At 73.2% G+C, this 55322-nt stretch carries 58 protein-coding genes (2 of these 58 cut by a window edge); 12 read left to right on the top strand and 46 right to left on the bottom strand.

All coding sequences use genetic code 11. The features are described from left to right. On the bottom strand, positions 1 to 741 hold the beginning of the coding sequence (locus ABZ805_RS00575) for a M1 family metallopeptidase (protein WP_358432442.1). It extends 759 nt beyond the left edge of the window; only the first 741 of its 1500 coding nucleotides appear in the window; the start codon lies at positions 739 to 741; its stop codon lies beyond the left edge, outside the window. 517 nt (positions 742 to 1258) lie between these two features. Continuing rightward, a complete protein-coding gene (gene menD, locus ABZ805_RS00570) occupies positions 1259 to 2935 on the bottom strand; it encodes a 2-succinyl-5-enolpyruvyl-6-hydroxy-3-cyclohexene-1-carboxylic-acid synthase (protein ID WP_358432440.1) in 1677 nt (558 codons plus the stop codon). A 171-nt stretch (positions 2936 to 3106) separates the two neighbouring features. Between menD and ABZ805_RS00565 the strand changes: the two genes are divergently transcribed. The 3 genes from ABZ805_RS00565 (at position 3107) to ABZ805_RS00555 (ending at position 6338) form a co-directional block, all read left to right on the top strand. Beyond that, positions 3107 to 4030: a 1,4-dihydroxy-2-naphthoyl-CoA synthase gene (locus ABZ805_RS00565; RefSeq protein WP_358432438.1), complete on the top strand. Its 924-nt coding sequence runs from the start codon at positions 3107 to 3109 to the stop codon at positions 4028 to 4030. Between the two features lie 207 nt (positions 4031 to 4237). Beyond that, a complete protein-coding gene (gene menE / locus ABZ805_RS00560) occupies positions 4238 to 5437 on the top strand; it encodes an o-succinylbenzoate--CoA ligase (protein ID WP_358432436.1) in 1200 nt (399 codons plus the stop codon). Between the two features lie 28 nt (positions 5438 to 5465). Next, positions 5466 to 6338, top strand: a complete 873-nt coding sequence (locus ABZ805_RS00555) for a 1,4-dihydroxy-2-naphthoate polyprenyltransferase (RefSeq protein ID WP_358432434.1) — start codon at positions 5466 to 5468, stop codon at positions 6336 to 6338. Between the two features lie 236 nt (positions 6339 to 6574). Here ABZ805_RS00555 and ABZ805_RS00550 read toward each other — a convergent pair whose 3' ends face one another. The 3 genes from ABZ805_RS00550 to ABZ805_RS00540 form a co-directional block, all read right to left on the bottom strand. Next, complete coding sequence (locus tag ABZ805_RS00550) at positions 6575 to 7135, bottom strand: DUF3558 domain-containing protein (protein WP_358432433.1); 561 nt, start codon at positions 7133 to 7135, stop codon at positions 6575 to 6577. Positions 7136 to 7206: 71 nt separating this feature from the next. Then, positions 7207 to 8325, bottom strand: coding sequence for a PLP-dependent cysteine synthase family protein (locus ABZ805_RS00545; protein ID WP_358432432.1), 1119 nt, complete (start codon positions 8323 to 8325; stop codon positions 7207 to 7209). Then, on the bottom strand, positions 8312 to 8620 hold the full coding sequence (locus tag ABZ805_RS00540; RefSeq protein WP_358432431.1) for a DUF4229 domain-containing protein: 309 nt from the start codon (positions 8618 to 8620) through the stop codon (positions 8312 to 8314). Before ABZ805_RS00540 ends, ABZ805_RS00545 begins: the two co-directional genes overlap by 14 nt. Positions 8621 to 8793: 173 nt before the next feature. Here ABZ805_RS00540 and ABZ805_RS00535 point away from each other — a divergent pair, with 173 nt between their 5' ends. Continuing rightward, positions 8794 to 9015, top strand: a complete 222-nt coding sequence (locus ABZ805_RS00535; RefSeq protein WP_184476042.1) for a BldC family transcriptional regulator — start codon at positions 8794 to 8796, stop codon at positions 9013 to 9015. 216 nt (positions 9016 to 9231) lie between these two features. Continuing rightward, the gene (locus ABZ805_RS00530) at positions 9232 to 9432 is read left to right on the top strand and encodes a hypothetical protein (RefSeq protein ID WP_358432430.1); all 201 of its coding nucleotides are present in this window, start codon (positions 9232 to 9234) and stop codon (positions 9430 to 9432) included. Between the two features lie 109 nt (positions 9433 to 9541). Here the strand turns inward: ABZ805_RS00530 and ABZ805_RS00525 are convergent, their stop codons facing one another. The 6 genes from ABZ805_RS00525 to ABZ805_RS00500 form a co-directional block, all read right to left on the bottom strand. Continuing rightward, the gene (locus ABZ805_RS00525) at positions 9542 to 11038 is read right to left on the bottom strand and encodes a MinD/ParA family protein (protein WP_358432428.1); all 1497 of its coding nucleotides are present in this window, start codon (positions 11036 to 11038) and stop codon (positions 9542 to 9544) included. A gap of 112 nt (positions 11039 to 11150) precedes the next feature. Next, complete coding sequence (gene ccsB / locus ABZ805_RS00520; protein WP_358432426.1) at positions 11151 to 12158, bottom strand: c-type cytochrome biogenesis protein CcsB; 1008 nt, start codon at positions 12156 to 12158, stop codon at positions 11151 to 11153. Next, on the bottom strand, positions 12158 to 13771 hold the full coding sequence (locus tag ABZ805_RS00515) for a cytochrome c biogenesis protein ResB (protein ID WP_358432424.1): 1614 nt from the start codon (positions 13769 to 13771) through the stop codon (positions 12158 to 12160). The genes ccsB and ABZ805_RS00515 overlap by 1 nt, the downstream gene beginning before the upstream one ends. Next, positions 13771 to 14553 carry a cytochrome c biogenesis CcdA family protein gene (locus ABZ805_RS00510; RefSeq protein WP_358432422.1) on the bottom strand — a complete coding sequence of 261 codons (783 nt, stop codon included), beginning with the start codon at positions 14551 to 14553 and terminating at the stop codon, positions 13771 to 13773. The genes ABZ805_RS00515 and ABZ805_RS00510 overlap by 1 nt, the downstream gene beginning before the upstream one ends. A gap of 210 nt (positions 14554 to 14763) precedes the next feature. Then, on the bottom strand, positions 14764 to 14937 hold the full coding sequence (locus tag ABZ805_RS00505) for a DUF397 domain-containing protein (RefSeq protein WP_358432420.1): 174 nt from the start codon (positions 14935 to 14937) through the stop codon (positions 14764 to 14766). Then, positions 14912 to 15772 carry a helix-turn-helix transcriptional regulator gene (locus ABZ805_RS00500; protein WP_358432418.1) on the bottom strand — a complete coding sequence of 287 codons (861 nt, stop codon included), beginning with the start codon at positions 15770 to 15772 and terminating at the stop codon, positions 14912 to 14914. Before ABZ805_RS00500 ends, ABZ805_RS00505 begins: the two co-directional genes overlap by 26 nt. Positions 15773 to 15896: 124 nt before the next feature. Between ABZ805_RS00500 and ABZ805_RS00495 the strand changes: the two genes are divergently transcribed. Further along, on the top strand, positions 15897 to 16118 hold the full coding sequence (locus ABZ805_RS00495; RefSeq protein ID WP_358432416.1) for a hypothetical protein: 222 nt from the start codon (positions 15897 to 15899) through the stop codon (positions 16116 to 16118). Positions 16119 to 16302: 184 nt separating this feature from the next. On the opposite strand, the gene ABZ805_RS00490 is transcribed toward ABZ805_RS00495, so the two are convergent. From ABZ805_RS00490 to ABZ805_RS00415, 16 genes are all read right to left on the bottom strand, one after another. Then, a complete protein-coding gene (locus tag ABZ805_RS00490; protein WP_358432414.1) occupies positions 16303 to 16896 on the bottom strand; it encodes a TlpA disulfide reductase family protein in 594 nt (197 codons plus the stop codon). Next, a complete protein-coding gene (locus ABZ805_RS00485; protein WP_358432412.1) occupies positions 16893 to 17522 on the bottom strand; it encodes a histidine phosphatase family protein in 630 nt (209 codons plus the stop codon). The genes ABZ805_RS00490 and ABZ805_RS00485 overlap by 4 nt, the downstream gene beginning before the upstream one ends. Beyond that, the gene (hemL, locus tag ABZ805_RS00480; protein WP_358432410.1) at positions 17519 to 18856 is read right to left on the bottom strand and encodes a glutamate-1-semialdehyde 2,1-aminomutase; all 1338 of its coding nucleotides are present in this window, start codon (positions 18854 to 18856) and stop codon (positions 17519 to 17521) included. The genes ABZ805_RS00485 and hemL overlap by 4 nt, the downstream gene beginning before the upstream one ends. 190 nt (positions 18857 to 19046) lie before the next feature. Beyond that, positions 19047 to 19400 (bottom strand): hypothetical protein, encoded by a 354-nt coding sequence (locus tag ABZ805_RS00475; RefSeq protein WP_358432408.1) that lies wholly within the window; start codon positions 19398 to 19400, stop codon positions 19047 to 19049. Positions 19401 to 19451: 51 nt separating this feature from the next. Next, a complete protein-coding gene (locus tag ABZ805_RS00470; RefSeq protein ID WP_358432406.1) occupies positions 19452 to 19901 on the bottom strand; it encodes a DUF3093 family protein in 450 nt (149 codons plus the stop codon). Beyond that, the gene (locus ABZ805_RS00465; protein ID WP_358432404.1) at positions 19894 to 20316 is read right to left on the bottom strand and encodes a hypothetical protein; all 423 of its coding nucleotides are present in this window, start codon (positions 20314 to 20316) and stop codon (positions 19894 to 19896) included. Before ABZ805_RS00465 ends, ABZ805_RS00470 begins: the two co-directional genes overlap by 8 nt. Then, positions 20313 to 20882, bottom strand: a complete 570-nt coding sequence (locus tag ABZ805_RS00460) for a hypothetical protein (RefSeq protein WP_358432402.1) — start codon at positions 20880 to 20882, stop codon at positions 20313 to 20315. Before ABZ805_RS00460 ends, ABZ805_RS00465 begins: the two co-directional genes overlap by 4 nt. 65 nt (positions 20883 to 20947) lie before the next feature. After that, positions 20948 to 21628 carry a hypothetical protein gene (locus ABZ805_RS00455; RefSeq protein ID WP_358432400.1) on the bottom strand — a complete coding sequence of 227 codons (681 nt, stop codon included), beginning with the start codon at positions 21626 to 21628 and terminating at the stop codon, positions 20948 to 20950. Between the two features lie 72 nt (positions 21629 to 21700). Further along, a complete protein-coding gene (locus ABZ805_RS00450) occupies positions 21701 to 22300 on the bottom strand; it encodes a hypothetical protein (RefSeq protein WP_358432398.1) in 600 nt (199 codons plus the stop codon). Next, positions 22297 to 23286, bottom strand: a complete 990-nt coding sequence (gene hemB, locus ABZ805_RS00445; RefSeq protein ID WP_358432396.1) for a porphobilinogen synthase — start codon at positions 23284 to 23286, stop codon at positions 22297 to 22299. The genes ABZ805_RS00450 and hemB overlap by 4 nt, the downstream gene beginning before the upstream one ends. A gap of 169 nt (positions 23287 to 23455) precedes the next feature. Then, entirely contained in the window at positions 23456 to 24982 is a 1527-nt protein-coding gene (locus tag ABZ805_RS00440) for a bifunctional uroporphyrinogen-III C-methyltransferase/uroporphyrinogen-III synthase (RefSeq protein ID WP_358432394.1), read from the bottom strand. Between the two features lie 14 nt (positions 24983 to 24996). After that, the gene (gene hemC / locus ABZ805_RS00435) at positions 24997 to 25935 is read right to left on the bottom strand and encodes a hydroxymethylbilane synthase (RefSeq protein ID WP_358432392.1); all 939 of its coding nucleotides are present in this window, start codon (positions 25933 to 25935) and stop codon (positions 24997 to 24999) included. Then, the gene (locus ABZ805_RS00430) at positions 25932 to 27341 is read right to left on the bottom strand and encodes a glutamyl-tRNA reductase (RefSeq protein ID WP_358432390.1); all 1410 of its coding nucleotides are present in this window, start codon (positions 27339 to 27341) and stop codon (positions 25932 to 25934) included. Before ABZ805_RS00430 ends, hemC begins: the two co-directional genes overlap by 4 nt. Then, positions 27338 to 28117, bottom strand: coding sequence for a redox-sensing transcriptional repressor Rex (locus tag ABZ805_RS00425; RefSeq protein WP_358432715.1), 780 nt, complete (start codon positions 28115 to 28117; stop codon positions 27338 to 27340). Before ABZ805_RS00425 ends, ABZ805_RS00430 begins: the two co-directional genes overlap by 4 nt. Before the next feature lie 459 nt (positions 28118 to 28576). Continuing rightward, positions 28577 to 28834, bottom strand: coding sequence for a glutaredoxin family protein (locus tag ABZ805_RS00420; protein WP_358432388.1), 258 nt, complete (start codon positions 28832 to 28834; stop codon positions 28577 to 28579). 46 nt (positions 28835 to 28880) lie between these two features. Beyond that, positions 28881 to 30410 (bottom strand): AMP-binding protein, encoded by a 1530-nt coding sequence (locus ABZ805_RS00415; protein ID WP_358432386.1) that lies wholly within the window; start codon positions 30408 to 30410, stop codon positions 28881 to 28883. A 258-nt stretch (positions 30411 to 30668) separates the two neighbouring features. Here ABZ805_RS00415 and ABZ805_RS00410 point away from each other — a divergent pair, with 258 nt between their 5' ends. Then, positions 30669 to 31382, top strand: coding sequence for a sigma-70 family RNA polymerase sigma factor (locus ABZ805_RS00410; RefSeq protein ID WP_358432384.1), 714 nt, complete (start codon positions 30669 to 30671; stop codon positions 31380 to 31382). A gap of 332 nt (positions 31383 to 31714) precedes the next feature. Continuing rightward, the gene (locus ABZ805_RS00405) at positions 31715 to 32596 is read left to right on the top strand and encodes an HAD-IB family hydrolase (RefSeq protein ID WP_358432713.1); all 882 of its coding nucleotides are present in this window, start codon (positions 31715 to 31717) and stop codon (positions 32594 to 32596) included. 19 nt (positions 32597 to 32615) lie between these two features. Here ABZ805_RS00405 and ABZ805_RS00400 read toward each other — a convergent pair whose 3' ends face one another. From ABZ805_RS00400 to proC, 5 genes are all read right to left on the bottom strand, one after another. Then, entirely contained in the window at positions 32616 to 33590 is a 975-nt protein-coding gene (locus ABZ805_RS00400; protein ID WP_358432382.1) for a lysophospholipid acyltransferase family protein, read from the bottom strand. A 55-nt stretch (positions 33591 to 33645) separates the two neighbouring features. After that, positions 33646 to 34680, bottom strand: a complete 1035-nt coding sequence (locus tag ABZ805_RS00395; RefSeq protein ID WP_358432380.1) for an NAD-dependent epimerase/dehydratase family protein — start codon at positions 34678 to 34680, stop codon at positions 33646 to 33648. A 327-nt stretch (positions 34681 to 35007) separates the two neighbouring features. Then, on the bottom strand, positions 35008 to 35109 hold the full coding sequence (locus ABZ805_RS00390) for an AURKAIP1/COX24 domain-containing protein (protein ID WP_003402602.1): 102 nt from the start codon (positions 35107 to 35109) through the stop codon (positions 35008 to 35010). Positions 35110 to 35311: 202 nt separating this feature from the next. Beyond that, complete coding sequence (locus ABZ805_RS00385; protein ID WP_224962037.1) at positions 35312 to 35536, bottom strand: helix-turn-helix domain-containing protein; 225 nt, start codon at positions 35534 to 35536, stop codon at positions 35312 to 35314. Positions 35537 to 35699: 163 nt separating this feature from the next. Further along, positions 35700 to 36509 (bottom strand): pyrroline-5-carboxylate reductase, encoded by an 810-nt coding sequence (proC, locus tag ABZ805_RS00380; protein WP_358432378.1) that lies wholly within the window; start codon positions 36507 to 36509, stop codon positions 35700 to 35702. Between the two features lie 128 nt (positions 36510 to 36637). Between proC and ABZ805_RS00375 the strand changes: the two genes are divergently transcribed. Next, complete coding sequence (locus ABZ805_RS00375) at positions 36638 to 38260, top strand: long-chain fatty acid--CoA ligase (RefSeq protein WP_358432376.1); 1623 nt, start codon at positions 36638 to 36640, stop codon at positions 38258 to 38260. Between the two features lie 46 nt (positions 38261 to 38306). Here the strand turns inward: ABZ805_RS00375 and ABZ805_RS00370 are convergent, their stop codons facing one another. From ABZ805_RS00370 to ABZ805_RS00310, 13 genes are all read right to left on the bottom strand, one after another. Beyond that, the gene (locus tag ABZ805_RS00370; RefSeq protein WP_358432375.1) at positions 38307 to 38582 is read right to left on the bottom strand and encodes a hypothetical protein; all 276 of its coding nucleotides are present in this window, start codon (positions 38580 to 38582) and stop codon (positions 38307 to 38309) included. Positions 38583 to 38683: 101 nt separating this feature from the next. Beyond that, positions 38684 to 39472, bottom strand: coding sequence for a thioesterase family protein (locus ABZ805_RS00365; RefSeq protein WP_358432373.1), 789 nt, complete (start codon positions 39470 to 39472; stop codon positions 38684 to 38686). A 111-nt stretch (positions 39473 to 39583) separates the two neighbouring features. Further along, the gene (locus ABZ805_RS00360; RefSeq protein WP_358432711.1) at positions 39584 to 40450 is read right to left on the bottom strand and encodes a sugar phosphate isomerase/epimerase family protein; all 867 of its coding nucleotides are present in this window, start codon (positions 40448 to 40450) and stop codon (positions 39584 to 39586) included. A gap of 70 nt (positions 40451 to 40520) precedes the next feature. Continuing rightward, positions 40521 to 41786: a hypothetical protein gene (locus tag ABZ805_RS00355; RefSeq protein WP_358432371.1), complete on the bottom strand. Its 1266-nt coding sequence runs from the start codon at positions 41784 to 41786 to the stop codon at positions 40521 to 40523. Continuing rightward, positions 41783 to 42841 carry a Ppx/GppA phosphatase family protein gene (locus tag ABZ805_RS00350; RefSeq protein ID WP_358432369.1) on the bottom strand — a complete coding sequence of 353 codons (1059 nt, stop codon included), beginning with the start codon at positions 42839 to 42841 and terminating at the stop codon, positions 41783 to 41785. Before ABZ805_RS00350 ends, ABZ805_RS00355 begins: the two co-directional genes overlap by 4 nt. A 232-nt stretch (positions 42842 to 43073) precedes the next feature. Then, complete coding sequence (locus tag ABZ805_RS00345; RefSeq protein WP_358432367.1) at positions 43074 to 43754, bottom strand: response regulator transcription factor; 681 nt, start codon at positions 43752 to 43754, stop codon at positions 43074 to 43076. Beyond that, positions 43751 to 45046 carry an ATP-binding protein gene (locus ABZ805_RS00340; RefSeq protein WP_358432365.1) on the bottom strand — a complete coding sequence of 432 codons (1296 nt, stop codon included), beginning with the start codon at positions 45044 to 45046 and terminating at the stop codon, positions 43751 to 43753. Before ABZ805_RS00340 ends, ABZ805_RS00345 begins: the two co-directional genes overlap by 4 nt. Before the next feature lie 280 nt (positions 45047 to 45326). After that, positions 45327 to 46073, bottom strand: a complete 747-nt coding sequence (locus tag ABZ805_RS00335) for a phosphoglyceromutase (RefSeq protein ID WP_358432363.1) — start codon at positions 46071 to 46073, stop codon at positions 45327 to 45329. A gap of 830 nt (positions 46074 to 46903) precedes the next feature. Then, complete coding sequence (locus ABZ805_RS00330) at positions 46904 to 47434, bottom strand: YbjN domain-containing protein (protein ID WP_358432361.1); 531 nt, start codon at positions 47432 to 47434, stop codon at positions 46904 to 46906. Beyond that, positions 47431 to 48720: a D-inositol-3-phosphate glycosyltransferase gene (gene mshA / locus ABZ805_RS00325; RefSeq protein ID WP_358432359.1), complete on the bottom strand. Its 1290-nt coding sequence runs from the start codon at positions 48718 to 48720 to the stop codon at positions 47431 to 47433. The genes ABZ805_RS00330 and mshA overlap by 4 nt, the downstream gene beginning before the upstream one ends. A gap of 292 nt (positions 48721 to 49012) precedes the next feature. Further along, a complete protein-coding gene (locus ABZ805_RS00320) occupies positions 49013 to 50176 on the bottom strand; it encodes an Ig-like domain-containing protein (RefSeq protein ID WP_358432357.1) in 1164 nt (387 codons plus the stop codon). A 297-nt stretch (positions 50177 to 50473) separates the two neighbouring features. Then, a complete protein-coding gene (locus tag ABZ805_RS00315) occupies positions 50474 to 51487 on the bottom strand; it encodes a hypothetical protein (protein WP_358432355.1) in 1014 nt (337 codons plus the stop codon). Between the two features lie 146 nt (positions 51488 to 51633). Next, positions 51634 to 52737, bottom strand: coding sequence for a UDP-N-acetylmuramate dehydrogenase (locus tag ABZ805_RS00310; RefSeq protein WP_358432709.1), 1104 nt, complete (start codon positions 52735 to 52737; stop codon positions 51634 to 51636). A gap of 37 nt (positions 52738 to 52774) precedes the next feature. On the opposite strand from ABZ805_RS00310, the gene ABZ805_RS00305 reads away from it, so the two are divergent. The 3 genes from ABZ805_RS00305 to purU are packed head-to-tail and all read left to right on the top strand — an operon-like array spanning position 52775 to position 55094. Next, entirely contained in the window at positions 52775 to 53293 is a 519-nt protein-coding gene (locus ABZ805_RS00305; RefSeq protein WP_358432353.1) for a DUF2505 domain-containing protein, read from the top strand. Between the two features lie 19 nt (positions 53294 to 53312). Then, positions 53313 to 54182, top strand: coding sequence for a class I SAM-dependent methyltransferase (locus ABZ805_RS00300; RefSeq protein ID WP_358432351.1), 870 nt, complete (start codon positions 53313 to 53315; stop codon positions 54180 to 54182). 45 nt (positions 54183 to 54227) lie between these two features. Then, on the top strand, positions 54228 to 55094 hold the full coding sequence (gene purU, locus ABZ805_RS00295; protein ID WP_358432349.1) for a formyltetrahydrofolate deformylase: 867 nt from the start codon (positions 54228 to 54230) through the stop codon (positions 55092 to 55094). Positions 55095 to 55100: 6 nt separating this feature from the next. Here the strand turns inward: purU and ABZ805_RS00290 are convergent, their stop codons facing one another. Then, positions 55101 to 55322: the 3' portion of a YbaK/EbsC family protein gene (locus ABZ805_RS00290; RefSeq protein WP_358432347.1), read on the bottom strand. The gene runs 345 nt beyond the window's last position; only the last 222 of its 567 coding nucleotides appear in the window; its start codon lies beyond the right edge, outside the window; the stop codon is at positions 55101 to 55103.

Below are 55322 nucleotides of genomic sequence, written 5' to 3'. Positions count from 1 at the left end.
GTCGGCGTACGCGGTGACGAAGGGCTGGCCGAAGGCACCGGGCTTCGTGTTGATCTCGTATTGCCCGATGGCGAGGAACGCCAGGTAGGTGGCCGTCGGCTTGGTGGTGCGCCACTTCCAGGTGGTGCGGCCGGCCAGGGTGGCGGTGTCGGTGTTCACGCCGTTGGACAGCACCTCGGTGCCTTCCGGCACGTCGACGGCGATGTCGAAGGTGGCCTTGTCCCGCGGGTGGTCGTTGCCGGGGAACCACCACGCGGAGATCTCCGGTTCGCCGACCGCGAGCGCGCCGTCCGCGGTGCGGATCCACGGTTGCAGGCCGTCGACCTCGACGCTGGAGGGCACGCCCTCGTACTCGACGACGAAGGTGGACTGGCGCCCGGCGGGCAGTTCCGCGGGCGGGGTGACCGTGAGCTCGCTGCCCCGCTGCTGGAACTCGGACGGCGCGCCGTCGACCCGGATCGACTTCACCGGCAGCGCGAAGTCCAGGTTGAACGCGGTGAGGTCCTGGGTCGGGTTCGCCACGATCGTCGTGGTCCCGGTGAGGTGGTCGTCCTTCGGTTCGTAGCGCAGCCGCACGTCGTAGTGCGACACGTCGTAGCCGCCGTTGCCGTACTCGGGGAAGTACGGGTCGCCCGCGCCCGGCGCTCCAGGTCCGGCCGCTCCGGCGAAGGCGGGGGTCGCCACGAAGGCCGCGGCGCAGCAGGCGGCCACCGTCGCTCGCAGACCGGTTCTCTTGAACACCGCGCACCTCCGGCATGATCAGTGGTTTTCCAGCAGCGTACGAACGTGATCAGGGTGGCGCGAGCACCCGAACGCGGGGGTTTTCACCAGTTCTGGGTGAACGGTGCCCGTCCGGCCGCGAGCTCCGGCGCGCCCGGGCGAACCGCGCACCGCGGCCGGAGCACCGCTCGGCCGGTTCCGGTGCAGCTCACCGGTGGTGCCGCCGCGCGGCGGGGCGACCCGACCCGGGGCTCGCCGACGGCGGTCGGGCCGCGCGGGGCGACTCGGGGCGGTCGCCGGGGCACGCGCCCGCGCGTCTCGCATCGTGGGAGGAAGTGGTTCGGCGGGGCTAGGCCACCGCTCCGGGCCACCGCTCCGGGCCACCGCTCCGGGTCACCGCTCCGGGTCACCGCTCCGGGCCACCGCTCCGGGTCACCGCTCCGGGTCACCGCTCCGGGTCACCGCTCCGGGTCACCGCTCCGGCCGACGCGCGGGGCGCTCGACCGCAGCGGGCGATCAGCCGCTCAGCGCGGGCGAATCAGCCGCTCAGCGCCGAGTGCACCGCGGCTTGCAGTCGCGAGTGCAGGCTCCTGGTCCGCGTGCGGTCCGCCTGGACCTCGACCACCCGCAGTCCTGGTGGACCGTGCAGCGCCGCCGGGAAGTCCGAGCGCTGCCGCACCCGCACGTGCTCCACCCCGTGCGCCGCGCACAGCTGGGCGAGGTCGGTGCCGTGCGGGGTGCCGAAGACCCGCTCGAACGAGTCGCGGTGCTCCGGACCGCCCTGTTCCAGCAGCGAGAAGATGCCACCGCCGTCGTCGTTGAGCACCACGATGGTGAGGTCCGGGCGCTGCTCCTGCGGCCCCAGCAGCAGGCCGTTCCCGTCGTGCAGGAACGTGAGGTCGCCCAGCAGCGCGTAGGTCGGTCCGTCGTGCGCCAGCGCAGCGCCGATGGCGGTGGAGACCGTGCCGTCGATCCCGGCCACCCCGCGGTTGCGGTGCACCGCCACGTCGGGGCGGTGCCGCGCGGCCAGCGCCACGTCCCGGCTCGGGTTCGACGACCCGAGCACCAGCAGCGACCGCTCCGGCAGTTCGTCGACCAGGTCGCGGGCGAGCACCGGCCCGTTCGGCCAGCGCTCCAGGTCCAGCGCCGCGTGCAGCGCGGCGGCGACCTTGTGGTCCGCCTGCTGCCAGGCGGTGAGCCAGTGCGGGTCGGCCTCGCGGACGGGGGCGGCACCGAAGGTGTGCGCGATCTCGCGCACCGCGTGCCCCGGCGACGGCCAGTCCACGTCCCCGCCGTGCGCCAGCAGCACCTCCACCCCGGCATCGGTGAGCAGCGACTGCACCTGGCGGAACACGGTCGGCCTGCCGACGCACAGCACCTGCTCGGGGCGGTGCTCGCGGACGAACTCGGGCTGGTTCAGCAGCCACATCCCGGTGCTGATCGCGGCGCCACCGGCGAGCCCGACACCGCCGGTCTCGGAGACCACCGGCCAGCCGTACCGCTCGCCCCAGGCCCCGGCGGCGTCGGCGCCGCCGTCCGCGGCGAGCACCAGGCCGCGGCGGGCGGCGGGCGCGTGCAGGCTGCTGGGCGCGGCGCCGTCCCCGCAGATCTCGATCCACGGCGCCCCGTCGGCGCGCCCGTCCAGCGGTTCGCACCACGCGGGGTCGCCGGTGGGCACCAGCGGTTCGCGGAACGGCAGGTTCAGGTGCACCGGTCCGGAGCGGGCCGAGCCGAGCGCGGCGTGCCGGGCGCGGCACACCTGGCTGCGCCAGTACGCCTGCTGCCCCGGCCGGTCCTCGGCCACGCCGAGCTCGTCGAACATCCGCACCTGCGGGCCGAACATCCGGTGCTGGTCGATGGTCTGATTGGCCCCGGCGGCGCGCAGTTCGGGCGGGCGGTCCGCGGTGAGCACGATCAGCGGGATGCCCGCCTGCGCCGCTTCGCTGACCGCCGGGTGCAGGTTCGCCGCTGCGGTGCCCGAGGTCCCGGCCACCACCACCGGCAGGCCGCTGCGCGCCGCGATCCCCAAGGCGAGGAACCCGGCGCTGCGCTCGTCGATGCGGACGTGCAGCCGGATCCGCTGCTCCACCGCGGCGCGGTGCAGCGCGAACGAGAGCGGCGCGTTGCGCGATCCCGGGGAGAGCACCACGTGCCGGACCTGGTTGCGGATCAGCTCATCGACGATGACCTCGGCCTGTGCCGTGGACGGATTCAACCCATCACCCCGGACTCCCTCGCACGCTGCCTGCCGACCGCTTCCAGTGTCGCCGGAACCGCCGAGCCGCTTCGACCCGGTGGTACCCCGGTCGCGCGGAGTGCAGCCGCTCACACCGGTCGGCGCCCTCCTGGTGTTCATCACGCCGAGGCGGCACCTATTGTCCCAGGCGTGCTGAACTCGCCTGTCTCCGAGCTGTTCGACCCGGCCGCGTGGGAACCCGTCAGCGGGTTCGACTTCACCGACATCACGTACCACCGGTGCGTGGAGGACGGTCCCGGACGCGGCACCGTGCGCGTCGCCTTCGACCGCCCCGAGGTCCGCAACGCCTTCCGCCCGCACACCGTCGACGAGCTGTACCGCGCACTCGACCACGCCCGGATGAGCAGCGACGTCGGCTGCGTGCTGCTGACCGGGAACGGGCCGTCGCCCAAGGACGGCGGCTGGGCGTTCTGCTCCGGCGGGGACCAGCGCATCCGCGGCCGCTCCGGCTACCAGTACGCCGCCGGGGAGACCGCCGAGAGCGTGGACCCCGCGCGGGCCGGTCGGCTGCACATCCTCGAGGTGCAGCGGCTGATCCGGTTCATGCCGAAGCTGGTGATCGCGGTCGTGCCCGGCTGGGCCGCCGGCGGCGGGCACAGCCTGCACGTGGTGTGCGACCTCACCCTCGCCAGCGCCGAGCACGCCCGCTTCAAGCAGACCGACGCCGACGTCGGCAGCTTCGACGGCGGCTTCGGCAGCGCCTACCTCGCCCGGCAGGTCGGGCAGAAGTTCGCCCGCGAGATCTTCGCCCTCGGCCGCGCCTACGACGCCGAGCAGGCGAACCGGATGGGGATGGTCAACGAGGTCGTGCCGCACGCGGAACTGGAGGCGACCGCCCTGCAGTGGGCACGGGAGATCAACGGCAAGTCGCCCACCGCGCAGCGCATGTTGAAGTACGCGTTCAACGCGATCGACGACGGCCTGGTCGGACAGCAGCTGTTCGCCGGCGAGACCACCCGGCTGGCCTACATGACCGACGAGGCCGTCGAGGGCAGGGACTCGTTCCTGGAGCGCCGGGAACCGGACTGGACGCCGTTCCCCTGGTACTACTGACCGGCCACCGGTCGCCGCGGTCCGCCCGCCGATCGGGTCGTCGCAGGGGTTCATCGTCCACACCGCCTTCGCTCGCAGGTCGCTACCTCCACACCATCGACGCGGCCGATCGAACACTTGAGCGATTCAACTCGATCCGGTGAGCGATCGCACTCCGCCGCCCACCGCCGGGCCGCCCCGGCGGGCGGTGGGCGCAAGATGGCCGTCATGCCGACCGCCCGCGAACTCCGGCCGCTGCCCGTCCCGCCCGGGGAGCGGGCGCCGACCGCGCTGCCCGCGCTGCGCCGCGCGCTGGACGGCGACGGCCCCGCGCTGCTCCCGGTCGACCCGGCGGCCGCGGGCTCGGACGGCGCGGCGCTGGCGGCGCTCGGCGCGGGCACCCCGCTGGAACCCGGCGAGGACGACCCCGCCGATCCGACGGCCCTGGTCATCGCCACCTCCGGCTCCACCGGCACCCCGAAGGGCGTACTGCTGACCGCCGCCGCGCTGCGCGCCTCGGCGACGGCCACGCACCGGCACCTGGGCGGGCCGGGCCGCTGGCTGCTGGCGATGCCCGCGCACCACGTCGCGGGCATCCAGGTGCTGGTCCGATCGCTGGTCGCGGGCACCGACCCGGTGGCGGTGGACACCGCGGGCGGCTTCCGCGCGGAGCGGTTCGCCGCGGCCGCCGAACACTGCCTAGCGGACTCCGGCAGGCACTACACCGCGCTGGTGCCCACCCAGCTGCGCCGACTGCTGGACGACGGCGGCGCCGGGCTGGACGCGCTGCGCGAGTTCGACGCCGTGCTGCTCGGCGGTGCCGCGACCCCGCCCGCGCTGCGCGAGCAGGCCCTGGCCGCCGGGGTCCGGGTCGTCACCACCTACGGGATGAGCGAGACCGCGGGCGGCTGCGTGTACGACGGCGCGCCGCTGGACGGCGTGCGGGTGCACGTGGACGCCGCGGCGGACGGCTCCGGCCCGGTCGCGCTGGCCGGGCCCACGCTGGCCCGCGGCTACCGGCGGGGCTCCGGCGCGAGCCCGTTCCGGGACGGCTGGTTCCACACCGGCGACCTCGGCCGGCTGGCGGACGGACGGCTGGAGGTGCTCGGCCGGGCCGACGACGTGATCATCACCGGCGGGGTGAACGTCGCCCCGCTGCTGGTGGAGCGCGTCCTCACCGAGCACCCCGCGGTCCGGGAGGCCTGCGTGCTCGGCATCGACGACCCCGAGTGGGGCCAGGCCGTGGCCGCCGCCGTCGTCCCCGCCGACCCGGCCGCGCCGCCACCGGTCGCGGACCTGCGCGCCGCGGTGCGCGAGCGCGCGGGCGCGGCCGCCGCCCCCAAGCACGTCGCCTTCCTCGCCGAGCTGCCGCTGCGCGGCCCCGGCAAGCCCGACCGGCGGGCGTTGCGCGCGACTCTCGGCCGGTGACGACGCGTGATGCGCGAAGATGATTCACATGGCAACGGTGAAGCAGTGGATTGAGGGCGCGCGCCTGCGCACGTGGCCCAACGCGATCGCACCGGTCCTGGTCGGCACCGGGGCCGCGACCGGGGTGGACCTGTGGAGCGTGCCGATCGCGGTGCTGGCGCTCGCCGTGTCGTTGCTGCTGATCACCGGGGTGAACTTCGCCAACGACTACTCCGACGGCATCCGCGGCACCGACGACGACCGGGTCGGCCCGTTCCGGCTGGTCGGCTCGGGCGCGGCGAACGCGGCGGCGGTGCGGAACGCGGCGTTCGGCTGCTTCGGGCTGGCCGCGCTCGCCGGGATCGGCGTCGTGGTGCTCAGCGGCCAGTGGTGGATGCTGGCCGTCGGCGCGCTGTGCATCGCGGGCGCCTGGTTCTACACCGGCGGCAAGCGGCCCTACGGCTACGCCGGGCTGGGCGAGGTCGCCGTGTTCGTGTTCTTCGGCCTGGTCGCCGTGCTCGGCACCATGTACGTGCAGGCGGGCACGATCAGCGGGTTCGGCATCGGCGGGGCGGTCGGCATCGGCGCGTTCTCCAGCGCGGTGCTGGTGGCGAACAACCTGCGCGACATCCCCACCGACCGGGTCACCGGCAAGCGGACGCTGGCGGTGCTGCTGGGCGATCGGGACACCCGGACGCTGTACGTGGCGCTGGTGCTGATCCCGTTCCTGATCACCGTGCTGATCGGGTTGCGCAACACCTGGGCGCTGCTGGGATTCCTGGCGCTGCCGCTGCTGATCGGCTCGGTGCTCGCGGTGACGCGCGGCGGCACCGGCCGCAAGCTGATCCCCGCGCTCCGGGACACCGGTCTGGCGATGCTGGTCTGGGGTGCCGCGACCGCGCTGGCGCTCGCCTTCGGCTGACCGTTCTCGCTGCTTCTGCCGCGTGGTGGTCGGGTGGCGGAACCTCAGCGGTTTCCTCGCTGCGGGATCGTTTTCACCGGTGGCTCCACCACAGGAGAAAACGCTGTCCTCGCGAGGAAACCGCTGAGAACCCGCCGCGGTGCGAGTTGCTCTGGTGGTCGCTGCTCAGCGGCTCCGCCGCTGACAGGAAACCGACCAGCCGGGCAGGTTCAGAGACAGGCGCCCAGCGGACCCGCTCAGCGGACGCCGGCCAGGACGTACTGAGCGACGCCCTGGGCGGTCTCGCACTCGTCGCTGTCGGCTTCGGCGGCCCGGGCGGTGACCTGCAGCGTCGCCCCGGGCACGCCGGCGAACACGGTGCAGTCGTTGGCGCGCAGCGTCTCGGTGCCGGGCAGTTCGCCGAGCCGCACCTCGTCCTGGCCGAGCCCGGCGTAGCCCTCCGGCTGGGTGCCGATCAAGATCGACCGCACTCCGGTGTCGGCGGCGAACTGGCAGCCGCGCACCGGCGGTTCCAGGCCGATCTCGCGCGGGACCCCGCGGCGGACCGGGTAGGCGAGCTGGCCGAGCTCGTCGACGCCGACCAGCCCGCACAGCCGCTCGGCGGAGGCGTCGGCGAGCCGGACCCGCAGCTCCGGCGGCACCTCGCGGGTGATCGACGGGGTGACGGATTCCGGTTCGGACTCGTCGCTGCCGCTGGTCTGCGGTGCGCTGCTCGGCAGCGGCAGCGAGCCGCCGGAGGTGCACGCGGCGAGCACCACGACGAGCGCCGCGGGCACCAGCGCGATGGCTGTGCTCATCGACCTGCGCATGCCCCTCCTCGGAACCTCGTGGCGTGATCGCAGACTACGTGCGGCCCGCGCGCACCCGCTCAGGCGGTCCAGGCCCCGGTGCGGTGGAACTCGTCGAGCGCGCCCAGCGGGCCCGCGAGGTCGAAACCGTGACCCGCGACCCACGCGTCGTCATAGTAGGTGTGCGCGTAGCGCTCCCCGCCGTCGCAGAGCAGCGTGACGATGCTGCCGGTCCGCCCGTCCCGCACCATCTCGGCGACGAGCCCGCACACGCCCCACAGGTTGGTGCCGGTGGAGCCGCCGACGCGCCGCCCGAGCACTCCTTCGGCCCACCGGATGGTGGCGATGGACGCCGCGTCCGGGACCTTGATCATCCGGTCGATGGCCTCGCCGACGAAGGACGGTTCGACCCGGGGCCGCCCGATGCCCTCGATGAGCGAGCCGCGCTCCCCGGTGCGGTCCCGGTCCTCGTGGCACCAGGCGTCGTAGAACACCGAGTGCTCCGGGTCGACGACCGCGAGCCGGGTGTCGTGCCTGCGGTAGCGGATGTAGCGGCCGAGGGTGGCGCTGGTGCCGCCGGTGCCCGCGCCGGTGACGATCCACTCCGGGATCGGGTGCCGTTCGAGCTCCAGCTGCTGGAAGATCGACTCGGCGATGTTGTTGTTGCCCCGCCAGTCGGTGGCGCGTTCCGCGTGGGTGAACTGGTCCATGAAGTGCCCGCCGAGTTCGGCGGCGAGCCTGCGGGACTCGTCGTAGATCGCGCCCGGCTGGTCCACGTAGTGGCAGGTGCCGCCGTGGCGTTCGATCAGCGCCACCTTCTCCGGGCTGGTCGACCGGGGCATCACGGCGATGAACGGGAGCCCCAGCAGCTGCGCGAAGTGCGCTTCGGAGACGGCGGTGGAGCCGGAGGACGCCTCGATCACCGGCGTGTTCTCCGTCACCCACCCGTTGCAGATGGCGTACAGGAACAGGGATCGGGCCAACCGGTGCTTGAGCGAACCGGTCGGATGGGTTGACTCGTCCTTGAGGTAGAGGTCGATTCCCCATTCCGCCGGGAGCGGGAAGCGCAGCAGGTGCGTGTCGGCGCTGCGGTTCGCGTCTGCCTCGATGATCCGGACGGCTTCGCTGGTCCAGGCCCTGGTGCGCGCGCAAGAGCGGTCCCGGACCGCGTCGTCGCGCCGGGCGTCAGTGCTCGTCATCGGTGTTCTCGCGGTCCCCGCGGAGCTGGGCGCGCAGCTGCTCGCGGCGCTGGGCGCGGTGCACCATGCCGGTGGCGACGCGACGGCGCAGCCCGCTGAAGACCAGCATGGACAGCGGCATCACCACCACGACGGACACCGCGGCGGCCACCAGCAGCGGGACGCCGCAGAGCGCGATCACCGCGGTGACCGCGACCAGCATGGCCAGCCTGACCACGGTGTACAGCGCGATGTCCCGCGCCAGGTTGGTCGGCGGGGACGTCTCCGCGACCGCTTCCGTCTGCTGTTCCTGCACGTCAACCAGGGTAGAACACGAGGGGTGCGGCGATACCGCCCCGTCTCGCCCGAAGCGCCGCTTTCGTCCCTTACCTTCCCTTTACCTGGAGTCGAATGTTCGAGTACCTGACCATCCGAGTGCCAGGATGCGACCGGAATGCCCGAAAACCGTCCGCATTGTGGAGGTCCCCTGTGACCGCGACGACTCCCCAGTCTCGCCAGAACGGTCAGGAACAGCTGCTCACCCCCGGTGAGGTCGCCTCGTTGTTCCGGGTCGACCCGAAGACGGTGACCAGATGGGCGACGGCAGGCCGGATCGGTTCGATTCGCACTCCCGGCGGGCACCGCCGGTTCCGCGAGTCCGAAGTGCGCACGCTGTTGGCCGAACTCACCAACGACGTCCGCTCCGCCTGAGTCGCCCCGACGATCGGCTCGCGCTCGGCCCGCCTCCGCGTGCGCTCGCACGCCCGAGGTGGGCCGGGCCCGGCCCGTCGCCGGCCCCCCGGCGCGCCCTGCGCCGGCCCCCGGTCACCGGGAACTCCGGACACCGTCCGGATGTTCCCTGATCGGCGCACCCCACCTCTCGCCGTTCTCCGGCTAACCTCGGGGCAGAGGAGTGGAGGTGCCCTGATGATCTACGCCCTGGCAGCGATCGGTGCGCTCACCGTGACCGTGCTGATGTGGCGCGCGTTCGGCCCGGTGCGGGATGCCGCGGGCGACGGCCCGGCCACCGCGCCGCGCAGAGCGCCGCTGGCCCCGGACGACGACCCGGATTTCCTGCGCCGCCTCGCCGAGCAGCAGCGCGACAAGAAGAACGACGAACAGGGCTGAGCTCCGCCTCCCCTGACCGGCGAACGCCGAACGGCCCGCCCACCGGAGAACCGGTGCGGCGGGCCGTTCGCACGGTGCGCCTGCGCCCGGCCGAGGCCGGGATGGGCGGTCAGGCCTGGCGCTGCCTGCCGAACGCCTGCGGGAAGTCGTCGGCGACGATCGCGGCCAGTTCCAGCAGGGCCAGCCGGGTCGGTGCGGCGAGCTGGTCCAGCTCGACCTCGGCGCCCTCTTCGAGGTGCGGGTCGAACGGGATCCGGGACACCGCGCGGCAGCGCGAACCGAAGTGCGCGCTGAGCTTGTCCACGTCGACCTTGCCGGAACCCGGCCGCACCGAGTTGATCACGGCGACGGAGCGGCCCACCAGCTGCCCGTAGCCGTGCGCGTCCAGCCAGTCCAACGTGGCCGAAGCGCTGCGCGCCCCGTCGATCGAGCTGGAGGAGACGATCACCAGCGAGTCGGCGACGTCCAGCACGCCCTTCATCGCCGAGTGCATCAGTCCGGTGCCGCAATCGGTGAGCACGATGTTGTAGAAGTGCTCCAGCAGCGTCACGGTCCGCTGGTAGTCGTCCTCGCTGAACGCCTCGGAGACGGCGGGATCCTGCTCGCTGGCCAGGATCTCCAACCGGCTGGGCCCCTGCGAGGTGTAGGAGCGCACGTCGCTGTACTTGCGGATGCGCTGCGCGTCGCGCAGCAGGTGCCGCACGGTGGCGGTGGTCTCCAGCGGGATCTTCTGGCTGAGCGTGCCGCGGTCCGGGTTGGCGTCGACGGCGATCACCCGGTCCCCGCGCAGCGAGGAGAACGTGGAGCCGAGGGTGGCGGTGGTCGTGGTCTTGCCGACGCCGCCCTTGAGGCTCAGCATCGCGATCTTGTAGCAGCCCTGCAGCGGCTGGTTGATCCGCCCGATCAGCTCGCGGCGGCGCAGGTCCGCGGCGCTCTCCCCGAGGTTGATGGAGCGGCCGCTGGCCACGTACAGCGCCTTGCGCCAGCCGGATTGCGGGGCGCGCTTGGTCTGCCGCAGCAGCTGCGAGGAAGCGAGGTCCTTGCCGAACGGGACGCCGGGCTGCTGCTTCGCGCCGGGCTGCTGCTGGCCCTGCTGGGGCTGCCCGCCCTGCGGGGGCTGCTGCGGGTAGCCCTGCTGCGGCGGGAACGGCCCGGCGACGGGCGCGTACGGGTTCTGCTGCTGGCCCACCTGGTACGGCCCCGACTGCCCGCCGGAGACCTGGTACGGGCCGGAATGACCGCCCGGGACCTGGTAGGGACCGGAGTGCCCGCCCGGCACCTGGTACGGGCCGGAGTGGCCGCCGGGCACCTGGTACGGGCCGGACTGGCTCGCCTGCTGCTGCGGCCCCGACGGGGTGGCCTCGGTGTACGGCGTCCCGCCGAAGGACTGTCCACTGGGGACGTTCGGCGGCTGCTGCTGGGGCTGCTGCGCGCCCTGCACCGGGGTGTTCGGCCTGGTCCCGGGTTCCGCGTACGGCTGCGGGCCGTCACCGTAGTCCGGGGTCGCGTGATCCGCCTTGCCGCTGGCCTGCTGCGCCGAGTCCGCACCGGGCGAGGCCGAGCCCGCATCGCGTTGCGTTTCGGGCTCTTCGTACCGTCCGGTCACCGTTCCCGTACCTCCCACACATCGGTTCGACCTTTACCGGGATGAGCGAGGGCCACCCGGTTCCGCAGTGGAACGGGTGGCCCGGGGTCGCACTCCGGATCGGATCATGAACTCACAGTCCAGCGTACGAGTGCAGTCCGGAGACGACGATGTTGATGAAGAAGAGATTGAAGATCATGACCGCCAGACCGGCGATGTTGATCCACGCCGCCTTGACCCCACGCCACCCCGCAGTCGCACGCGCATGCAGGTACGCAGCGTAGACGACCCACGCGATGAACGAACAGGTCTCCTTCGGGTCCCAGCCCCAGAACCGGCCCCACGCGGCCTCGGCCCAGATCGCACCGGCGACGATCGCGAACGTCCACACCGGGAAGATGATCACCGTGGCGCGGTAGGCCATCCGGTCCAGCGTCTCGGTGGACGGCAGCCGGGAACCGAAGCGGGCCAGCTTCAGCGGGTTGTTCTCGTGCCGCGACCGCAGCATGAACAGCACGCTGGCGACGCCGGCGAACAGCAGCGCACCGCTGGAGATGATCGCGGCGGTCACGTGGATCACGATCCAGTAGGACTGCAAGGCGGGCTGCAGCGGCGCGGCCTTCGCGTAGAGCACGGTGCCGGACAGGAACAGCAGCACCACCACGGGCAGCAGCAGGAATCCGCCGAGCCCGCGCAGCTGCGCGGGCGAGGCCTCGCGGCGTTCGGCGCGCAGCTGCCGGAACAGCACGATCGTCCACGCGATCACCGCGGCCAGGCAGATCGCCGAGCCGAACTCGTACATGTTGCCCCACGGCGCGCGTCCCGTGGCGACACCGCGGAACACCAGCGAGGCCGCGTGCACCAGGATGCCGAGCACCGTCATCGACACGGCCATGCCGCCGAACCGCTCGGGGAGCGGGCGCTTGCCGGGGGTGTCGATGCGGCCGATGCGCTCGGCGGTGGCGGTCCCGCCGCTCTCGCCGCCCGCGGTGACCAGCTGCGCTTCCCGCGCGCGGGCCTGCTGCTTCCGGCCGCCGTAGGCGAATTCCGCGAAGTACAGCAGCATGGCGGCGATGTAGATGACCACCGAGGTCGCGAACGCCATGTCGCTGTAGTTGGACAACGTCTGGTTGACCGGCATCAGCTCTTCCTTCCGCCTGCGGAGGCAGCACTCGGCGGCTCCGCGTCGGCGCCGTCCGTCCCGAGCAGGTCCTTGGCCAGCCGGGTGAACTCCTCGCCGTAACCCGCTTGGTCGGTCCGGGCCAGCCCGCCGACCTCGACAACCGTACGCGCGGGATCGTCCGCGCCGGTCCCGGGGGCGGGCGCCACCCGCACCCAGATCCGGCGGCGCTTGATGCTCAGCGAGGCGCTGATCCCGAAGATCACCGCGATGGCGAAGCCGAGCACGTACGGCTGGAACGGGTCGTGCGAGATCTGGAGGTTCGCCCAGCGCTGCACGCCGTCGAAGTGGACGGTGGTGCCGTCGTCGAGCCGGATCTGCTCGCCGACGCGCAGGTTCTGCCGCGCGACCTTCTTCAACCGCCCGGATTCCACCATCTTCTGGTCCACGCCGAAGATCGACTGGCCGCGGCCGGAGTCGAGGCCGAGGTCGCCGCGCAGCACGTCCACCGCGACCGCCGGGTCGAGCAGGTCGGGGAACTGCGAGCTGAGCACCTTGCCGTCGTAGGCCGCGGTCGGCGCGAACAGGCCGGTCACCGCGAGCTGCGTCTGCCGCCGCTGCACCTCGTCGGTGACTCCCGGCTGGTCGAACTTGGTGGCGCCCTGGGACAACATCGTCGTGACGTCCATCGGCTGCCACTGGGTGAGCTGGGTGCGCCGCTGCCCGTCCGGGAAGGTCACGGTGAAGCGGGGCGCGTACCCGTTGCCGGTCAGGTAGATCCGGTCGCCCGCGATCCGCAGCGGGTGGTTCACCTGCAGCGCGTACGGCTGCCAGCGGTCCGCGTCGAGGTCCGCACCGGCCTGGTACTGCATCCCGACCCGGTAGCTCGCGACCTGCCCGGTGTGCTGGTAGGTCGCGTCGAAGTCGTCGACCCGCAGGCAGAACGGGCTCAGCTGGGTCCCGTCCACGCTGAGGCCCGCGCGGAACGAGTCGTAGTTGTAGGTGCCGGAGTTGCAGAACTCGGAGCCGTCCGCGGGCACGATCACCTGGCCCTCGTAGCCGAGGATCTTGCCGCCCGCGACCGTCACCAGCAGGCCCACCAGCGCGAAGTGGAACACCAGGTTCCCGGCCTCCCGCAGGTAGCCGCGTTCGGCGCTGATCGAGCGGGTGCCGTCCTCCTCGGTGCGCTCCTCCTTGCGCCAGCCGCGCAGCCTGCGGCGGGCGGCCGCCAGCGCCTCCTCCGGCGAACCATCCACAGTGGACGAAGCGTGGTGCGGCATCCGGGCCAGGTTCCGCGGGGTGCGCACCGGCCTGCCGCGCAGCTGCTTGTAGTACTCGTAGCAGCGCGGCAGCAGGCAGCCGATCAGCGAGATGAACAGCAGCACGTAGATCGAGGCGAACCAGACCGAGCTGAACACCTCGAACGCGCCCGCCTTGTCCAGCAGCGGCGCCAGGTCCGGGTACTCGGTGAAGTACTTGTCCACCTCGGCCGGGTTCAGCGAGCGCTGCGGGATCAACGCCCCCGGCAGCGCCGCCATCGCCAGCAGGAACAGCAGCACCAGTGCGGTGCGCATCGACGTCAGGCCGCGCCAGGTGTTGCGCAGGAACGCCAGCAGGGTGCGGATCCGGGACATCAGATCGGCGTCTCGAATCCGGCGACGGGTTCGCGCAGCACTGAGATCAGTTCTCCCCACAGCCCGGTGACGAGCAGCACGCCCACCACGACCAGCAGCGCACCACCCGCGATCTGGATGGTGCGGCCCCGGCGCCGCAACCAGTCGGTGCTGCGCACCGCCCACCGCGCGCCCAGCGCCAGCAGCACGAACGGCAGTCCGAGCCCCAGGCAGTAGGCGACGACGAGCAGCACCCCGCGCACCGCGGTGCCCGCGCCCACGTCGGTCCCGACGGCCAGCGACATCACCCCGGTCAACGTCGGGCCCAGGCACGGCGTCCAGCCGAGCCCGAACACGGCGCCGAGCAGCGGCGCACCCCACAACCCGGCGCGGGGCACGCGGTGCAACCGGACATCCCGCTGCAGCGCGGGGATCATGCCGAGGAACACCAGCCCCATCGCGACCGTCACCACGCCGCCGATGCGCTGCAGCAGCAGCTCGTTCTCGACCAGCGCGTCCGACAACCCGAGCAGCAGCAGCGTTCCGGCGCCGAAGACGACGGTGAACCCGGCGACGAACAGCAGCGCCGCACCGGCCACCCGCCAGCGGCCGCGGCGCGCCTGCCGCGCCTCCGCGGAATCCACCGGCGGCGCCTCCGCACCGACCACGCCCGCCAGGTAGGCGAGGTAGCCCGGCACCAGCGGCACCACGCACGGCGACGCGAAGCTGACCGCCCCGGCGAGCACCGCGATCGCGGCCGCGAGCAGCAGCGGTCCGGAGGCGGCGAGCTCGGTCGGGTTCACGGTTCCGAGGGTAGGGATGGCGCTAGCGTGGCTACGCACCACCCCGCATGACGCCGACCACATCGGCGCACTTCCGGCGCCCGCCGCGTCACCGCCGACGGTCGCGTGGGCGCCCGGCCGCGGCCGTTCGGGAGCCGACGGCGGACCCGTCCGCGGGCGGGGCGCCGCTCCCCGGCGCGGAGCGCGACACCGGTACCCGCGGACGGGCGATCAGCGCAAGGAGCGCAGGAAGACCTGCCACCGGCGCGGGGAGAACGACAGCACCCCGTGCCGCGGCGCCTTCGAATCGCGCACCGCCACCACCCCGGGCGCCGTCCCCACCTCCACGCAGTTGCTCTCCTCGCCGCTGTGACTGGACTTACGCCAATGCACCGTCGCGCTCACATTCCCGTTCCATCGCGCTTGCCACGTCCGCGATCAGCGCCGCGGACTCCGCTTCGTCGAGCGCCAGGACCGGCAGCCGGGCGGCGGCGTCGAGGAACGGGGCGGTGTCGGCGGGTGCTTCCAGGAACGCCCCGCGCCGCCGCTGCTCCAGGTGCACCACCGGCCGCTGCCGGGCGAACTCGAGGATCAGCTGGCTGCCGTTGAGCTCCGCGTACGCCCCGGCCGCGAACGGGATCACCCGGACCGAGACGTTCGGCCGACGCCCGATGCGCACCAGGTGGCGCAGCTGGTCGGACATCACCCGGTGCCCGCCGACGGGCCGGTGCACCACCGATTCGTCCAGGAACGCGTGCAGCCGCGCCGGTTCCTCCCTGGTGAGCACGCCCTGCCTGCCGAGGCGCAGCGCGACCCGGGACTCCAGGTCGGCGTCCCGCACGCCGCCCGCGCTGAGCACCGCCCGCGTGTAGTCCGGCGTCTGCAGCAGCCCCGGCACCAGCGCCAGCGCCACATCGGTGATCTTGGTGGCGAGCCGCTCGAAGTCGATCAGGGCGGTGAGCGCGCTGGGCATGCCTGCGTACCCGGCCTCCCACCAGCGGGCCTCGGTGGCCGCGTTCACGAGCTCGAACAGCCGCGCTCGTTCGGCGCCGGCCACGTTCAGGGTGTCCAGCAGCGCGGCGAGTTCGCCTTCGCTGGGCACCCGTTCTCCCGATTCGATTCGGCCCAAGGTCGCTCGCGACCATCCGCATCGGTGCGCGAGATGTTCCAATCGCAATCCGGCCGCTTTGCGGAGTTCGCGGATCTCAGCGCCCAGGCCCCGCGCTCGAACACTGGTCATAGCAGGAACCTATTTCCTCCGCCGAAGCCGTGCCATCGCTCGATTCGGTGAAGCGCATTGCCATTCGAGTGTCGAGGCGGGTCTCATTCTCGCAGCCGAACACCGGAGGAATGGAGTCCACGCGATGCCCGCGCAGCACGGCCTCACCTACGTGTGGCGGCCCGTCCCGGCGGGGCGGCACGCCTTCGCCGTCAGCGCGCTCGACGCCGATCCGCACTGCCCCGTGACCTCGTACTGCGGGGTGGAAGCGGTCGCGACCGAACTGCACGACCGCACCGAGCACGAGTGGGTGCGGCAGGGCACCTGCATGGACTGCTGGCGGGTGCTGACCCGGCGCAGACGCTGAGGAAGGCCGCCGGACGGCGGTGGGCGGACTAGTACCCGCGGACGCCGGTGGAACCCTTCCGGCCCAGCGGCTGCGCCGAACGGGCGCACTTCGCGCCGCCCTTCCGGACCAGCGCGCGGAACCGGCCGCCGCGAATCCGCGAACCGGCCGGAAAGCACGCCGGAATGCGGGCTCGCGGAAACCGTCACGCGGCCGGTTCGGCCGCCACCTTCTGCACTTCCGGCAGCAGTTCGCTCTTCAACATTTCCGTGAGGAAAACCGCCGCCACCCGGTGCTGCCGATCCAGAATGATCGTGGACGGCACGGCGCTGCGCGGATAGTTCTTCAACGACAACAGCGAACGCCCGGACGGATCGAAAATCGACGGATACGTCAAACTCCGGTCGCGGTGGAAATCCGCGGCGGCGGAACGGCTGTCCCGCACGTCGATCCCCAGCACCTGCACGCCCTGCGGCCCCAATTCGTCCTGCACCGCCTGCAGGTCGTCGGCCTCGGCGCGGCACGGGCCGCACCAGGAACCCCACAGGTTCACCACCACGACCTTCCCCTCGTAGTCGGGGAGGCCGATCCGCTTCCCCTCCTCCAGGAGGCTGTCGCCGCTGAGCTTCGTCAGCCGCTGCCGCTCCGCCTCCGGGTAGAAGATGCGGGTCTGCCCGCCCGGCGACACGAAGGTGAACTCGGTGCCCTGCTCCACGGCGTCCTTGCCCGCGGTGGCGCAGCCGCCGAGCAGGCCGAGCACCGCCACCGACAGCGCCGCGCGGGCCAGCAGCCGCCTCATGCTCCGGTCACCCGCGGATCGGTCTCGCCGGCGGGTTCCACGTAGGCCACCCGCACCAGCTGCTCGTCGCGGAACACCAGGCTGGTCAGCGACGCCAGCGAGCACTGCCTGCTGCGCGGGTCGTGCCACATGCGCTTGCCCTCCACGAACCGGCGCAGCGTCCAGATCGGCAGCTGGTGGGACACGCACACCGCCTCGTGGCCCTCGGCCGCGGCGCGGGCGCGCTGAGCGGCGCCCAGCATGCGGTGCGCGATCTGCACGTACGGCTCGCCCCAGGACGGTTCGAACGGGTTGCGCAGCTTCGGCCAGTGCTGCGGGGAGCGCAGCGCGCCGTCGCCGACGGACACCCGCAGGCCCTCGAACCGGTTCGCCGACTCGATCAGCCGGTCGTCGGTGTCCACGTCCAGCCCGAACCCGGCGCCGATGGGGGCGGCGGTCTCCTGCGCGCGCTGCAGCGGAGAGGCCACCACGTGCTGCACGTCCCGGCCGACGAGGAAGTCGGCGACCAGCTTCGCCTGCTCCTGACCGCGGTCGGAGAGCCGGAAGCCGGGGAGCCTGCCGTAGAGGATCCGCTCCGGGTTGTGCACCTCGCCGTGCCGCAGGAAGTGCACGATCGTCTTGGTCATGCCGCGGGCTCCTCGGCTGCCGCGGCGGCGGCCGCGGCGTGCGGGGCGGCGTCCGAGATCCGCTCGAAAGCGGCCTCGTCCATCGCCGAGTTCACGAACCACGATTCGAAGGCGCTCGGCGGCGGGTACACGCCGCGGTCCAGGAAGGCGTTGAAGAACGCCGGGAACCGCCACGCCTGCTGCGCCCGGGCCTGCTCGAAGTTCGCCACCGGCGATTCGGTGAAGAACACGCTGACCAGGTTGCCCGCGAACGACACCCGGTGCGGCACGCCCGCCTCGGTGAGCGCGGACCCGAGCAGGTCGCCGAGGCGCGCCGCGTTCCGGTCCAGCGCGGCGTAGGTCGCGTCGTCGGCGGCCCGGAGGTTCGCCAGCCCGGCGGCGACCGCCACCGGGTTCCCCGCCAGGGTTCCCGCCTGGTAGACGGGACCGGACGGGGCGAGCAGCTCCATCACGTCGGCGCGACCGCCGAACGCGGCGGCGGGCAGGCCGCCGGACATGACCTTGCCGAAGGTGTAGAGGTCGCCCGCGACCCCGTCGAGGCCGAACCAGCCCGCGGCGGACACGCGGAAGCCGGTCATCACCTCGTCCATGATCAGCAGCGCGCCCGCGTTGCGGGTGATCTCGCGCAGCGCGGCGTTGAACCCGGGCTGCGGCGCGACCGCGCCCATGTTGCCCGCGGCGGCCTCGGTGATGACGCAGGCGATCTGGTCGCCGAACTCGGCGAACGCCTCGCGCACCGCGTCGACGTCGTTGTACGGCAGCACCACGGTGTCCGCGGCCTGCGCGCCGGTCACCCCGGGGCTGGTGGGCAGGCCGAGCGTCGCCACGCCCGAACCGGCGTCGGCGAGCAGCGAATCGACGTGCCCGTGGTAGCAACCGGCGAACTTCACGATCTTGCTGCGGCCGGTGAAGCCGCGCGCCAGCCGGACCGCGCTCATCGTCGCCTCGGTGCCGGAGTTCACCAGCCGCACCCGCTCCACCGGCTCGACGCGGCGGATGATCTCGGCGGCCAGGTCGATCTCGCCTGCGCCCGGGGTGCCGAACGACAAGCCGTCCACCGCGGCCGCCCGCACCGCCTCGACGACGTCGGGGTGCGCGTGCCCGTTGATCATCGGGCCCCAGGAGGACACGAGGTCGACGTACTCGTTGCCGTCGGCGTCCCACAGGTAGGCGCCGTCGCCGCGGACCATGAACCGGGGCGTGCCGCCGACGGACCGGAAGGCCCGCACCGGCGAGTTGACGCCGCCCGGAGTCACGGTGAGCGCTCGGTCGAACAGCTCCGCCGACCTGGTCGTGGGGTGCGGACTGGTGCCGCCAGGAGTTTCGGCTGTCACTCCCCCAGTCTGACAGGCCGTGCCCCGTGACCGGGGCCACCCTCGCGGCCCCGGCCGTCCCGCACCTGCCGCGCGGCGGAGCGGGTGGCGGCGCCGGTCGCCCGGGTGATCCCTGCTCAGCGGCTCCGCCGCGGGCCGGACGAGGGCGCGGCGCCCGGGTCCGGGGACAGGTGGGTCCGGGGGCAGGCGGTCAGTCCCGGCGGGCTCGGGAGCGGCGGACCGCCCAGGCGAGCATCAGCTGGCGGACGGCGTCCACGAGCAGGACCGCGGCGAGCGTCGGGGCGACGATGCCGAGCGCCGCCCGGTCACCGAAGATCCTGGTCGAGCGCATCGGCAGCCCGGTCGCCCCGGGCACCTCCACGACCAGCTGCGACCGGTCCCACAGCCACCAGGCGACCACGACCAGGGCGCCGGCGAGCACGAGTTCGACGGCCGCCACCACGGCCCGCCACGGCTGGGCCAGCCCGCCGCGGGGCTCGGGCGCGTCCGCGGCGTTCTCGCTGAGCATCGGCTCGTCGGCCGACCACGGTTCGGGGAGCGTCACGGCGAAAGCGTCTCACGCAGCGGGCCGGGCACGGCACCGGCTCCGGGCCGGTCAGCTCTCCGGCAGCAGCGGGCGGAGCTCGTCGAGCAGCGTGCCCGGGTCCTTCGCCCAGGCCAGCACGACCGCGTCGTCGGATAACCGCAGCGGGATCTCCCCGGTGCCCTTCGGCGGGGTGAAACCGCCGCCGAGCACCCGGGTGCCGAGCGGCGCGCCCACGTCGGTGATCGACGCGATCCGCTGCACCGGCAGGTCTTCGCGGCCGACCGTGAGCACCTCCGGCGTCAACCGGACGGCCAGCGCGCGGCGCCGGGCGTACACCCACAGCACGGTGGCGGCGGCCAGCGCACCGGCCAGCAGCAGCCACACCGGCAGGTTCACCCCGCCGGGGGTGAGCAGCTCGACGAGCAGCCCGGCCAGCGCGAACCCCGGCCCCCACAGCACCGGCCACCAGGTCGACCCGGGCTCGGCGTAGAGCACCGGGCCGCTGTCGGCATCATCCATGCTCGCCGGTCACCCACTCCGTACTGGTCGTCGTCCAACTGCACCAGGCCGCGGCGCCGCCGAGCGCCAGCACGATCAGGTCCGCGGCCGCGAACGAGCGGCTGCCGAGCACCGTCACGCACTGCACCACCAGCAGCACGCAGACCCCGATCCTGGCCCACGGCCTGCGGCCGCGGATCAGCACCCCCGCCAGCGCGTACCCGGCGGCGAACACGACGGCGATGCCGGTGTTGAGCAGCAGCAGGTGCAGCGCGGCGGCATCCGCCCGGTCCGCCGCGGCCGCGCCCGAGTCGACGAGCCGCCGCGCCAGCTCGGCCCGGTCCACCCAGGAGAACGCGGTCTGCACCAGCAGGAACGCGGCCAGCGCCGACCACAACCCGACCGCCGCGCGCACCGAGCCCGGGGGTGCGCTCACCGCGCGGCCCCGGCGGCCTGGAAGTACCGGTTCGACGCGGGCAGGTGCACCAGCACCAGGAAGGCGAGCATCGCCGCCAGCCCGACGGCGCTCTGCGCGAAGCCCGCCGCCACGATGCCCGCCGGGACCGGCACCGGACCGATGCCGGTCAGCGCGGACGAGCCGGTCACCAGCCCGCCCACCGAGTAGAACGCCCAGATCCCGGCGAACACCGTGAGCACGATCCGGGCCCAGCCGCGCCCGGCCCGCAGCTGGAAGCCGAAGGCGATCCACAGCGCGGTCAGCACGAGCATGGCCGGCAGCACCAGCAGGGAGGTGACGAGAGCGATCCCGGCCACCGGCCCGGCCGCCACCTCGGCGAGGAAGTGCCGCGTCAGCAGCGAGTTCACCGCGTACAGCACGGTGACCAGCACCGGCACGAGCACGGCGAGCCAGAACGCGGCCCGCACGGCCCCCGGCCGGTCGGGCGGTGCGGCGGGTTCCGGCGGCGGCCCGAGCGGGTGCGGGACGGCCGGCTGGTGCGCGCCCAGCGGCGGCCGGTCCTGGGAATCGTGCGATGACGTCACCCCGGAACAGTATGAATCGGACGAGATCGCTGTCCACCGGGTCCGCCGAGAACACCGGGTGATGATCAGCCGCCGCTGAAGTGGTCCCTGGTCGATCCGAGGTGCATGCACACCAGCGTCGCCACCAGCGCCACCGCCTGCGCGACTTCCAGGCCGGTCAGCAGCGGCCCGTGCGATCGGGTGCCGACCAGCGACAGCAGCGTCGACACGGCCCACACGAACGCGACGGAGGTGAGCGCCACCCTCGCCCAGCCCCGGCCGCGCCGGAGGAACAGCACGAGCAGCCCCCACACCGCGGCCAGCAGCGCGTAGAGCACGACCATCCCGGTGGCGACGCCGTAGTAGACGCCGGAGATGTCGCCGTCGTTCGGCAGGTACGAGTCGGCCTCGCCCATCGCCTGCACGATCGAGTCGTCGGTGGTGGCCAGCCGCACGCCCAGGATCACGAACGCGATCACCACGTCGGCGAGGCCGAGCAGGCAGGCGGCGGAGACCGCGCGCGGCCTCCCGACCGGCGCGGTGCCCACCCACACCTGCCCCGCGGTGCCGCCGAACGCGACGGGCCGCAGCGGCGGCGCGGTGCACGGTTCGGGCTGCGGCGCGGCACCGGGCGCGGCGGGCCGGGTGCCGGTGATCCGGCCGCCCGAGACCTCGGAGTCGGGCAGCAGGCCACCGGTCGGCGGGTGCTGCTGCGCCGCGAGCTGGTCGCCCTGGTCCTGCCGGTCCGGGTCTTGCGAGGCTGTCACGTCATCGAGCGTAGATCACGCGGAGCGCCCGGCGCCGCGAATGCACCCGGACCGGACGATCCGGGCGCCCGCTCAGCGCAGGAACGGCCCCGGAGGTGGCGGAGCCCACTGCTGCGGCGCCCGCGGCCGCCTGGTCGCCTGGAAGTACCGGTTCGTCTCCGGCAGGTACATCAGCACCAGCGCGACCAGCTCCACCGCGGTCACCAGCACGCCGAACACCACGTCGGTGGTCTCCACCCGCACCTGGGTGATCCGCAGCAGCTCGGCCCGCCCGATGCTGGACATCAGCAGCAGCGTGCCCAGCGTGCCGAAGGCGCCGAACCCGGCGAACACGGTGAGCACCACGCGCGCCCAGTTCTTGCCCTGCGTCATCCGCAGCGACAGGGACACGTACAGCGCCAGCACCGCGAGCAGGTACAGCAGGTTGAACATGATCAGCGCGTTGATCTGCTCGTCGATCTGGGTCTGCGAGAGGTCCGGCAGCGCGGCGCGCAGCTCGGTCGCGAGCGCGCGCCGGTCGCTGAGCCGCACGTACGCCCGGACCAGGCCGAGCACCGCGGCGGCGATCCACAGCCAGCGGGCGATGTTGAGCGGGTTGGGCAGCGGCGGGCGCTCGGCGGCGGCTCCGTCGCCGGGACCGCCGATGCGGTCGGGATGCTGCGGGTGCGTCACCGGATCCCCAAGCTCTCCCGGTACCACTGGGCCGCTTCGGTGGCCCAGTAGGTGAGCACCACGTCGGCACCGGCGCGGCGGATCGAGGTCAGCGTCTCCTGCACGGTCCGCTTGCGGTCCAGCCAGCCGCGGGCGACCGCGGCCTCGATCATCGCGTACTCGCCGGAGACCTGGTAGGCGGCGACCGGCACGTCGGCCAGCCCGGCCACGTCGCGCAGCACGTCCAGGTAGGACATGGCGGGCTTGACCATCACCATGTCGGCGCCCTCGGCGAGGTCCAGGTCCGCTTCGCGGAGCCCTTCGCGGCCGTTCGCCGGGTCCTGCTGGTAGGTGTTGCGGTCCCCGGTGAGCTGCGAGTCCACGGCCTCCCGGAACGGTCCGAAGAACGCGGAGGAGTACTTCGCCGAGTAGGCGAGGATCGAGGTGTCCTCGAAGCCGGTGACGTCGAGCGATTCCCGGATGACGCCGACCTGCCCGTCCATCATGCCGCTGGGGGCGATCACGTGGGCGCCCGCTTCGGCCTGCGCCACGGCCATCTCGCCGTACACCTGCAGGGTGCGGTCGTTGTCGACCTCGCCGTCCTCGTCGAGCACCCCGCAGTGGCCGTGGTCGGTGAACTCGTCCAAGCAGGTGTCGGCCATGATCACGGTCGAGTCGCCGACCTCGGCGGCCAGGTCGCGCAGCCCGGTGTTGAGGATGCCGTCCGGGTCGACGGCGCCGGAGCCGGTGGCGTCGTGCTCGGTCGGCACGCCGAACAGCATCAGCCCGCCGACTCCCGCGGCGACGGCTTCGGTCGCGGCGCGGCGCAGCGAGTCGCGGCTGTGGTGCACGACGCCCGGCATGGAGCTGATCTCGACCGGTTCGGCCAGGCCTTCCCGCACGAACATCGGCAGCACCAGGTGGCGCGGCTCCACGCTCGTCTCGGCGACCAGCCGCCGGACGGCGGGGGTGCGGCGCAGCCTGCGCGGGCGGTGCGACGGGTACATCGGCGAGCTCCCTCGTGGCGAGGAGGGGCGGCCGCGGGCGGCCACCCGCTCGGATTGATCTTCGGGCGGGCACCCGCACCGGGTGTCCGATTCCTCCCCCGCGAGCCTGCCAGGCCGGAAGACGGCGGTGGCCCGGACCCCGTGGTGAACGAGATCCGGGCCACTCGGCTCAGCTGCGGCGCGCGCGCTTCGCCTTCTTCGGCGGCGGCAGCGCACCTTCGGCGCGCAGCCTGGCGGCGTGCTCGGCGAGCGCGTCCACCAGTGCGGGGACCTGCGCCAGTTCCGGCTGCACGTCCACGCGCAGGCCGAACTCCTTGGCGGTCTCGGCCGTGTTCGGGCCGATGCAGGCCACCAGGGTCCGCGCGTGCGGCTTGCCCGCGATGCCGACCAGGTTCCGGACCGTCGACGAGGAGGTGAAGCACACCGCGTCGAACCCGCCGGTCTTGATCATCTCGCGGGTCTCGGCCGGCGGCGGCGCGGCCCGGACCGTGCGGTAGGCCGTGACGTCGTCGATCTCCCAGCCGCGCTCGCGCAGCCCGGCCGCCAGCGTCTCGGTGGCGATGTCCGCCCGCGGCAGCAGCACCCGGTCGACCGGGTCCAGGATGTCGTCGTGCGGCGGGAAGTCCTGCAGCAGGCCCTCGCTGGACTGGTCGCCCGAGGGCAGCAGCTCCGGCGTGATGCCGAACGAGCGCACCTTCTCGGCGGTGGACTCGCCCACGCAGGCGATCTTCACACCGGAGAACGCGCGGGCGTCCAGCCCGAACTCGCGGAACTTCTCCCACACCGCGCGCACCGCGTTCGTGGAGGTGAACACCACCCACTGGTAGCGGCCGTCGACGAGGCCCTTCACCGCGCGCTCCATCTGCGCGGGGCTGCGCGGCGGCTCCACCGAGATCGTCGGCACCTCGTGCGAGACGGCGCCGTGCGACCAGAGCCGCTCGCTCATCGAACCGGCCTGCTCCTTGGTGCGCGGCACCAGGATCTTCCAGCCGTACAGGGCCCGGGACTCCCACCAGGACAGGCCGGAGCGGTCGCCCGCGACCGAACCGATCGTCACGACCAGCTGGCCCTGCAGCTCACCGGCGTCGGCGGGCAGCGAGGCCAGCGTCGTGTCGATGGTGCGCTGCGAGACCGTGGTGCCGGAGGAGGTCACCGCCACCGGGGTCTGCGCGGTCAGGCCGTGCTCCATCAGCGCGGACGCGGCCTCGGCCAGGTGGCTGCCCGTGGTGTGCAGCACCAGCGCACCGGGGGCGGCGGCCAGCGCCGCCCAGTCCACCTCGCCGCGCACGTCGACCTCGGTGTGCCCGGCGCCCAGCGCGACACCCGCGTAAGCGGGGACCGCGCTGCCCGGGGACACGCCGGGGACCACGTCGAAGGCCGCGTCGGTCTTGGCGACCTCGCGGACCTCCCGGACCACGGCGTCCACGGTCATCGGGTCACCGGCGACCAGCCGGACCACCGAGCGGCCGGTGGCGGCCTCGTTCGCCAAGTCCTGCGCTACCTCGGCGGGTTCCCCCACGGCCGGGCGCGACTCGGCGCCGTCGGCCGCGAGTGCCAGCACGTCGGCGGGCACGTCGGGGTCGGTCACCACCAGCGACGCGGTGGTGAGCAAGTACCGGGCCCGAACGGTGAGCAGTCCCGCATCCCCTGGGCCGGAGCCCACGAATGCGACCCGTCCTGGGCTCTTGCGTGTCATCAGCGCACTCTCCATCAACTACTACCGGGACCGCTGAGCAAAGCGTCCCTGGCATCGAGCAGCTCGGCGGCCAAGGCCAAGCCCAACTGCTCGGCGGCGGTCGTCTCACCAGTGGCGGAGGCGCGCACCAGGCGGTTCGCCTCGGTCGCCATGACCCCGCGGACGGACAGCCGTTGCGCCACGCGCCCGTCCTCGTCGAGGTCCTCCACCACTTCGGCCAGCGCGCCGATCGGCGCACTGCAGCCTGCCTCCAGCGCAGCCAACATGGCGCGCTCGGCGGCCACCGCGGCGCGGCTGGCCTGATCGTCCAGAACGGACTGGAGCAGGTGCTCGGTGTCCACGTCGTCGACGCGGCATTCCACAGCCAGCGCGCCCTGGGCGGGCGCGGGCAGCATCTGGAGTGGATCGAGCGATTCCGTGATCACCGCGAGCCGGCCGACTCTGGCCAGCCCGGCGCGGGCGAGCACGACGGCGTCCAGCTCACCGTCGGTCACCTTGCGCAGGCGGGTGTCCACGTTGCCGCGGATGCCGCGCACCTCCAGGCCGAGGCCGAGGGCCTCCAGCTGGCTGGCGCGGCGCGGCGAACCGGTTCCCACGAGGGAGCCCGGGGGCAGTTCACCGAGCGTCAGACCGTCCCGCGCCACCAGCGCGTCCCGCGGGTCCTCGCGGACCGGGACTGCGGCCAGCGACAGCCGGGGGTCTTGTTCGGTCGGCAGATCTTTGTAGGAGTGCACGGCGACGTCGACCTCGCCGTTGGCGAGGGCCTCGCGCAGCGCGGAGGTGAACACGCCCACGCCGATCTCGGCGATCGGCGCCATCGAGCGGTCGCCGGGGGTGCTCACCTCGACGAGCTGGGTCGGGTAGCCCGCGGCCTCCAGCTGCTCGGCGACCATCCCGGTCTGGGCCATCGCGAGCGCGCTGCCGCGGGTGCCGATGCGCAGCGTCTTGTTCACCGGTCTTCACCGTCCTGTTCCGCCCCGTCCTGGGCGAGGGGGTCCCGCAGCAGCGCCTGCGCCGAGTGCGCACCGGTCACCGGCACGTCCTCCGCGGAGCGGGGCGTGCGGATCGCGGTCGGCGCCTGCGGGTCCAGTTCGAAGAGTTCCCGCAGCGCTTCGGCGTAACCGGAGCCGCCGGGAACGGATGCCAGTTCCTTCACCCGGACCGTGGGTGCGTGCAGCAGCTTGTCCACGACGCGGCGCACCGTGCGGGACAGCTCGTCGCGCACCGGCCCGTCCAGCTCGGGCAGCCGCGAGTCCAGCCGCAGCAGTTCGGCGTCGACGACCTCGGCGGCGCGCTTGCGCAGCGCCGTGACCGTGGGGGTGACCTCGGCGGAGCGCTGCGAGGCGAGGTAGCCGCGCAGCTCGTCGGCGACGATCGTCGCGGCGCGGTCGGATTCGCTGCCGCCGCGCTGCGCGCTGAGCCGCGCTTGCAGGGTCTCCAGGTCGACGACGGCGACGCCGGGCAGCTCGGCGACCTCGGGCGCGGTGTCCCGCGGCAGCCCCAGGTCGCAGAACAGCAGCGGGCGGCCGGTTCCGGCCCGGTCCCGCACCGCGTCGGCGACGACGTCCTCGGTGATCACGGCACCGACGGCTCCGGTGCAGGTCACCACGAGGTCGGCGGTGGCGATCGCGGAACCCAGCCCGGTGAGCTCCACCGCGTCGGCCGGGATGCCTTCGGCGCGCAGCGACTCGGCGAGCCGGGCGCCGTTGGCGGCGGTGCGGTTGGCGATCACCACGGAGCCGATGCCCGCGCGGCGCAGCTGCGCGGCCGCCAGACCGCCCATCGAGCCGGCGCCGACCAGCAGCGCGCGCTTCCCGGCGACACCGCCCAGCACCGCTTCGGCGTCGGCGAGCGCCTCGGACACCACGGAGGCGCCCGCGGCGTCGATCTCGGTCTCGGCGTGCACCCGCTTGCCGACGCGCAGCGCCTGCTGCGCCAGCTCGTGCAGCGTGCGGCCGACGGTTCCGGCCTGGTCGGCGACGCCGTAGGCCTGCCGCAGCTGGCCGAGGATCTGCGCCTCGCCGACGACCATCGAGTCCAGCCCGGCGGCCACCGAGAACAGGTGCTCGACCGCGGCACCGGCGTAGTGCACGTAGAAGTGGTCGGCGAGCTCGGCGACCTCGGCCCCGGCCTTGCGGGCCAGCACCTCGGTCACGTCGTTCAGCCCGCCGTGGAAGGTCTCGGCGACCGCGTACACCTCGACGCGGTTGCAGGTGGAGACCAGGAAGGCCTCGCTGATGTGCGTCCGGCCGAGCAGCTCGTCGAGGACCTTGCCGACCTCGTCGGCGCCGATCGCGACCCTCTCCAGCACCCGTACCGGGGCGCTCCGGTGGGAGAGCCCGACGGTGAGCAGGTTCACGGCCGAACCACCATCCCGTCCACATCACCGCGCTCGGGCGCGGATTCGGAGTTCCCGTTCCCGTTCCCCCCGCGGCCCGGCGGGCCCGCGTCGGTGCCGGCGACCCCGGGAACCGCCACGGATTCCTGGTTCCGCCGCGCGACGTGGAACGAGAGGATCTGCATCTCCACGGCCAGGTCGACCTTGCGCACCTCGACGTGCTCGGGGACCTGCAGGACGACCGGGGCGAAGTTCAGGATGCACACCACGCCGCCCTCGACGAGGCGGTCGCAGACGTCCTGCGCCCCCTCGGTGGGCGTGGCGATGACGCCGATGGTGACCTCGCGCTCGCGGCAGACCTCGACGATGTCGCCGATGGAGCTGACCGGGATGCCGCCGACCGGCACGTCCAGCAGGTCGGGGTCGAGGTCGAACAGCGCGGCCACCGGGAAGCCCCGGTTCAGGAAACCGCCGTAGTTGGCGAGCGCGTGCCCCAGGTTCCCGATGCCGACCACGGCGACGCGGTGCTTCTTGGTGAGCCCGAGGGTCCGCTCGATCTGGCCGATCAGCACCGCCACGTCGTAGCCGACGCCGCGGGTGCCGTAGGAGCCGATGTAGGACAGGTCCTTGCGCAGCTTCGCCGAGTTCACCCCGGCGAAGGCGGCGAGCTCTTCGCTGGACACGGTGCGGGTACCGCGCTCCTCGAGGCCGGACAGCACGCGCAGGTACACCGCGAGGCGTGCGACGGCCGCTTCCGGAATGGCCCGCGCCCGCTCTCGGGCGGCGGGGACCGCGATGGATTCGGCGGGTGACCCTGACCCGGACGGGACGCCCGCCGGTTGCCCGGCCTCGTCCCGTTCGCCCTCTCCGTGGGCCGTCACTGGCTCTCCCTCGACCTGACTCGGTGCTGCTCGTCCGCCGCGCTCGCCGGTCGAGCGACGCACCGGAGTGAAAACGGGGTGCGAACCGCTGACCTCGATGACACGGCTCGAACTCCACCGTAGCCATTTGTGAAGACATGCACAAAGTTCGCCGACGATCACCGCAGCGGCCGCCGGGCCACCCCGCACCATGATGTCGGATGCGCCCCTCGCCATCCAAAACGGCTGTTCAGCGAGCTGCTAACGGTGTCGTTGCGGGGCTTTCGGGGTGGGTCGGGCCGTCTCGCGCAGCCCGTGGCCCGCCGCCCGGTGCGAAACGACACACCGGCCGCCGCCGAACGGGCGCGGGCCGGGTGCCGGTCCGGCCACCGCCGGTCAGCGGCTGAGCGCGGCGCGGAGCCGGTCTGGCTCGACCTTCCAGTACCCGTGCTCCGCGCCGTCGACCAGGACGACCGGCACCCGGTCGCCGTACTCGGCGCGCTGCTCGGGGTCGGCGTCCACGTCCTCGGTCGTCCACGGCACGTCGAGCTCGGCGCACACCTCGCGGACGGCGGCGAGCGCCTCGTCGCACAGGTGGCACTGCTCGCGCACCAGCAGCGTCACCGCGTGCTGCCCCGATCCGGTTCCCGGCACTTCCGACCTCCTCTGGACGACCTGCTCCCCAAGGTAGCGAGGCCGGTCAGGCGGGCGGCGTGCGGAGCGTCCGGCGGGCGATCTTGCCGGTCGGCGAGTGCGGCAGCCCGGTGGCGAAGTCGACCTCGACGGGCACCTTGAACTTCGCGAGCCGGGCCGCGCAGTGCGCCCGCACCGAGGCCTCGGTGAGCTCGGCGCCGGGGTCGGCGACGACGACGGCGCGGACCGCTTCGCCGCGGGACTCGTCGGGCACGCCGACGACCGCGGATTCGGCGACGCCGGGCAGTTCGGCGAGCACCGCCTCGACCTCCCGCGGGTACACGTTGAAGCCGTTCACGATGATCAGGTCGGTGGCCCGGTCCACCAGGTGCAGGTCCCCGTCGTCGTCGAAGTAGCCGACGTCGCCGGTGCGGAACCAGCCGTCCCGGTCCGGTCCGTGCGCCCCGTCCGGCCAGTAGCCGCGGAACAGGTTCGGCCCGCGCACGGAGACCCGGCCGGTGTCGCCCTCGGCCTCGTCGATCGGGGAGCCGTCGGTGTCGACCAGCCGCAGCTGCACCTCCGGCAGCGCCCGCCCCACCGAACCGGGTTTGGCCCGGCCGCCGGCGAGCGTCGTGGTCAGCACCGGCCCGGTCTCGGTGAGGCCGTAGCCCTCGAACACGTCCAGCCCGGTCGCCGAGCGGACGGCGCTCGCCACCTCGGCGCCCAGCGGAGCCGCGCCGGACGTCAGCAGCCGCACCGTGGCCATGCCCTCGCGGAGGCGCTCCGGCGGCAGCCGCAGCCATTCGCGGTACATCGGCGGCACCCCCACCACGCCGGTGACCCGGTGCCGCGCGATCGCGGCGAGGGACTCCTCGGCGTCGAACCGCGGCAGCAGCACGGCGGTGGCGCCGACGGCGGCGACCTGCAGCATCCCCGGCCCGAGGCCGAAGGCGTGGTACATCGGCAGCGCCAGCAGCACCCGGTCGGCGGCGTTGACCGGCATCGGCCGCAGCCTGCCGCACTGCCGCACGTTCGCCAGCAGCGCCGCGTGCGGCAGCATCGCGCCGCGCGCGGGCCCGGAGGTGCCGGAGGTGTAGCAGAGCACGGCGAGGTCGGCGGGTTCCCGCGGCAGCTCCGCCGCGGCGCGCTCCTCGCCGGTCGGCGGGTCGAGCAGGGCGGTCCCGGCGAGCTCGCGATCGGCGCCACCCGCGGGAGCACCGCCACCGATGAGCAGCGCGGCCCCGCTGTCGTCGAGGACGCGGCGCAGTTCGGGCGCGGGCGCCGAGGGCGGCAGCGGCACGGCGACGGCTCCGGTGCGGAACACGGCGAACAGCGCGATGCAGAACTCGACCCCGGTGGGCAGCGCCAGCGCCACCCGGTCCCCGGGCCGCACGCCTTCCGCGCGCAGCCGCCACGCGTAGCCGGTGCAGGCGGCGTCCAGTTCGGACCAGGTCGTCCGGTTCCCGGCGAGGTCGATCAGGGCCGGGTGGTCGGGTCCGCGCTCGGCGGCGGCGCGCACGAGATCGGCCAGGTTGACGTCGGGACCCGCGGCACCGGGCGGGCCGGTGACCGGGGGCGGGCACGCTTCGGTCGACATGGGCGCACCTCCATCGCCGTACCCGCGGCATCGGCGGCCGAGGGTGTTCGACATCACTCAACCGTGCCGAGGGGCACCGGGGCAACCGCGATGAATCCGAAACCTCGCAGCGCTATCTACTTACCAGTAACAACCCGTATGCTCCGGCGGAACGACCTGGTTCCGTTCCCCAGCACCAGACCAGCACGCCCCCGGTGACCCGCGGTTCGCGCAGCACCGCGACCCGGTCACCACCACGGCAGGAGGTCGGTCGAGACAATGCTCACCAGCACGCTGCCCACCCCCGTCCATCCGGCCCCCGCCCGGCCCGCGCACCTCCCGGCACGCCCCGGCCGCCCCGCCCGCGCCGAACCTCCCGCCGAGCGGCGTCCCGCGGCCGAGGCGGCCGAGCTCCGGCCCGCGGCGGAGGCACCGGTCCCCGGCGAGAGCTGGCGGCACGTGAGCGCGGCGCAGGACGGCGACCTCGACGCGTTCGGCAGGCTCTACGACGAGTACTCGCCCCTCGTGTACCGCTACGTGCTGTTCCGGGTCAGCGACCACTGCCTCGCCGAGGACATCACCAGCGAGACCTTCCTGCGGGCGCTGCGGCGCATCGCCACCGTCAGCTACCAGGGCCGCGACGTCGCCGCCTGGTTCATCACCATCGCGAAGAACCTGGTGCTCGACCACGTGAAGTCCAGCCGGAACCGGCTGGAGGTGCCCATCCCGGAGCTGCCCGACGCCCAGCACCGCCCGCCGCAGCACGGCGGCCCGGAACAGCACGTGGTCGACGCCGCCATCCAGCAGGAGCTGCTGCGGTGCGTGCGCCAGCTCAACCGGGACCAGCGCGAATGCATCCGGCTGCGGTTCCTGCAGGGCCTGTCGGTGACCGAGACCGCGCAGCGCATGCAGCGCGGCGAAGGGGCCGTCAAAGCGCTCCAGCACCGGGCCGTGCGGCGCCTCGGCCAGCTGCTGCCCGACGACCTGCGCTGACCCCCGCCGGGCCGATCGAACCACTCAGCGCGGACCGCGCCAACGCGCCGGGCGGGAGCCTCTAAGCTGGAGGCCTTGCTGGGCCGGGTCACCGCACCGGCGGGAACGTCCCGCTCAGCGCCCCTGGTACGCCAGGACCCGAACCCGAGCAACATCCAGCCGGAGCAAGACCGGGAGGCGCGGCGGTGCCGACAAGTCCAGGCCCAGCCGAAGGCCGAGGCCACGACGGCCGACAGCGCGGCGGCTCGGCGCGCCCCGACTCCGGCGGGGACGCCGGGGGCGACGACGCGGCGGAGCCCCGGCTCGACCCGCCGCGCGAGACCCCGTCCGCGCTGGACCCCGCCGAGGGCTCGTTCGACAGCGCGAAGGTCGCGGGCCGCGCCTCCGCCGAAGCGGCCGTCGCGGGAGCGGAACCGGGCGGGTCGCTGACCGCGCCACCGGACCTCACCGCCGCCGCCTTCTTCGACGTGGACAACACGATGATGATGGGCGCCTCGCTGTTCCACTTCGCGCGCGGCATGGCGGCGCGCAAGTTCTTCACCGCCTCCGACCTCGCGGGATTCGCCTGGCAGCAGCTGAAGTTCCGCGTCGGCGGCCGGGAGAACGCCGACGACGTGCAGGCCAGCCGGGAACAGGCGCTGTCGTTCGTCGCCGGGCGCAAGGTCTCCGAGCTGGTGGAGCTCAGCGAGGAGATCTACGACGAGCTGATGTCCGACCGGATCTGGGCGGGCACCCGCGCGCTCGCCCAGATGCACCTCGACGCCGGGCAGCGGGTGTGGCTGGTGACGGCGACCCCGGTGGAGCTGGCGCAGATCATCGCCCGGCGGCTCGGGCTGACCGGCGCGCTGGGCACGGTGGCCGGGCACGTGGACGGCATCTACACCGGGCGGCTCGTCGGCGAGATGCTGCACGGGCGGGCGAAGGCGCACGCGGTGCGCGCGCTGGCCGCCAGCGAAGGGCTGGACCTGCGCCGCTGCACCGCGTACTCCGATTCGGCGAACGACGTGCCGATGCTGTCCGCGGTGGGCACCGCGGTGGCGGTCAACCCGGACCAGCGGCTGCGGGACATCGCCCGCTCCCGGGGCTGGGAGATCCGCGACTTCCGCACCGGGCGCAAGGCGGCCCGCATCGGCGCGCAGTCGATGCTCGGCGCGGGGGCCGTCGCGGGGGCGATCGCCGCCGGGCTCGCCTACCGCCGCCGCGACCGCTCCTGATCCCGCCGCCGAGCCGGCCTCAGCCGAGGAAGACGTTCTGCCGCGTCGCGAGCAGCCGGTAGAGGGTCTGCTGGATGATCTCGCGGACCTGGTCGCTGAGGCTGAACACGACCATCGGGTCGTCGGCGGCGCCCTCCCCGAAGGAAGCGGTCTCCACCGGCTCGCCGAACTCGATGTACCACTTCGACGGCAGCGGCACCGCGCCCAGCAGCCCGAAGTGCGGGAACAGCGGCGTCACCGGGAAGTACGGCAGCCCCAGCAGCCTGGCCAGCGGCCGGATGTCGCCGAGCTTCGGGTAGATCTCCTCGGCCCCGACGATCGAGCACGGCACGATCGGCACCCCGGTGCGCATCGCCGCCGACACGAACCCACCACGGCCGAAGCGCTGCAGCTTGTACCGGTCCCGGTACGGCTTGCCGACGCCCTTGAACCCCTCCGGCCACACGCCGACCAGCTCCCCGGCCCGCAGCAGCCGCTCCGCGTCGGGGTTGCACGCCAGGGTGTGCCCTGCCTTGCGCGCCAGCGAGCCGACCATCGGCAGCCGGAACACCAGGTCCGCGCCGAGCATCCGCAGGTGCCTGCCCGGGTCGTGGTGGTCGCGCAGCGCCACCGTGGTCATCAGCGCGTCCAGCGGCAGCGTGCCCGAGTGGTTGGCCACCACGAGCGCGCCCGAGTCGGGGACGTTCTCCAGCCCGATCGCCTCGACCCGGAACCACTTCTCGTACAGCGGCCGCAGCGGCGGCACCACCAGGTGGTCGGTGAGGTCCTCGTCGAAGCCGAACTCGTCGACCTGGTAGTCGCCGAGCAGCCTGCGGCGGGCGAAGGCCAGCGCGTCGGCGACCGCGTCCTCCCAGCCGGGCTCCCGCTCGGCGGCGTCCGAGGACGGGACGGCGTCCGGATCGGGGACGGCCTCGGACAGCGGTGCGGGTCCGGGCCGCGCACCGCCGGGACGCTGATCCGCCGGGTGCAGCGGGATCACTCGGGCGTCCGCCATCTGGCCTCCTGGTTGCTGCCGCGGTCTGGTCTCGGTCACCGCGGTCCGGTCTCGGTCACCGCAGTCTGGCGAGCAGGTCGCCGACGCTGCGCTCCCACGTCACGACCCGCTCGGGGTCGATCACGGGTTGCAGGTCGCGGCCGCGCACGAAGTCGTCGAACGCCTGCTGGGTGGTCCAGCGCGGGGTGAACCCGAAGGTCTCCCGCAGCTTGGTGGTGTCCACGACGCGCCCGAAGTTCAAGAACCGCATCTGCTCCGGGGAGAAGTCGACGAGCCGGGCGCCGCGGAAGAACCGGCTCACCGCGGGCACCCCGGTCCGCGGGATCGGCACCGCCACCCGCCCGGCGCGCCGGATCGCCTGGGACAGCATCAGCACCCCGTCGCCGCCCGCGTTGTACACCCCGGGCAGCGCCTGCGTCGTGGCCTTCTCCAGCACGGCCAGCGCGTCCTCGGAGTGCAGCAGCTGCATCCGGGCGTCGTAGCCGAGCACCGTCGGCACCAGCGGCAGCGCGAAGTAGCGGGTGAGGTCGGCGTCGATGCGCGGACCGATGAGGTGGGTGAACCGCAGCGTGGTGATGTCCACGTCGGGCCTGCGCCTGCCGAAACCGCGCACGTAGCCCTCGATCTCCCCGGCGTCCTTCGCGTACCCGGAGGACGGCAGGTCCTTCGGCTCCATGTCCTCGGAGAACACCGCGGGATCGCGCGGGCTGGCGCCGTAGACGGCGGTGGTCGACTTGACCACCAGCCTGCGCAGCTCCGGGGCCTTCTGGCAGGCCGCCAGCAGCTGCATGGTGCCGATGACGTTGAGCTCCTTCATCGCGGCCCGCCCCGCCGGACCGGACTGGGAGTTCACGGCCGCGTGCACCACCGTGTCCACGCCGGAACCGGCGATGACCTTGGCGATGAGCGGGTTGCGGATGTCGGCGCGCACGAACTCGGTGCGCCCCATCCGGCGGCGCAGGTCGGGCCGCGGCGGCGCGGTGTCCACGCCCAGCACGCGTTCGATGTCGGGGTTCGCGGCGAGCCGCGCGGCGAGGTGCCCGCCCAGGAAACTGCTCACACCCGTCACGAGCACGACGTTCGGCACCATGGTTCTCCCCGAGGGTTCCGGCCGGAGGGTGGTTCGCCCGCGCCCGCCCGGCCGGGGGCCGGCCGCGATCGCGGCGCACGAGCGCTGGGCTCGATGCTACCCAGCGCGGTCACCCGCTCCGGTTACGCGCGGGCAACGCCGCGACGTCCTCGTGCACCTCACCAGCGGCTCGCGAGATCGGCAACCCGGGGCGCCGCGGACCACCCGGGCGGCGGAGGTGCCAAAACGACCGCCGCCGACCCGAAACGGTCGGCGGCGGCGAAGGCGCGAGATCCGAGACTCCCGATCTCGCACCGCGTGGGCGCGGGCCGGAGTCCGGCAGATCCCTTACTTGCCCAACTTGCGACGCTGGACGCGGGTCCTGCGCAGAAGCTTGCGGTGCTTCTTCTTGGACATGCGCTTGCGGCGCTTCTTGATGACCGAGCCCATGCGGATTCCTTCGCTGTCGGCATTGGTACGAACGTCTTCTCGTGCCGGTGCTGCCCCTGGCGCACCGCCGGTGGGAGCACCGGCAGCAGGCACGATCGATCCCGCAGCCTACCCGCCCACCGGTCACCCCCTGACGGAGTGGTCCGCCAGGGCGGTCCCGAGCCCCCGGGCGGGCGCCGCCGCGCCCGGGGGACGGCGGTGCTCAGCCCGCGTTGTAGTAGGCGTTCTCCAGGTAGGAGTGCACGTCGTTCTCCGCCACGCGGAAGGAGCGCCCCACGCGTGCCGCGGGGAGCTCACCGGCGTGCACCAGCCGGTAGACGGTCATCTTCGACACCCGCATCAACCTGGCCACTTCGGCCACGGTGAGGAATTGCACGTTCCCCACCTGCGGGGGTGCTTGCTGGCTGGGTTCCGAGTTCGCAGACATGCTTCACCGAGTCCTTCGGCCCGCGCGCGCCGTCGGCTTCCCCTCCGACGGACTCCACACGCGCGTGCTCCGTCGAGAGTAGCGGGACGGTTGGGATTCCTGCGATGCGCGAACGTCCCGGATCCAGGGGTTTCCGCCGGTCAACGCCGGGGAACCGGTGGTCCTAGTCGTGCGCGCGGCCCAGTTCCACCGAACGGTCCCTGGCGGCTTCGATGGCGTCGATGAGCGCGGCCCGCACGCCGTGCTTCTCCAGCTCGCGGATGCCCGCGATGGTGGTCCCGGCGGGCGAGGTCACGGCCTCGCGCAGGATCGTCGGGTGGCCTTCGGAACCGTCGCGCAGCATCGTCGCGGCGCCCACCGCGGCCTGCACGATGAGGTCGGCGGCGGTGGCCCGCGGGATGCCGAGCAGGATGCCCGCGTCGATCATCGCCTCGACCAGGTAGAAGAAGTAGGCGGGCCCGGAACCGGACAGCGCGGTCACCGCGTCCTGCTGGGTCTCGGGGACCCGGACGACCTTGCCGACGCTGCTGAGCAGTTCTTCCACGACGGCGAGGTGCTCGTCGCCCGCGTGCGATCCGGCGGAGATGGCGCTCATCGCCTCGCCGACGACCATCGGCGTGTTCGGCATCACCCGGACCACCGGGGTGCCCGCGGCGAGCCGCCGCTCGTACAGCTTGGTGGGCAGGCCCGCGCACAGCGAGACCACCAGCGTCGCCGCGTCCGCCAGCGGCGCCACTTGGTCCAGCAGCGGCTCGATGTCCTGCGGTTTCACCGCCACGACCAGCACGTCGGCGCGGCGCACCGCGGTGTCGACGTCCACGTGCTCGATGCCGTACTGCGCGGTCAGCTGCGCGGCCCGGTCCGGGTGGCGTTCGGTGAACATCAGCTCACCCGGGTTCCGCCCCGCCTGCAGGAGCCCTGCCAGCAGCGACTCGCCGATCTTGCCCGCGCCCAGTACGGCAATCGAATTCATGCGGAACAGGGTGCCAGAACGGCCGGGAACGACCCTCCCCAGGCGCCACCTGCGCGGTTAGTGTGTCGGCAACCACGACATCGATGTTGTTGGAGCGCCGAGCGCGCGGACGAGGAGGTCCGATCCCGATGCTGAGCACGATGCACGACGGCCCGCTGTCGATCGCCAGGATCCTCGAGCACGGCAGCCGGGTACACGGTGCTTCGGAGGTGGTGACCTGGACCGGGGAGGAACCGCGCCGCCGCAGCTACGCCGAGGTCGGCAGGCGGACTGCTCAGCTCGCGCACGGGCTGCGCTCCCTGGGCGTCACCGGAGATCAGCGCGTCGCCACGTTCATGTGGAACAACGCCGAGCACCTCGAGGTGTACCTGGCCGCCCCCGCGATGGGCGCGGTGCTGCACACGCTGAACATCCGGTTGTTCCCGGAGCAGATCAGCTACATCGCCGACCACGCCGAGGACCACGTCGTCGTCGTGGACGGCAGCCTGCTGCCGCTGTTCCAGAAGGTGCTGCCCACGATGAGCACGGTGCGCCACGTCGTGGTCAGCGGCGGCGATCCGGCGGCGCTGGAAGCCCCGGACGGCGTGCAGGTGCACGGCTACGAGGAGCTGCTGCGCGGCCGCCCGGAGGTCTTCGAGTGGCCGGAGCAGGACGAGCGCGCCGCCGCGGCGATGTGCTACACGTCCGGCACCACCGGCAACCCGAAGGGCGTCGTCTACTCGCACCGCTCGATCTGGCTGCACTCGATGCAGGTGTGCATGTCGGACGGGATGGCGCTGGCGCAGGCGGACCGCGGACTCGCGGTGGTCCCGATGTTCCACGCCATGTCCTGGGGGCTCCCGTACGCGGCGCTGATGTCCGGCGCTTCGCTGATCATGCCGGACCGGTTCCTGCAGGCGGCGCCGCTGGCCAAGATGATCTCCACGCTGCGGCCGACGATGGCGGCGGCGGTGCCGACGATCTGGCAGGGCCTGCTGCAGCACCTGGAATCGGACCCGCAGGACATCTCCTCGCTGCGCGAGGTCGTGGTGGGCGGCTCGGCGTGCCCGCCCGCGCTGATGCGGACCTTCCAGGAGCGCTACGGCGTCCCGGTGCTGCACGCGTGGGGCATGACCGAGACGTCGCCGCTGGGCAGCGTGGCCCGGCCGCCCGGCTCGGCGGTCGGCGAATCGCAGTGGCCGTACCGGGAGTCGCAGGGCCGGTTGGCGGCGGCGGTGGAGGCCCGGTTGATCGGCGACGACGGCCGGGAGCTGCCGTGGGACGGCCGGAGCGTCGGCGAGCTGGAGGTGCGCGGCCCGTGGGTCACGTCCTCGTACCACCGCGGTGAGGACGTGGAGAAGTTCCACGACGGCTGGCTGCGCACCGAGGACGTCGGCACCCTGTCCGCGGACGGCTTCCTGCGGCTCACCGACCGCGCCAAGGACGTGATCAAGTCCGGCGGCGAGTGGATCTCGACGGTGGAGCTGGAGAACCACCTGGTGGCACACCCTGCGGTGGCCGAGGCGATGGTGGTCGGCGTGCCGGACCCGAAGTGGGACGAGCGCCCGCTCGCGGCCGTGGTGCTGCACGAGGGCGCCTCGGCCGACGCGGCGGAGCTGCGCGCGTTCCTGGCCGAGCGGGTCGCGAAGTGGCAGCTGCCGGAGCACTGGACGTTCCTCGCCGAAGCGCCGAAGACCAGCGTCGGCAAGTACGACAAGAAGCGCCTCCGCAAGCAGCACGCCGACGGCTCCCTCGACCTGGAACAGGCCTGAGCCGACCGGGCGGCGGCTCGCCGGGAGCCGTCGCCCGCCGGTCGCGTCAGCCGGTCGCCGAGTCCTCGTCGCCGTCCGCGGCGGCCGCGTCGTCGAGCTGCTTCTCCTTGGCGCGCTCCGCGTTGGAGAAGGTGCCCTGCACCTGCTCCAGGTGTTCGCGGACCAGGTGGGACAGGTGCAGCGAGCGGTCGTAGGCCGGGCCCTGCACGGTGGGCTGCGCGGCCGAGCTCCACTTCTCCTGAGCGCCGCACAGCCCGCACACCTGGCCGCCGCCGGAGTGCTCGTAGTCGAGCTGGATGGGGTGGATGCGCACGGTCGGCACTGCTCGCCTCCCTGGGCTCGGCGGTGATCGCGGCGCCACCTTAACCCCGCGCGCCGCTCGATCCGGGCGAGCCGCACCGGCCCGCCCGGATCGGGAACCGCCTACCGCGCGCTGAGCGCCAGCTGCCGGGCCTGGCACACCAGGCGGCCGGTGGAGTCGATGACGAGGGTGTCCTCGTCGAACCACTGCCCGTGCACGGCCTTGGACTCCACGACCAGCCGCAGCCAGCCGTTCGCGGGCCGGGCCCGCAGCAGCGCCGTCAGCTGCACCGTCGGCGACCAGCCGAAGCGGCCCAGGTTGAACGTCACCGGCATCGTGAGGTCACCCGCGATCAGCCCGAACAGCAGGTCCGGCTGGCCCTGGTGCGGGCGCGCCCACAGCCGCAGCCGCAGCGGCTCGTCCGTGCTGCCGCGCAGGAATCCGGCGCCACGCGGGTCGAGCCGCATGTCGCACGCCTTCGCCAGCCCGCCCGGCCAGGACGCATCGGTGCTGCCCAGGTCGATCGCGTCGGCGGGCGGGTTCACCGGCATGTCCGGCAGGTCCGACCAGCTCGGCGGCTCGTCCGGCACCTGGCCGAGGGTGATGGTGGCGTCCACGCACCGCTGCCCGGCCTGCTCCAGCACGGCGCGGACGACGGTGACGGTCCGCCCCGCCTTGAGCAGCTCGGTGCGCAGCAGCACCGGGCCCACCTTCGGCGAGTTCAGGTACTGGGCGCTGACCGACAGCGGTTCCAGCTGGCCGTCACCGACGGCGGCGCGGCTGAGCAGTGCCAGCAGGTAGCCGCCGTGCGGGCGGTCGCCGACGGACCAGTCGTGGTGCAGGTCGGCGACGAAGGTGCCGTCGCCCAGCGGGCGGACGGCGAGGGTGTCGAGGAAGGGGGTGTCGTTCACGCGCGACCCGCGCAGTGCCGGCGTCGCTCCTGAGCGAGCGAGGCGCGAATCGTACTCATGCCATGATCCTACGTTCCCGCCCCGAAGTTGATCATCGGGTGGGGGCTCGGCTCAGCCCGCCCGCGGCCGCCCCGGCGCCTGCAGGTGCAACCGCGCGAACACCAGCGCCTCCGCCAGCAGCGCGGCCCGTTCCTGCTGGTTCCGCGCCTTGCGGCTGTTCACCTCCAGCACCACCGATCCGGCGAAGCCGTCCGCCGCCAGCAGCTCGCAGACCTCCGCGCACGGCTGTCCGCCGTGGCCGGGCACGAGATGTTCATCACGGGGAGCGCCGGTGCCGTCGGCCAGGTGCACGTGCGCCAGCCGGTCCTGCATCCGCTTGTACAGCTCGATCGCGTCCACGTGCGCCGCGGCCGCGTGCGACAGGTCCAGCGTGTAGCTGCCGTAGCCGACCTCGGTGGGGTCCGGCGAGGGCGTGAACGCGGACAGGCCGCTCGCCTTCCCGCCGCGCAGCCGGTTCAACCGGTTCGGCGGGCGGATCGGGAACATGTTCTCCACCGCGACCCGGATCCCGCTGGTCTCCTCCAGCCCGCCGACGAGCTCCGCGAAGCCCTCCGCGTAGCGCCGCTGCCAGCGGAACGGGGGGTGCACCACCACCGTCGAGGCACCGAGGTCCGCGGCGGCCACCACGGCCCGCCGCAGCCGCTCCTCCGGTTCCGGCGACCAGACCCGCTGCGTGATGAGCAGGCAGGGCGCGTGCACCGCCAGGATCGGCACCCCGTGCTCCCGGGACAGCCGGTGCAGCGCGGCGACGTCCTGGCTCACCGCGTCCGCCCACACCATCACCTCGACCCCGTCGAAGCCCAGTTCCGCGGCCATCTCGAACGCGGCCCGAGCGGGCTGGGGCCACACCGATGCGCTGGAGAGCCCGACCGGGATGTCGGGGTGCTGCTCGATCTCCGTGTCCGGTTGCGGTGTCATCTGCTGCCCCAGCGTCTCGCGCCCCACCGGATCCTCCACGCGGCTCGGGATCCGCGCGGCGAACCCGGTCTCACTGCCCGATCAGCAGCAGTGCGGCGGGCGACACGGTGCAGATCAGGCCGACCAGCACCGCCAGCAGGATCGTCTGCAAGTCGTCGGTGCGCAAGAACTTCCGCGCGACGAACACCAGCGCACCGGTGATCGCCAGCGCGGCGACCAGCGCCGCGATCGGGATCGCCGTCCACAGCCAGCGGAACGCGAACCACACGACACCACCGCAGACCAGGCCTGCGCCGCCCTGCAGGGCGAGCACCAGCCATTCCTTGCCGGTCGTCGGCGCCGATTCCTCCTCGTCGGCCGCGTCGGCGCGGTAGTCGTCCGCGTCGAGCCCGGCGGGCAGCGCCTCGTCGTAGTCGTCGAACTCGTCGTCGGCGTCGTAGCCGTCCCCGCGGTACCGGGTGGCTTCGGCGTCGTCGGCGTAGTCGTCGTAGCCCGCCTGCCCGGCGTAGCCGGTGCCGGAGTCGTAGTCCTCGTAGTCGTCGAAGTCGTACGGGTCGTCGGACCGCGCGGGCGCCGCGTCCGCGGGCGGGTACGCGAGCATCGCGGTGCCTTCCGCACCGGCGCTCTTGGCCTCCGCCTCCACCCGCGGCAGCTGCTCGGTGGCGCCTTCCAGCGGCACCGAGCGGGTCGCCTGGTCGTGCGGGCCTGCGGGGGCGGGCCCGGGCAGCACGGGCTGCTGCACGGTCATCTCCGCGTCGGACGGGCCCGCATCGGGCGCCTCCGGCGGCGGGGTGGCGCGCGGCGGCGCTCCGGCCGCGGCGAAGCGGCGGGCCCAGAAACCGGAGCCCTGGTCCGGATCGGCCGCCTGCTCGTCCTCCACCGGCGGAGCCGGAGCGGGCGCGGGGGCCTGCGCGGCCGACTGCTGCGGGCGCGGCGGCGCGGGCGGTGGCCCGGCCGGGGGCGGCCCGGCGAACGGCTGCTGCGGTGCGGCGGGGGGCGGTGGCCCGGCGGGCGGTACCGCGGGCTGCGGCCCGGTGCCCTGCGGCGGCTGCGGCTGCGGCTGCTGCGGCGGCGGAGCGGCCCGTCCCGGGGCCTGCGGAGCGCCGCCCTCGGGCCGGCCGGACTCGGCTTCCTCGACCTCCTCCGGCTTGATCGCGCGCATGGTGCCGCTGTCCGAGAGCACCCGCTGGATGATCGCCTGCGGGGCGGTCTCGCTCGGGTCCTCGGCTCGCCTGCGTCGCCTGTGCGCACTGCGCTGCGAGCCCCCGCCGTACTCGGCGAGGAGCTCGGCGACGGTGCGCTGGCTCGGGTGCTCGGACCCGCTGTCCCGACTCATCGATTCCACCGTGCCCCGTAGTGGGCTTGCCGTCCAGTTCCCCGATCCACGTCTGACCCGTTCGCGGAGGTCCGCTCCGCGTCGAACGACCCGAACTCAGCGCGGGTCCGCATCGCAGTGTGGTCCTCTCCGTTGGCGTGGTCCAGCCGCCGGAGGATGACTCCTTCCCGCAGCGCCCACGGGCAGATGTCCAGTTCCGCCACTCCCAGCGCGCGCATCACCGCCTCGGCCACGAGCGCACCGCTGATCAGCTGGTGCGAGCGCGCGCTGCTCACCCCGTCGAGCGCGGCCAGGTCGGCCGCCGACATCCGGGTGATGAACGCCAGCAGCTGCCGCAGCCCGGTCTCGGTGAGGCTGCGCGGCACGCGCGGCCCCGCGGAGGCCGGTGCGGCGCCGGTCAGCCGGGCCAGCGAGCGGAACGTCTTCGAGGTGGCGACGGCGCGGTCGGGTTTGCCGCTCTTGCGGAACCGCTTCGCCGTCGCCGCCAGCTGGTCGTCCAGCCAGTCCCGCATCTCCCCGACCTGGCGTTGCGTCGGCGGGTCCTGCGGTAACCGGGTCCGGGCCAGCCGGCCAGCGCCCAGCGGCAGCGAGGCCGCCAGGTCGGGCTGCTCGTCGACGCCGATCGCCAGCTCCAGCGAGCCGCCGCCGATGTCGAGCAGCAGCAGTCTGCCCGCCGACCAGCCGCACCAGCGGCGGGCGGCGAGGAACGTCAGCCGCGCCTCCTCCTCACCGCTGAGCACGCGCAGCTCCACCCCCGTCTCGTCCCGCACGCGGGCGAGCACTTCGGCGGAGTTGTCGGCTTCGCGGATCGCGGACGTGGAGAACGCCATCAGGTCTTCGCACCCCGCCTGCTCGGCGGCCTGCTTCACCTGCGTGACGTTGGCGACGAGCTCGTCGGCGTCCGCGTCGGCGAGACGCCCGTCGGCGCCGATCCGCTCCGCCAGCCGCAGCACGGTCTTCTCCGATGTCATCGGGGTCGGATGGGCACCACGGTGCGCGTCCACCACGAGCAGGTGGACGGTGTTGGATCCGACGTCGAGCACCCCTAGGCGCATGACCGACAACGTTACCGGCCGCAACCGCGCGCCTGAGGCGGGTGGGGGCCGGGAACCCGTCCGAACCCGGACGTGCGGGGAATTCCACCCGTTCCGCCGCGACCGCACTCGGAGCCCGCCACCTCGCGCGGACCCGTCCCGCGCCCGCGTTCGCGCAGGTGCGGGCGCGCACCCGCCCGCGGGCCCGCGCGGCCGCCCGCCCGTTCGGCGGCGGGCGGCCGCGCGGGACGGATCACACCTCGAACTTGTAGCCCAGACCGCGGACGGTCACCAGGAACTGCGGTTCGGCGGGGTCCGGCTCCAGCTTGGAGCGCAGCCGCTTCACGTGGACGTCGAGCGTCTTGGTGTCCCCGACGTAGTCGGCGCCCCACACCCGGTCGATCAGCTGGCCGCGGGTCAGCACCCGGCCCACGTTGCGCAGCAGGTACTCCAGCAGGTCGAACTCCTTGAGCGGGAGGCTGGTCTCCGCGCCGCCGACGGTCACCACGTGCCGCTCCACGTCCATCCGCACCGGGCCGGCCTCCAGCACCTGCGGTTGCAGGTCCTCGGCCTCGCCGCCGCGGCGCAGCACCGCGCGGACCCGGGCGATGAGCTCGCGGGCCGAGTACGGCTTGGTGACGTAGTCGTCGGCGCCGAGCTCCAGCCCGACCACCTTGTCGATCTCGCTGTCCCGCGCCGTCACCATGATCACCGGGACGGCGGAGCGCTGGCGCAGCTGCTTGCACACGTCGGTGCCGCTCATGCCGGGCAGCATCAGGTCCAGCAGCACGATGTCGGCGCCGTTGCGGTCGAACTCCTCCAGCGCCTCCTGGCCGGTCATCGCGACCGCGGCGGTGAAACCCTCCTTGCGCAGCAGGAACGCCAACGGGTCTGCGAAGGACTCCTCGTCCTCCACGATCAGCACCCTGGTCACCGGACTCCTCCCGTTTCGACGGTTGCGACCCCGTCCGCACTATCGGTCTCGGGCCGGGTCGTCGCCCGGCCCCGTTCGGCCGTGCCCGATCGGGCTTCGCCACCGGGCTGGTCGGAGCCGGTGTGCTCCGCCGCCGGTGCCGCGCCCTGCTCCCCGGTGCCGAGCTCCGGGTCGGCGCCGTGCCGGGGCACCCGGAGGGTGAACGTGGAGCCGGTTCCGAGCCTGCTCCACAGCTTCACCGCGCCGCCGTGGTTGGCGGCGACGTGCTTGACGATGGCCAGCCCGAGCCCGGTCCCCCCGGTGGCCCGGGAGCGCGCCGGGTCGACCCGGAAGAACCGCTCGAACACCCGCTGCTGGTGCTGCGGGTCGATGCCGATGCCGCGGTCGGTGACCGCGATCTCCACGAAGTCGCCGACCATGCGACGGCTGATGGACACCGGCGATCCCGGCGGTGAGTAGGCCACCGCGTTGTCGATGAGGTTGCTCAGCGCGGTCACCAGCAGCGTCCGGTCGCCGTCGAGCAGCAGCTCGCTGGGGTCGTCGACGGCGATCTCGATGCCCGCGGACTCGGCGGCGATCCGGGAGCGGCCGAGGGCCTCTTCGACGACGGCGTCGACCTCGACGGTGGTCAGCTCCGGCAGGCGTTCGGCGCCCTGCAGCCGGGACAGCGCGATGAGCTCGGAGACGAGGGTTCCGAGCCGGGTGGACTCGTGCAGGATCTTGGTGGAGAAGCGGCGCACCTCGTCGGCGTCGTCGGCCGCGTCGATCACCGCTTCGGCCAGCAGCGCGAGCGCCCCCACCGGGGTCTTGAGCTCGTGCGAGACGTTCGCGACGAAGTCCCGGCGGGTCGCTTCCAGCCGCACCGCGTCGGATTCGTCGCCGGCGTCGACGACGGTGAACCCGTCGCCGAGCGGCCGGACCTCGCCGTGCACCGCGGCGGGTCCGCGACCGCGCAGCGAGGTGCGGTTGAGCGGGGACAGGTCGACGGTCACGGGTTCGCCGGTCTCCAACGCCTGCTCCGCCGCGGCGCGGGCGCGGGCGTCGGCCCGGTTGTCCCGGACGAAGCCGAGTTCGTCGGCGCGGGGGTTGTGCAGCACCACGTCGCCGAACCTGTTGAGCACGACGATGCCGTTGTTGGTGGTGTGCACGAGACGTTGCAGGAGTTCGGCGACGGTCGGCCCGGCAGGCCTGCGCCGTTCGCGAACCCGCGCGGTCCTCGCGGCCAGGTAGCCGGCCGCCGCGCCGATCGTCAGCAAGCCGATGATCAGGGCGGTGTAGCCCAATGCGGTCACGTTGGCATCGTAAGCAGGGAGAGCCCGTGCTGGACCAGTCCACGAGCGCGATCCGTGATACCCGCGACATGAATCGGGGCGTTCTTCACCCCCGATTCACTCGAAAGTGGAAGACGGTTCAGCTGCGCTGCGCTGCGCCACCGGTTGCGTGAACGGGGAGCGGACACGACACGGGCGACACCTTCGTCCAGGTGTCGCCCGGAACAACTGCTCGACGCGGGATCACGGCTGGTGATCGCCCCGCCGCGGAGCGCGGGACGGGGCGATCACCGCCGGGGGCTCAGCGGCCCTGGTTCGCGACCGCGGCGGCGGCCGACGCCGCGGCGTCCGGGTCCAGGTAGGTGCCGCCCGGGTTGGTCGGCCGCAGCTGCTCGTCCAGGTCGTAGCGCAGCGGGATGCCGGTCGGGATGTTCAGCCCCGCGATGTCCGCGTCGGAGATCCCGTCCAGGTGCTTCACCAGCGCGCGCAGCGAGTTGCCGTGCGCGGCCACCAGCACCGTCCGCCCGGCCCGCAGGTCCGGCACGATCGCGCTCTCCCAGTACGGCAGCAGCCGGGTCACCACGTCCTGCAGGCATTCGGTGCGCGGCATGTCGGCGCCGAGGTCCGCGTAGCGCGCGTCGCCTTCCTGGCTGAACTCGTCGCCCGGGTCGATCTCCGGCGGCGGGGTGTCGTAGGAACGGCGCCAGAGCATGAACTGCTCCTCGCCGTACTCGTCCAGGGTCTGCTTCTTGTTCTTGCCCTGGAGCGCGCCGTAGTGCCGCTCGTTGAGCCGCCAGTCGCGGCGCACCGGAATCCAGTGCCGGTCGGCGCCGTCCAGCGCGATGTTGGCGGTGGTGATGGCGCGGCGCAGCAGCGAGGTGTGCAGCACGTCGGGCAGCACCCCGGTCTCGCGCAGCAGTTCGCCGCCGCGGCGGGCCTCGGTCGTGCCCTTCTCGGAGAGGGGGACGTCGACCCAGCCGGTGAACAGGTTCTCGGCGTTCCAGGTGCTTTCGCCGTGTCGCAGCAGTACCAGAGTCCCGATGGTCATGGCCTCAGGCTATGTCAGGGCGCGGGCGGCTCGTGCCACCGCCGCCGCCGGCGGGGACGCCCGGGCTGGCGGTCCGGGATGCCGCGGGCCCGGGCGCCGCCGCCGGGCGCGGGCCGCGCCGCGAGGTCGCCCGAGAGGTCCGCCGGGTGCCGCCGAGGTGCCGATGGGATCTCGCCGGAGCGCTCGCCGGGCGTCCCGCGTCCGCTCCGGCGATGGCGCGCGGACCACGAACGGACCGGAGCAACCGGCGTTGCGCCGAACAGGTTCATCCGCATTGCTCCGCGCCGAGCCCCGCCCTCGGCGAACGTGAGGATTTTTCGGTTGCGCCGCACAACCACCACCCCGAATTCGATCACTCAGAGCAGTGCGCCACCGTATCGAGTGATGATCTTCAGTGGCCGACAGCCGCTGGCAGTGACCCCGCAGATCGGTTGCGGTCGTCACTCGACGGTTATGGATTCACCGTAGCGTTGTGACACGAAAGTGTCGCCGCTCACATTTGAGGCCGCTATACCGCACTGAATAAGCCAAGGCGTTACCTTCGGTGAGTAAGATCACTCGTATGGAGTAATGAATCGGACTTGTGGCCAGTGCGTGACTCTGCGAAGTTGACACTGCTCTCGCTGATCGGCTCCCACGCACTCCCCGATCCCGCGAGAGCGAACAGAAGAGCGTGGCCCGTCTCCCCCGTCGGACCACGCCCCGCCGGGCCCCGGGTGCCCCCCGCCCACTGGGCCCGCTGGCGGGAACTCACGCGTGGGGCGGTTCGAGCTCGCGACTCCCCCTCTCTCCCGAGCCGCCCCTCGCGTCCGCTCTCGACCCGGACGCGCTCACCGCTCCGGCGAGGTCTCCCCCGGATCATCGGCAGGTGCCAGCGGGCCGTCCCGCCGCACCAGCTGCTCGAACGGGCGCAGGTTCGCCAACGACTCGCCGCGCGACTCCCGCCAGCCCCACTCCCGGCGGATCGCGGTGCCGAACCCCAGCTCCAGCAAGGTGTTGAAGTCGCCGTCCGCGGCCTCCAGCACCTGTCCCAGCAGCCGGTCGACCTCCTCCGCCGTCACCGCGTGCAGACCGATCCGGCCCACCAGGTACACGTCCCCGGTCCCGTCGATCGTGTAGTGCACGCCGTAGAGCCGGGCGTTGCGGCGCAGCAGGAACCGGTAGACGTCCTCGTGCGCCTCGTCCGGCTGCCTGCACACGAAGGCCTCCACGACCAGCGCGTGCTCGGCGACGATCAGCCAGCAGTTCGTCTGCAGCTTCTTCGCACCGGGCAGCGTCACGAAGAACCGGCCGTCGGCCTCCCGCCGGTAGTCCAGCTCGCTCGCGTCCAGCGCGGCCGCGATGGTCTCCTCGACCGTCATGCCGTCACCTCCAGGTCGAACTGCGAGTGGAAGGCGCGCTTCGCCCGCGCGTAGGTGTCCAGCAGCGCCTCCGTGGTGTGCTCCCAGGAGAACGCCTCGGCGTGCGCGACCGTGCCCGCGGCCAGTTCCGCGCGCAGCCCGGCATCCGCCACCGAACCCAGCGCGTCCGCCCACTGCCCCGTGCGGTGCCCCGGCACCAGCAGTCCGGAACGCCCGTCCGCGACCGCGACCGGCAGACCGCCCACCGACGCCGCCACCACCGGCGTGCCGCAGGCCTGCGCCTCCAGCGCGACCAGCCCGAACGACTCGTTGTAGCTGGGCACCGCGACCACGTCCGCGGCGCGGTACACGTCGGCCAGCGCCGCACCGCCCTGCGGCGGCAGGAACCGCACCACGTCGGTGATGCCGAGCTCCCCGGCCAGCTCGTGCAGCGACTCCGGCCGGTCCAGGCCGCTGCCGGACGGCCCGCCGACCACCAGCACCTCCAGCCGCGCGCGCAGCTCCGGGCGGCGCGCCAGCAGCTCGGCGGTGGCGCGCAGCAGCACGTCCGGCGCCTTCAACGGCTGGATGCGGCCCACGAACGCGAACACCAGCGCGTCCGGCCGCACCCCGAACCGGGCGCGGGCCGCGGCCACGTCGCCCGGGGTGAAGCGGCGCAGGTCCACGCCCGGCGGGATCGTCGCCACCTCGTCGGGGGACGCGCCGTAGAGCCGCACCAGGTCCGCGGCCTCCACCTCGGTGTTGGCGACGAGCCGGTCCGCTTCGGCGACCACCTGCTCCTCGCCGAGCACCCGCACCCGCGGCTCCGGGGTGTCGCCCGCGGCGAGCGCCGCGTTCTTGACCTTCGCCAAGGTGTGCGCGGTGTGCACCAGCGGCACGCCCCAGCGCTCCCGCGCCAGCCAGCCGACCTGCCCGGACAGCCAGTAGTGCGAGTGCACCACGTCGTAGAACCCCGGCTCGTGCCGCGCCTCCGCGCGCAGCGCGCCGGCCGCGAACGCGCACAGCTGCGCGGGCAGCTCGTTCTTGTCCAGCCCCTCGAACGGCCCGGCCACCACGTGCCGCACCGTCACGCCCGGCGCCAGCTCCGCCACCGGCGGCACGTCGGAGGACGTGGCGCGGGTGAAGATCTCGACCTCGGTGCCGTGCTCGGCCAGCCGCGTCGCGGTCTGCGCGATGTAGACGTTCATCCCGCCCGCATCGCCGGTGCCCGGCTGCTCCAGCGGCGAAGTGTGCAACGAGAACACGGCGGCGCGGCGCGGCCGCATCCGGGCGGTGCCAGAGGTCATCGACTAAGCCCTATCGCAAACGTGGTGGTGGAGCGCCCTCGCCCACGGCGCCCGGTCTCGGAACGCCTTGGGTCCCGACACCGGGCCGGGGGAAAACATTCCTGGACGCCCGGGCGCAGCCCGCTGACGCTACCCCGCGCACCACGCCCACCGGCCCGGACGCGGTGCGCCCGGTGACGGTGTTCACAGCGCCGCCGGACGGCCCCGGCGCACGAAAAAGTCCCGCGCGGGGCGGTCGGAACCACCCCGCGCGGGACCCGGGAAGCGGCGGCTCAGCGCGAGCCGCGGAAGATCACAGCGCGGACTTCTGCGTCCACTGGTTCCAGTCGAGCATCCAGTCGAACACGTCGTACCGCGGCTCCATCGCGGCGACCCCGCCGCTGACCTCGATCGGGTCGCCGATCAGCGCGGTGTCGAAGTAGGCCTTCGCGTCGGCCTCGCTCAGGTTGATGCAGCCGTGCGAGGTGTTGACCTTGCCGAGGTTGGCGCGGTTCTCCTCGTTCTCGTGGATGAACTCGCCGTGGTTGGACATCCGGACGGCCCACTTCTTCTTCACGTCGGTGTAGCCGTAGCGCGGGTTGTCCATGATCTCGACCGGGTCCTTCTGCATCACGATGTAGGTCCCGTTGGGCGTGTTCAGCTCCGGATCGTGGTCCTTGCCGTAGCTCGCCGCGTAGCTGGCGACCTGCTTGCCGTCCCGCTCGACGACCATCTGGTGCGTGGCGGCGTCGGCCTTGACGATCTGCGAGCGCCCGATCTTGAACTTGGTGGTCAGGTCGGAGCGGCCGTACGCACCGTCGCCGTAGTGCACGCCGTAGAGGTCCGCGTCCACCTCGACGTCGGTGCCCGCGGGCCAGTACTCCTTCGGCCGCCAGTCCACCTGGGTGTCCGACAGCCACGCCCAGGCGCCCTCGACGGGGACCGAGGTGCGGACCTTCAGCTGCCGCTCGGCGGCGGCCTTGTCGGTGACGGCCTCGTCGAACTTGACGCTGATCGGCATCGCGATGCCGACCTCGGTGTGGTCGGTCGGGTTGACGGTGGCGCGCACCTGCTTCGCCGGGGAGATCGTGGTGAAGCTGCCCTGCACCGGGACGCTCTTGCCGTCGGTACCGGTGGCCTCGCCGGACCAGGTGTAGGTCTTGCCGTAGCCGAGCTGCTCGCCAGAGGTCCAGCTGAGCCCGTCGTCGGACAGGTCGCCGTCGACCTCCTTGCCGTCGCCGTTGGTCAGCGCGACGTCGTCGAGCTTGCCGCCTTCGACGCTGACCTTCACCGGCGTGGCCGGGTTGACGTCGGAGCCGCCGCCGGGTTCGAGGTGCACCTTGGCCACCGGGGCCTGCGCCTGCGCGCCGCCGCCCGTTCCGCCACCGCCCGTGGACTGCGTTCCGCAGCCCGATAGCAGCAGCACGGCCACCAGTGCTCCCGCCATCGCGGTCCACAGCTGCCGTACCCGACTCACCCTGCTCAGCACTCCTCGACCCCGATCCGTTCCGACGTGGTTCTCACAACCCCAAGACGTGCGGCACCCGGAAAAGATGCCGGTCTCGAACAGTGTGTCGTGTCACAGGTTCGCCGCCGCAGGCGCCCCCGGCATGCTTGAGCCACCCTTTCGAGCGAAATGATCTCACCCGGCAGGGCTATGACCAGGCAGAACCACGATCGCCCGCCGTGATCAACCGCCATCCGGACGCTCCGCGGGCCACCCGTCCCCATTACCTCGGATCCGATGGTGGGGCAACTCACCGCACATCCGCGATCACACCGGGAGTTGGCGGTGCAGCACGCACAGCTCGACGTCCAGCTCGGCCAGCACGTCCGCGATCGGGCTCGCGAACCCGGTCATCCCGCTGCGCGTGCCCGCGAACAGCAGCCCGACCACGCGCCCGTCGTCGTTGACCACCGCCCCGCCGGCATCGCCGACCTGCAGGAAGCAGCCACCGCCCGGCGGGCAGTCGATCCGGATCTGCTCGCGCAGCACCCGCACGCCCAGCGCCGCCCCGTGGTCCACCCGCACCGTCACGTCCACCGAGGTCACCACCCCGCTGGTCACGCCGCTGCCGTAGCCGCACTTGCGCACCTGCTCGCCCGGGTAGGCGGCGCACTGCCCCGTCACCGGTCCGATGCCCGGGATCATCGGCGAGTGGCCGACGCCCCGGCCGAGGGTGACCGCGGCCGCGTCCACCCGGCCGGACAGCGCGCCCCTGGCCAGATCCGCGTACACGTGACCCGTGTCCGGATCGACCATCCGGTCGCCGACCGCCCAGCCGTCGTCCAGGCAGGCCACGTCGAACGTCGTCAGCCCCATCGTCGCCACCGCGGGCGGGTGTCCCACGACCAGCGCGCCCAACGTGCCGGTGCGGCGGTAGCGGCCCGCGTACCGGGCGTCCGGCGGCGCCAGCTGCACCGAACGGCAGGGGGCCAGCCCCTCGCCACCGGTCACCGCGCCGTCGTGCGCGAAACCGCGGCCGCGCAGCGCCACCGACTCCTCCGCGCACGTGTGCACGTGCTGGAGCAGCGGTTTCTCCTCGATCACGTCGGTGGGGATGCCGAGCACGTCCGGCGGGATCTGGGTGCCGGGCCACACCCGGTCGACCGGGCGCTTGCGGGCCACCGACACGACGATGCCCTGTTCGCCGGTGAACCGGCCCGCGGTGCGCTTCTCACCGATGTCGACCGCGGTGACGCCGGGGAGGTCCAGCAGCTGGTCCTCGACCGCGCGCTTGATCGGCCTGATGACCGCTCTGTCCCGAAGTTCCCTGATGCTGAGCATGGCGGCCCCCTCCAGCAACCATTTAACACTCAGGGTTAAGCACTAGTCACGAAGAGTCACCCTTCCGGCCGGTCGGCAGTCAGGTGATTCCGGATCCGGAACAGGCCTCCGGCCGTGCCGGACGTGGCGCAGGAGCCGCGCGGGGCTCAGAGCGAACAGTCCACCAGGACCGGCTCCGGCGCCAGCGACACGCCGAACGCCGAGCTCACTCCGTCCCGCACTTCACGCGCCAGGTGGAGCAGGTCCGCCGTGGTCGCCGCACCGCGGTTCGTCAGCGCGAGGGTGTGCTTGCCGGACAGCGCGGTGCGCCCGCCCGGACCGGCGTGGCCCTTGCCGAAGCCGGCGCGGTCGATCAGCCAGGCCGCGGACAGCTTCGTGCGCCCGTCCGACGCCGGGTACTGCGGCACCTTCTCGTCCGGCCCGACGTGGGCCGCGATCAGCTCCAGCACCCCGGGCAGGTCCTCCGCGGCCACGATCGGGTTGGTGAAGAAGGAACCCGCGCTCCACGTGTCGTGGTCGTCCGCGTCGAGCACCATGCCCTTCGCACGCCGTAAGCGCAGCACCGCTTCGCGCACCCGGGCCACGTCGACGCGCGCTCCCGGGTTCACGTCGAGTTCGCGGGCCAGCTCGGCGTACCGGATCGGGGCCGACTGCCCGCCGTCGCGCAGCAGGTAGCGGGCGCGCAGCACCACCGCGTCGTCGGTGTGCTTGAGGATGCTGCCCCGGTACACCAGCCCGAGGTCGTCGGCCAGCACCGTGCGGATCCGCCCGGTGCGCCGGTCCAGCAGGTCCACCGAGACGAGCATCTCGGAGATCTCCACGCCGTAGGCGCCGACGTTCTGCACCGGGGTCGCGCCGGTGAGCCCCGGAATCCCGGACAGGCACTCCAGGTTGCCCAGCCCCTGGTGCACCGTGTCCGCGACGACGTCGTCCCAGTTCTCACCCGCTTCGACGGTGAGCTGCACGAACCCGTCGACGATGTCGTAGCGCCGCCCGCTGGTGGCGATCCGCACCACGCGGCCGTCGAAGCCCTCGTCGGAGATCACCAGGTTGGAGCCGCCGCCGAGCACCAGCAGCCGCCGGCCCGCCGCGTCGGACTCGCGGACCGCCTCGGCCAGCTGGTCCGGGTGTTCGGCCACGACGAGCTCGGCGGCAGGCCCGCCGAGGCGCAGCGTGGTGTGGCCGGACAGGACGTGGGCCGTCGGTTCACCGGTCGGCGGCGCGCCGCCGATTCCTTCGGAGCCGGACATCGAGGGGTTCACGATTGCCAAAGGTAACCTTCCGCCCATGGCACGCCGCATCGAGCACCGCAGCACCTCCGAGTGGCCCGCGTCGCAGGTGCATGCGGCGCTCATCGACATCGACTATCTGCGGGAACGCCTCGATCAGCTCGAGGGCGGGCGCAACGAGCTCGTGCAGCACACCGCCGATGCCGACGCGGTGCGCTTCCAGGTGCGCCAGGGCGTGCCCACCGAGTCGCTGCCGCCGATCGCGCGGACCGTCGCCGGTGCGGGCGACCTGGTGATCGACCGCAGCGAGTCCTGGCGGCGCGAGCAGGACGGGCACTACGCGGGCGAGATCGCCGCCGAGGTCGCCGGCGTGCCCTGCACCATCACCGGATCGATGTGGCTGCGTGACCTGACCGGGCGAACCGGGGCGAGCGAGCTGGTCGTCGAAGGCGAGGTGCGGGTCTCCGTGCCGTTCCTCGGCGGCAAGCTCGAGGACCTCGTCGCCGAGCAGGTGCAGAAGCTGCTGGCCGCGGAGGAGCGGTTCACCACCGAGTGGCTGGCCCGCCCCCGGAGCTGACGACCTCCACCGCCCGCCCATGAACCAGCCCCGCAAGAAGGCGCCCCGCCTGGCCGCCGGCCGCGCCCGCGCGCTCGGCGTGCCGACCCGCGGCACCACCAACCCGAACCGGCTGCGCCGCGTGGACCGCTGGATCGCCGGCACCCCGTGGGTGGCCCGCGCGCTGAGCTCCGCCGCCGACCCGCTGGTGATCGACCTCGGCTACGGCGCCACCCCCATCACCACCGTCGAGTTCGCCGCCCGGCTTCGGCCGGTGCGCGCCGACGCGCGGGTGTTCGGCCTGGAGATCGACCCCGATCGGGTGGCCGCGGGCAAGGCGGTCGCCGATCCGCCCGCGCTGGAGTTCCGGCGCGGCGGCTTCGAACTCGCGGGACTCGCCGCGGGCATCGGCGGCGCGGACGGCCCCGCGCTGGTGCGGGCGCTGAACGTGCTGCGCCAGTACACCGAACCGGAAGCCTGGAAGGCGTGGGACGAGCTGCGCGGCAGGCTCGCCCCGGACGGGCTGCTGGTGGAGGGCACCTGCGACGAGATCGGCCGCCGCTGCTGCTGGGTGGCGCTGGACCGCTCCGGGCCGCGCACCTTGACGCTGTCCTGCCTGCCCGCCGACCTGCAGCGCCCCTCCGACCTGGCGGAACGGCTGCCGAAGACGCTGATCCACCGCAACGTGCCCAGCGAGAAGGTGCACGCCCTGTTCACCGACCTGGACGCCTGCTGGGCCCGGGCCGCGCCGCAGGCACCGTTCGGCCCGCGCGCCCGCTGGGCGGAGGCGGTGCGGCTGTTCGCCCGGCTGGGCTGGCCGGTGCGAGACCGCCCGCGGCGCTGGCGGCTGGGCGAGGTCACCGTCGACTGGGCCGCGGTGGATCCGCTGGCGGACCGCACCTCGGGGTGACATCACCCGGCCGGGCCGATCGGCGCAGTGCGATACTCCGCAACCGTGTCCGCTCGATTCGTCATCACCCTCGGCTGCCCCGACCGCACGGGCATCGTCGCGCGCATCGCCTCGTTCCTCGCCGAGCACGGCGGCTGGATCGTGGAGGCCGGCTACCACACCGACGTCGAGACCGGCTGGTTCTTCACCCGCCAGGTCGTGCGCGCCGACTCGCTCCCGTTCGGCCTCGACGAGCTGCGGGAGCGCTTCGCGCGGGTCGCCGACGAGCTGGGCAGCACGAACTGGCGGGTGAGCGACACCTCCGAGCGGCGCCGGGTGGTGCTGCTGGTGTCCCGCGAGAGCCACTGCCTGCACGACCTGCTCGGGCGCGTCGCCTCCGGTGAGCTGGACGTGGACCTGCGCGCCGTCATCGGCAACCACCCGCGGCTGCGCGCGATCACCGAGGCGCACGGCGTGCCGTTCCACCACGTCCCGTTCCCCGCCGGTTCCGACCCGGACGACAAGGGCGCCGCGTTCCAGGAGGTGCGGGCGCTGGTCGACGGCCACGACCCGCACGCCATCGTGCTCGCCCGGTTCATGCAGATCGTGCCGCCCGCGGTGTGCGAGGAGTGGGCCGGGCGCGCGCTGAACATCCACCACAGCTTCCTGCCCTCGTTCGCCGGGGCGCGGCCGTACCACCAGGCCTACGAGCGCGGGGTGAAGCTCGTCGGGGCCACCTGCCACTACGTCACGCCGGAGCTCGACGCCGGTCCGATCGTCGAGCAGGACGTGATCCGGGTGGACCACACCGACGCCGCCGCCGACATGGTCCGCAAGGGCCGCGACATCGAGAAGGTCGTGCTGGCCCGCGGGCTCCGCGCGCACCTCGAGGACCGGGTCCTGGTGCACGACAAGCGGACCGTGGTGTTCTGACCCGGCTCAGCCCACCGGGCGGGCGAGGTCGTCGAGCACTTCCGCCGCGGGAAGGCGAGCGAGCAGCCCGCCCGGCGCGATGATCTTCGAGCGGCGCAGGCCGCTGCCGACCACCACGGCCGGCGCGGCCGTCACCGCCGCGTCGACCAGCAGCGGCCAGTCCGCGGGCAGCCCGAACGGCGTGATCCCGCCGTACTCCATCCCGGTCAGCCGCACCGCCTCGTCCAT

This window comes from Saccharopolyspora sp. NPDC047091 (assembly GCF_040643635.1).
Classification (GTDB): Bacteria; Actinomycetota; Actinomycetes; order Mycobacteriales; family Pseudonocardiaceae; genus Saccharopolyspora_C.
This window is presented reverse-complemented; position numbering and strand designations above follow the sequence as displayed.

What these genes read in the sequence shown, in the direction of transcription:
- ABZ805_RS00400 (WP_358432382.1), bottom strand. Translation starts at nt 33,590, where the DNA reads ATGGCGGACGCCCGAGTGATCCCGCTGCACCCGGCGGATCAGCGTCCC.
- ABZ805_RS00305 (WP_358432353.1), top strand. Translation starts at nt 52,775, where the DNA reads ATGGCACGCCGCATCGAGCACCGCAGCACCTCCGAGTGGCCCGCGTCG.
- ABZ805_RS00555 (WP_358432434.1), top strand. Translation starts at nt 5,466, where the DNA reads ATGGCAACGGTGAAGCAGTGGATTGAGGGCGCGCGCCTGCGCACGTGG.
- ABZ805_RS00360 (WP_358432711.1), bottom strand. Translation starts at nt 40,450, where the DNA reads ATGACACCGCAACCGGACACGGAGATCGAGCAGCACCCCGACATCCCG.
- ABZ805_RS00550 (WP_358432433.1), bottom strand. Translation starts at nt 7,135, where the DNA reads ATGAGCACAGCCATCGCGCTGGTGCCCGCGGCGCTCGTCGTGGTGCTC.
- ABZ805_RS00335 (WP_358432363.1), bottom strand. Translation starts at nt 46,073, where the DNA reads ATGACCATCGGGACTCTGGTACTGCTGCGACACGGCGAAAGCACCTGG.
- ABZ805_RS00440 (WP_358432394.1), bottom strand. Translation starts at nt 24,982, where the DNA reads ATGACACGCAAGAGCCCAGGACGGGTCGCATTCGTGGGCTCCGGCCCA.
- ABZ805_RS00530 (WP_358432430.1), top strand. Translation starts at nt 9,232, where the DNA reads ATGATCTACGCCCTGGCAGCGATCGGTGCGCTCACCGTGACCGTGCTG.
- ABZ805_RS00410 (WP_358432384.1), top strand. Translation starts at nt 30,669, where the DNA reads ATGCTCACCAGCACGCTGCCCACCCCCGTCCATCCGGCCCCCGCCCGG.
- ABZ805_RS00545 (WP_358432432.1), bottom strand. Translation starts at nt 8,325, where the DNA reads ATGACGAGCACTGACGCCCGGCGCGACGACGCGGTCCGGGACCGCTCT.
- hemB (WP_358432396.1), bottom strand. Translation starts at nt 23,286, where the DNA reads ATGTACCCGTCGCACCGCCCGCGCAGGCTGCGCCGCACCCCCGCCGTC.
- ccsB (WP_358432426.1), bottom strand. Translation starts at nt 12,158, where the DNA reads ATGCCGGTCAACCAGACGTTGTCCAACTACAGCGACATGGCGTTCGCG.
- ABZ805_RS00375 (WP_358432376.1), top strand. Translation starts at nt 36,638, where the DNA reads ATGCTGAGCACGATGCACGACGGCCCGCTGTCGATCGCCAGGATCCTC.
- ABZ805_RS00485 (WP_358432412.1), bottom strand. Translation starts at nt 17,522, where the DNA reads ATGACCAAGACGATCGTGCACTTCCTGCGGCACGGCGAGGTGCACAAC.
- proC (WP_358432378.1), bottom strand. Translation starts at nt 36,509, where the DNA reads ATGAATTCGATTGCCGTACTGGGCGCGGGCAAGATCGGCGAGTCGCTG.
- mshA (WP_358432359.1), bottom strand. Translation starts at nt 48,720, where the DNA reads ATGACCTCTGGCACCGCCCGGATGCGGCCGCGCCGCGCCGCCGTGTTC.
- ABZ805_RS00310 (WP_358432709.1), bottom strand. Translation starts at nt 52,737, where the DNA reads ATGTCCGGCTCCGAAGGAATCGGCGGCGCGCCGCCGACCGGTGAACCG.
- ABZ805_RS00300 (WP_358432351.1), top strand. Translation starts at nt 53,313, where the DNA reads ATGAACCAGCCCCGCAAGAAGGCGCCCCGCCTGGCCGCCGGCCGCGCC.
- ABZ805_RS00395 (WP_358432380.1), bottom strand. Translation starts at nt 34,680, where the DNA reads ATGGTGCCGAACGTCGTGCTCGTGACGGGTGTGAGCAGTTTCCTGGGC.
- ABZ805_RS00385 (WP_224962037.1), bottom strand. Translation starts at nt 35,536, where the DNA reads ATGTCTGCGAACTCGGAACCCAGCCAGCAAGCACCCCCGCAGGTGGGG.
- ABZ805_RS00515 (WP_358432424.1), bottom strand. Translation starts at nt 13,771, where the DNA reads ATGTCCCGGATCCGCACCCTGCTGGCGTTCCTGCGCAACACCTGGCGC.
- ABZ805_RS00500 (WP_358432418.1), bottom strand. Translation starts at nt 15,772, where the DNA reads ATGACCAGTGTTCGAGCGCGGGGCCTGGGCGCTGAGATCCGCGAACTC.
- ABZ805_RS00315 (WP_358432355.1), bottom strand. Translation starts at nt 51,487, where the DNA reads ATGCTCAGCATCAGGGAACTTCGGGACAGAGCGGTCATCAGGCCGATC.
- ABZ805_RS00495 (WP_358432416.1), top strand. Translation starts at nt 15,897, where the DNA reads ATGCCCGCGCAGCACGGCCTCACCTACGTGTGGCGGCCCGTCCCGGCG.
- ABZ805_RS00470 (WP_358432406.1), bottom strand. Translation starts at nt 19,901, where the DNA reads ATGGATGATGCCGACAGCGGCCCGGTGCTCTACGCCGAGCCCGGGTCG.
- ABZ805_RS00355 (WP_358432371.1), bottom strand. Translation starts at nt 41,786, where the DNA reads ATGAGTCGGGACAGCGGGTCCGAGCACCCGAGCCAGCGCACCGTCGCC.
- ABZ805_RS00415 (WP_358432386.1), bottom strand. Translation starts at nt 30,410, where the DNA reads ATGTCGACCGAAGCGTGCCCGCCCCCGGTCACCGGCCCGCCCGGTGCC.
- ABZ805_RS00350 (WP_358432369.1), bottom strand. Translation starts at nt 42,841, where the DNA reads ATGCGCCTAGGGGTGCTCGACGTCGGATCCAACACCGTCCACCTGCTC.
- ABZ805_RS00330 (WP_358432361.1), bottom strand. Translation starts at nt 47,434, where the DNA reads ATGACGGTCGAGGAGACCATCGCGGCCGCGCTGGACGCGAGCGAGCTG.
- ABZ805_RS00490 (WP_358432414.1), bottom strand. Translation starts at nt 16,896, where the DNA reads ATGAGGCGGCTGCTGGCCCGCGCGGCGCTGTCGGTGGCGGTGCTCGGC.
- menE (WP_358432436.1), top strand. Translation starts at nt 4,238, where the DNA reads ATGCCGACCGCCCGCGAACTCCGGCCGCTGCCCGTCCCGCCCGGGGAG.
- ABZ805_RS00390 (WP_003402602.1), bottom strand. Translation starts at nt 35,109, where the DNA reads ATGGGCTCGGTCATCAAGAAGCGCCGCAAGCGCATGTCCAAGAAGAAG.